This window comes from Sphingomonas sp. GW821-FHT12D09 (genome assembly GCF_058807215.1).
The window spans coordinates 323,001-379,004 of record NZ_JBXAQL010000001.1; the positions used below are offsets into that span (position 1 = coordinate 323,001).

Genomic DNA, 56,004 nt, shown 5'->3' on the forward strand with positions numbered 1-56,004 from the left:
GATATCGAGGCGGACGATCCCCATGCGCTGGGCATGATCGTGCGCGAGGACGTGACCGAGCCGAGCAACTTCCGTTCGACCGAGCATCTCGATGCCTGGATGAAGAAGCATGCCCGGATCGGCCTGTCGGGCATCGACACCCGCGCGCTGACCCGCCGCATCCGCCAGGGCGGCGCGCCCAACGGCGTGATCGCGCATTCGGCCGAGGGCAAGTTCGACATTCCACTGCTGCTCGAGATGGCGCGCGGCTGGCCGGGCCTGGAGGGCATGGACCTGGCGATCACGGTGACCACCGAGACGCATTTCGGCTGGGAAGGCGGCGTGTGGCGGCTCGGCTTCGGCTACGGGCAGGAAGGCGCCGAGGATCGTCGCCCGCATGTCGTGGCGCTCGACTATGGCTCGAAGCGCAACATCTTCCGCAACCTGGTCCAGGCCGGCGCCAAGGTGACCGTGCTGCCGGCGGCGGCGACTTTCGAGCAGATCATGGCGTTCAATCCGGACGGCTTCTTCCTGTCGAACGGCCCGGGCGACCCCGCCGCGACCGGCGAATATGCCGTGCCGGTGATCCGCCAGCTGCTCGAGACCGGCAAGCCGCTGTTCGGCATCTGCCTGGGCCACCAGCTGCTCGGCCTGGCGGTGGGCGCCGAGACGACCAAGATGTTCCAGGGCCATCGCGGCGCCAATCACCCGGTCAAGCGGCTGGAAGACGGCGCGGTGGAGATCACCAGCATGAACCACGGCTTTGCGGTGGAGCGCGAGACGCTGCCCGACAACGCCCGCGAGACGCATGTGTCGCTGTTCGACGGCTCCAACGCGGGCATCGAGCTGACCGATCGGCCGGCATTCAGCGTACAGTATCACCCCGAGGCTAGCCCGGGTCCGCAGGACAGCCTGTATCTGTTCGAGCGGTTCGTGGGGATGATGCGTGGCTAAGGACCACGACTACATCAGCTTTCGCGACGCAGTCATCGTTGCGTTGGCTGATGAGGTGGAGCCTCCCGGTTTCGGTGCTGTGCGTCTGATACCGCTGTGTGAGCGTCACAACATTGCGTTCCAAGAAACGTGGATCATGATCCTGCCGCAAGATTTGCAGGAGAGCGGTCTTGCTGATGATTGGTCTACTCACGACGGAATGGCGGTCAGGATAACTGGCAAGGGCATAGCCCGTGCAACCGAGATACGACGATTGAAGTCGCGGCCAATCCGCAACTTCATAAATTCTCTGAATTGGCAGATGTGGGCCGTCATTGCAGCGGTTCTAATCGGTATCGCCACCATCATTTTTAGCTGAGTAGAAGATGCCCAAACGCACCGACATCTCCTCCATCCTCGTCATCGGCGCTGGCCCGATCGTGATCGGCCAGGCCTGCGAGTTCGACTATTCGGGCACGCAGGCGATCAAGGCGCTCAAGGAAGAGGGCTATCGCATCGTCCTGGTCAATTCGAACCCGGCGACGATCATGACCGATCCCGAGCTGGCCGATGCGACCTATGTCGAGCCGATCACGCCGGCGATCGTCGCCAAGATCATCGAGAAGGAGCGCCCCGACGCGGTGCTGCCGACGATGGGTGGGCAGACCGCGCTCAACACCGCGCTGGCGCTGGCGAACGACGGCACGCTGGAGAAGTTCGGCTGCATCATGATCGGCGCGGACGCCGAGGCGATCGACAAGGCCGAGGACCGGCTGAAGTTCAAGGACGCGATGACCAAGATCGGGCTCGAAAGCGCTCGAAGCCACATCGCGCATAGCGAAGCCGAGGCGTTGGCGGGCCTGGAGCATGTCGGGCTGCCGGCGATCATCCGCCCCAGCTTCACCATGGGCGGATCGGGTGGCGGCATCGCGTACAATCGCGAGGAATTCCTGGCGATCGTGCGCTCGGGCCTCGACCTGTCGCCGACGACCGAGGTGCTGATCGAGGAATCGCTCCTCGGCTGGAAGGAATATGAGATGGAAGTCGTGCGCGACCGCGCCGACAACGCCATCATCGTCTGCTCGATCGAGAATGTCGATGCGATGGGCACGCATACCGGCGACTCGATCACCGTCGCGCCGGCGCTGACGCTGACCGACAAGGAATACCAGATCATGCGCAATGCATCGATCGCGGTACTCCGGGAAATCGGCGTGGAAACCGGCGGTTCGAACGTGCAGTTCGCAGTGAATCCGAAGGACGGCCGCCTGATCGTCATCGAGATGAACCCGCGCGTCTCGCGTTCCTCGGCGCTGGCATCCAAGGCAACCGGCTTCCCGATCGCAAAGGTCGCGGCCAAGCTGGCGGTGGGCTATACGCTCGACGAGATCACCAACGACATTACCGGCGCGACGCCGGCGAGCTTCGAGCCGACGATCGACTACGTCGTCACCAAGATCCCCCGCTTCGCCTTCGAGAAATTCAAGGGCGCCGAGGCTACGCTCGGCACCGCGATGAAGTCGGTCGGCGAGGTCATGGCGATCGGCCGCAACATCCACGAATCGATGCAGAAGGCGCTACGCGGCCTGGAGACGGGCCTCAGCGGCTTCAACAATGTCGACAAGCTCGCCGGCGCGCGGCGCGACGAGATCGAGGCGGCACTGGCCATCCGTTCGCCCGACCGGCTGCTGATCGCGGCCCAGGCGCTTCGCGAGGGCTTCACTGTCGCCGAGGTCTGCGCGGTCGCCCAGTACGATCCCTGGTTCATCGAGCGCATCGCCGAGATCATCGCGGCGGAAACGCAGGTGATGGAGCAGGGCTTGCCGCAGGACGCGCAGGGCATGCGCCGCCTGAAGGCGATGGGCTTCAGCGACAAGCGGCTCGCCTTCCTGGCGCTCAAGTCGATGAACCTGCGCGAAGGCACCGATGCAATGGCGCGCAGCTCCGGGCTGATCGGCGAAGTCGTCAAGGCGATGACCGGCGGCGTGACCGAGAATGACGTGCGCGCGCATCGCCACAAGCTGGGCGTGCGCCCGGTGTTCAAGCGCATCGACACCTGCGCGGCCGAGTTCGACGCCAGGACGCCCTACATGTACTCGTCCTATGAAGCGCCTAGCTTCGGCGAGCCCGAGAACGAAGCGATGCCAAGCGATCGCCGCAAGATCGTGATCTTAGGCGGCGGGCCGAACCGCATCGGGCAGGGCATCGAGTTCGACTATTGCTGCTGCCACGCCTGCTTCGCGCTGGCGGACGCGGGCTATGAGACGATCATGGTCAACTGCAACCCGGAGACGGTGAGCACCGACTATGACACCTCGGACCGCCTCTATTTCGAGCCGCTGACCGCCGAGGATGTACTGGAGATCCTGCACGTCGAGCAGCAGAAGGGCGAGCTGGTCGGCGTGATCGTCCAGTTCGGCGGCCAGACCCCGCTCAACCTCGCCAAGGCGCTGGAAGATGCCGGTATCCCGATCCTCGGCACCAGCCCCGATGCCATCGACCTGGCCGAGGACCGCGAACGCTTCGCCGACCTGGTCGAGAAGCTGGGCCTCAAGCAGCCGGCCAACGGCCTGGCCCGCACCCGCGACGAGGCCGTGAAGATCGCCGAGCGGATCGGCTATCCCGTGCTGATGCGCCCCAGCTATGTGCTGGGCGGCCGCGCGATGGAGATCGTCGACTCGACCCAGCAGCTCGACGACTACATCCAAACCGCGGTGCAGGTCTCTGGCGACTCGCCGGTGCTGATCGACCAGTATCTGCGCGACGCCGTCGAAGTGGACGTGGACGCGATCGCCGACGGCACCGATGTGGTCGTCGCCGGCGTGCTCCAGCATATCGAGGAAGCCGGCGTCCATTCGGGCGACAGCGCCTGCTCGATCCCGCCCTACAGCCTGGCGCCCGGGATCATCGCCGAGATCGAGCGCCAGACCGAGGCGCTGGCGCGTGCCCTGACGGTCAAGGGCCTGATGAACATCCAGTTCGCGGTGAAGGACGGCGAGGTCTACCTGATCGAGGTCAATCCGCGCGCCTCGCGCACCGTGCCCTTCGTCGCCAAGGCGATCGGCATCCCCGTCGCCAAGATCGCGAGCCGGGTGATGGCGGGCGAGAAGCTGGCCAACCTGCCCAAGATCGATCGCAACATCGATTATATCGCGGTCAAGGAAGCGGTGTTCCCGTTCAACAAGTTCCCCGGCGTCGATCCGGTGCTTAGCCCCGAGATGAAGTCGACCGGCGAAGTGATGGGCATCGACATGGACTTCGCGACCAGCTTCGCCAAGGCGCAGCTGGGGGCAGGGACGGTGCTGCCCAGCACGGGCCGTATGTTCGTCAGCGTCAAGGATACCGACAAGCCGGTGGTGCTGCCGGGCGTCCGCCTGCTTGCCGAGCTGGGCTTCACCATCGTCGCGACCGGCGGCACTGCCGATTACCTTTCTGACGAAGGCATCAAGGTGGAGCGCGTCAACAAGGTGGCGCAGGGACGTCCGCACATCGTCGATCGCATCCTGGACGGCGATATCGCGCTGATCTTCAACACCACCGAAGGCTGGCAGTCGCTCAAGGACTCGTCGGACATCCGCCGCTCGGCACTCAACCTCAAGATCCCCTATTTCACCACGGCGCAGGCAAGCGTCGCGGCGGCACGGGCGATCGAGGCGCTGTCGAAGCACGGCCTGGAGGTGCGGCCTCTGCAGGACTTCTACGCCTCGCGCGGTTGATGCCGTCATTTCCCTGCAAGCGCCGGATTGGGGACTAATATTACGTCTACGCGCTCTGCAAAGCTTTCCTAGCCTTGCGGAGCGCGGGCGAGAGTCCTATTATTCGCATTCGCACAATTGATCTTCCCTTATCAGTATCCATGTGCGGGCGTCCCCCCGGGGCCGCTTGTGGGACGGGGCGTTTTTGAAGGACTTGGTGGATGGCGACGGTCGACAAGATGCCGATGCTGCAGGAAGGCTATGAGAAGCTGACCGCGGAGCTGAAGCGCCTCAAAATCGAGCGGCCCCTGATCGTGGACGCCATCGAGGAAGCCCGTGCGCACGGCGATCTTTCGGAAAATGCCGAATATCACGCCGCCAAGGAGCAGCAGGGCCAGAACGAGGCGACGATCGCTGATATCGAGGGCAAGCTCAGCCGCGCCCAGATCATCGATCCGCGCGAGCTTTCGGGCGACAAGGTCGTGTTCGGCGCAACGGTGACGTTGCTCGACGAGGACGACAAGCCGCTCAAGTACCAGATCGTCGGCGAAACCGAGGCCGATGCCAGCAAGGGCCGCATCTCGTACAACTCGCCGATCGGCCGCGCGCTGATCGGCCGCAAGGTGGACGAAGAGGTCGAGGTCTCGGTGCCCGCCGGCGACCGCTACTATCTGGTGTCCAAAATCGAATTCATCTGATGGATTTGCGCCGGGTTTCGGCGACCGGCTGGATCGCGCTGGTCACCACGCTGGTCAGCCTGTTCGTGCTGTTCACGCACCGTGAGTTCGAAGCCGCCGTGCTCGGGGGCTTCATTCCGGCACGGTTGACCGGCATGGTCGATACCGAGGGGTTGACCATGGTCCCGGCGCTGCTGACGCCGCTCAGCGCCGCCTTGCTTCATGCCGGCCTGTTCCATCTCGGCATGAACCTGATCATGCTCGTCTATACCGGGCGCGAGACCGAGAAGGCGATCGGTCCCTGGGGCGTGCTGATCCTCTATCTGGTCGGCGCCTATGCCGCCGCGGGCGCGCAGTGGCTGGCGGGCCCGCAATCGCTGACGCCGATGATCGGTGCGAGCGGAGCGGCATCCGCGATCGTCGGCGCCTATTCGTTGCTCTATGGCAAGTCGCGCGCCAAGGCGATCGGGCCGATCCCGGCGCGCGTGGTGCACGTCGCCTGGCTTGCCGCCGCGTGGGTGGCAATCAACCTGCTGACCGGACTGGCATTCCAGGCGCAGAATATCGGCATCGCCGCGGCCGCGCATATCGGCGGCTTCCTGGCCGGGCTCGCTTTGGCCCGGCCATTATTCGCATGGAACTGGCGCAAGGCTTGAGGCCCGAGGCCTCAGGCCTCCAGATCGGGCTCGAGCAGCCGGTGCAGGTGCACCACCACGTAACGCATCTCGGCATCGTCCACGGTGCGCTGGGCAGCGCCGCGCCAGGCATTCTCGGCACTGGCATAATCGGGATAGATACCGACGACGTCGAGCTTGGTCGGATCGACGAAATCGAGCGTCATCGGGTCGGTCACGCGACCGCCGAAGACGAGGTGCAGCTTGCTCATTGGGCCTCCGAAAACGTTTTCTTGTTTATAGAGGCCTTAGACAGGGCAGGCGGCCTGCCTCAAGCCTTTTGCGTCGCACCCTTCGCCGCTTCGACGAGATTGCCGAACAGTGCGCCGACCCGGTCCTGTGCCGCCGCCTTGCTCGGGAGCAGTGCGTCGATCTCCGCCTTGCCCGCATCCTTCACGGCCTGGACGGTGCCGGTCACCTTGTCGGCGAGCTGCTTGCCGGTTCCCTGGAGCAGTTCGCGTTCCTTCTGGCTGCGCGGGATCAGCATGCCGATCAGCACGCCCAGCGCGATGCCGCCGCCGACCAGCACATAGGGGTTCTCGGTCAAGCTCTCGCTTTGCCCGGTCTTCTGGCTGTTTGCGGGATTGGTGCTCATCTCGAGGATCCTTTCTTGTCTTTGCTCTTCAAACCCGTGGCCGGGTCGCGAGTTTCATGCCGTTTGCCGAGAATGTCGCCGATCCACCCTCGTGCCATTACGAGGCCGACCGTAGCGACGATGCCGGCGGCGGCGAGCGGGCGGCTGCGCACCGCCTCGGCGCCCTTGCGCGCGACGGTGGCAACGCCGTGGGCAGCACTCTCCACCGCATCCTGTGCCAGATTGGAGGGGCTGAGCCGCTCCTGCACCCGGCCCAGCGTGCCGAACAGCCGCGCCTTAGCCGCTTCGATCTCCGCCCTGGCGGCGTCGATGTCGTGCGGATTCTCGGTCACGGCTTTTCCTTGTAGATACGCTTTACGTGCGTCCAGGCGAGCCAGCCCATCAGTCCTGCAACCGACAGGAACGCGAATACCACGATAAGGGTGGCAAAGCCCGGGCCCACTAGCGGGGAGAGGGTGAGCACCAGCCCGACGACGAGGGCGACCGCCGCGGCCTGGGCCAGGACGAGCGCGACCGCGCCCATCCACAGCATCGCCCGCGCGTCGCGCAGTTTCGACCGCACCAGGGTGCGATAATAGCCGATCTCGGCCTCGGCATAGCCCTTGCCGTCCTCGACCAGTTGCTGAAGCAACTCGCCGACGCTCTTTTCGTCAGGCTGCGGCGCGTCCACCCCCCTTGTTACTCCTATGACTTCGTGTCGGTTTCAGCTGCGTCGGATGCCGCATCGACGCCGGACTTGATCAGTCGGGCCAGTACGAAGCCCAGGCCCGCCGCCACGCCGACCGCAATCGCGGGGCTCTTGCGAACGAAGGCCGTGACGTCTTGGACCAGGTCGTCGACTTCCTTGCCGCGCAGGCTCTCCGAGAAATTGGCGATGCCGTCCGCTGCCGAACGGGCATATTTGCCATATTGCTCGCCCAGCCGGGCATCGACGTCGAGCGCCGCGGACTGCATCATCTTGGCGACTTCATCGAGCGCACCAGTGGCCTTGTCCTTGCCTTCGCCGGCAAAGGCGCGTGCGCGCTCCGCCGCCTGGCTGCCCAGTTCGTTCGCCTTTTCGCGGATCGTATCGGTCGCATTGCGCGTGGTGCTCTCGGCGGTGGTTTCCGCCGTTGCGTCGATCGTTTCGCCTGTCGTTTCGTCAGCCATGCTAAAAACCCTCCATGCCTTTTGCGAAACAACCACGGCCACGTTTGCGAGTTCCATCGGTTGCCGTTAGAGGCCGCGTCGCGCCCTCAATACCCCATACCTAGGGAGACCGTTTCGTGACCGCAATCATCGACGTCCATGCTCGCCAAATTCTCGACAGCCGTGGTAACCCCACCGTTGAGGTCGACGTGATGCTCGAGGACGGCAGCTTCGGCCGCGCGGCGGTGCCTTCGGGCGCCTCGACCGGCGCGCATGAAGCCGTCGAAATGCGCGACGGCGACAAGTCGCGCTGGCTTGGCAAGGGCGTCGACAAGGCGGTCGAGGCCGTCAACAGCGACATCTTCGAGGAAGTCGTCGGCATGGAGGCCGAGGACCAGGCCGATCTCGACTATGCGATGATCGAACTCGACGGCACCGAGAACAAGGGCCGCCTGGGCGCCAATGCGATCCTGGGCGTGAGCCTGGCCGCCGCCAAGGCAGCAGCGGACGCACGTGGCCTGCCGCTCTACCGCTATGTCGGCGGCGTCAACGCGCATGTCCTGCCGGTGCCGATGATGAACATCATCAATGGCGGCGAGCATGCCGACAATCCGATCGACTTCCAGGAGTTCATGATCGTGCCGGTGGGCGCGGAGAACATCGTCGAGGCGGTGCGCTGCGGCTCGGAGATCTTCCACACGCTCAAGAAGAAGCTGCACGAGAAGGGCCTGGCGACCGGCGTGGGCGACGAGGGCGGCTTCGCGCCGAACATCGCCAGCACCACCGAGGCGCTCGACTTCATCATGGGCTCGATCGAGGCCGCTGGCTACAAGCCTGGCGACGACGTGATGCTCGCGCTCGATTGCGCCGCCACCGAATATTACAAGGACGGCCTCTACAAGATGGTGGGCGAGGGCAAGACGCTCTCTTCCGCCGAGAACGCCGACTTCCTTGCCGATCTGGCCGCCAGGTATCCGATCTTCTCGATCGAGGACGGCATGGCCGAGGACGATTGGGAGGGCTGGAAGGCGCTGACCGAGAAGCTCGGCGCCAAGGTGCAGCTGGTCGGCGACGACCTGTTCGTCACCAACCCCAAGCGCCTGCAGCGCGGCATCGAAGGCGGCTATGCCAACTCGCTGCTGGTGAAGGTCAACCAGATCGGCACGCTCACCGAGACGCTCGAGGCCGTCAGCCTGGCGCAACGCTCGTCCTACACCGCGGTCATGTCGCACCGCTCGGGCGAGACCGAGGACGCGACGATCGCCGATCTCGCGGTCGCCACCAATTGCGGACAGATCAAGACGGGCTCGCTCGCGCGCTCGGACCGGCTCGCCAAGTACAACCAGCTGATTCGCATCGAGGAAGAACTGGGCGACGTCGCGGTCTATGCCGGCCGCTCGGTGTTGAAGAGGTAAGTCGGACAAAGGCGGCTCCCTTGCCAAGGAGCAGGGGAGCCCCTTTCCGGGTCAATACGGGCCTTGCGCAGGGCGCATGGTTAAGCGAGAATCACCGCATGCGATCGCGTAACGCCTCTCCGATCCAGACCCTGTTTCGCCGTGCGGGCCTGCCCGCCGCGGTGCTGATCGCCATGGGCTTCTTCGCCTATAATGCGGTGCTCGGCCCCACCGGGGTGATGGCGACCAAGCAGATCAAGGCGGATTACGACCAGAAGAGCGCCGAATATGCCGCGCTCGACAAGAAGCGCGCCGCGCTCAAGAACCGCGTCGAACTGCTCGACCAGAAGCGCGGCGTCGATCCTGACCTTGCCGATGAGCTCGCGCGCAAGCAGCTCAATGTCGTTCGCCCTGACGAAGTGGTGATCCCCCTCGACAAGCACGCGGTGCCCACCACCGATCGCTGATTGCGTTTGTTGCAATGCAACGTGTAAAAACCGCATTTCTGGTTGCATAGAGTGCAATTGCCGTAGCGGCACGTGAACGGCACGCGCTATCCGCGCGTTAGTTGCGTGGCGGGCAAAAACGCGCTTATAGGCACCCGCCTTTCCCCCTCCCCGGACGAGGATTTCCTGATCGTGGCCAAAGCACCGGCTCGCAAGTCGACTGAACCCGCAAAACCCAATCGTGAACGGCCGGAGGAGCCGGAGCGCTACAACGCTTCCAAGGAGGAGCTGCTTGAATTCTACAAGCAGATGCTCCTGATCCGCCGCTTCGAGGAGAAGGCCGGCCAGCTCTATGGCCTCGGCTTCATCGGCGGCTTCTGCCATCTCTATATCGGCCAGGAAGCCGTTGCGGTCGGCCTGCAATCCGCGCTCGACGGCGAGAAGGACTCGGTGATCACGGGCTACCGCGATCACGGCCACATGCTCGCCTACGGCATCGATCCCAAGGTCATCATGGCCGAGCTCACCGGACGCGGCGCGGGCATCTCGCGCGGCAAGGGCGGCTCGATGCACATGTTCTCGACCGAGAAGAAGTTCTACGGCGGCCACGGCATCGTCGGCGCGCAGGTGTCGCTCGGCACCGGCCTGGCGTTCGCGCACAAGTACAATGAGGACGGCGGCGTCGCGATGGCCTATTTCGGCGATGGCGCGTCGAACCAGGGCCAGGTGTACGAGAGCTTCAACATGGCCGAGCTGTGGAAGCTCCCGATCATCTATGTGATCGAGAACAACCAGTACGCCATGGGCACCAGCGTCAATCGCTCGTCGTCCGAGGACCAGCTCTATCGCCGCGGCGAGAGCTTCCGCATCCCCGGCATCCAGGTGGACGGCATGGACGTGCTGGCCTGCCGCGGCGCCGCCGAGGAAGCGCTGGCCTGGGTCCGTGCGGGCAAGGGTCCGATCATCCTCGAGATGAAGACCTATCGCTACCGCGGCCACTCGATGTCCGATCCGGCCAAGTATCGCAGCCGCGAGGAAGTCCAGTCGGTTCGCGACAAGTCGGATCCGATCGAGCAGGTGAAGCGCGAGCTTGAGGAGCTGAAGGTCACCGAGGCCGAGCTGAAGACGATCGAGCAGGAAATCCGCAAGCTCGTCAGCGAAGCCGCCGACTTCGCCGAGCAGACGCCCGAGCCCGATCCTGCTGAACTATATACCGACGTGCTGGTGGAGTCCTACTGAGATGGCGATCGAACTGAAGATGCCGGCGCTGTCGCCCACCATGGAAGAGGGCACGCTTGCCAAGTGGCTCGTCAAGGAAGGCGACACGGTCAAGTCGGGTGACATCCTGGCCGAGATCGAGACCGACAAGGCGACGATGGAATTCGAAGCCGTCGATGAAGGCACGATCTCCAAGATCCTGATTGCCGAGGGCACCGATAACGTGAAGGTCGGCACTGTGATCGCGACGATCGCGGGCGAGGACGAAGACGCGTCGGCGCCTGCGCCCACACCGGCTCCGGCTCCCGCAGCGGAAGCGCCGAAGAAGGACGCCGAACCCGCCGCCGGCGAGGATGGCGGTCCGAAAAAGGCAGATAGCGGCACCAAGCAGCTCGCCAGCGACAAGGCCGCCACCGTCAAGGATCCTGCGATCCCCGAGGGCACCGAGATGGTCAAGACGACCGTCCGCGAGGCGCTGCGCGACGCGATGGCCGAGGAAATGCGCGCCGATCCGCGCGTGTTCGTGATGGGCGAGGAAGTCGCCGAATATCAGGGCGCCTACAAGGTCACCCAGGGCCTGCTCGAGGAATTCGGCGCCAAGCGCGTGATCGATACGCCGATCACCGAGTACGGCTTTGCCGGCCTCGGCTCGGGCGCGGCGATGGGCGGCCTCAAGCCGGTCATCGAGTTCATGACCTTCAACTTCGCGATGCAGGCGATCGACCACATCGTGAACTCGGCGGCCAAGACCAACTATATGTCCGGCGGCCAGATGCGTTGCCCGATCGTGTTCCGCGGGCCCAACGGCGCCGCGAGCCGCGTCGGCGCGCAGCACTCGCAGAACTATGGCCCCTGGTACGCCAGCGTCCCCGGCCTGATCGTGATCGCGCCTTACGATGCGGCCGATGCCAAGGGCCTGCTCAAGGCCGCGATCCGCAGCCAGGATCCGGTCGTGTTCCTCGAGAACGAGCTGATGTACGGTCGCAGCTTCGAAGTGCCGAAGCTCGACGATTACGTCCTGCCGATCGGCAAGGCGCGCATCGTCCGCGAAGGCAAGGACGTGACGATCGTCAGCTATTCGATCGGCGTCGGCGTCGCGCTGGAAGCGGCCGAGAAGCTGGCTGCAGAGGGCATCGAAGCCGAGATCGTCGATCTGCGCACGCTGCGCCCGCTCGACACCGGTACGGTGCTGGAGAGCCTGAAGAAGACCAACCGCATGGTCGTGGTCGAGGAAGGCTGGCCGGCCTGCTCGATCGCATCGGAAATCGCCGCGGTCGTCATGGAGCAGGGCTTCGACGATCTCGACGCCCCGATGCTGCGCGTCACCAACGAGGACGTGCCGCTGCCCTATGCCGCGAACCTGGAGAAGCTGGCGCTGATCACCGCGGACAAGGTCGTCGCGGCGGTGAAGAAGGTCACCTACAAGGGTTGATCCCTGGGGCTGATCTTCGGCGATATCGCTGAACACGAAAAGGCCGGGGGTGACCCCGGCCTTTTTTGCTGCCCGATCGAAGGAGAATTCTCAGCAGCCGCTGGATTGGGCGGGGGTTACCCCCGCGACCTGGTAAACCCCGTTTGGGTGGATCGAAGCCGGATTGTTATTGCCGTTGGCCAGCTTGGAGTCGTCGCTGGTGTCGCGCCGGTCGCGCACCATCATCGATGCGATCTCGTCGAACTCGGTGTCGGGCGAAAGCGCCGTCTTGATCAGCGGCTTGTACTGGAAACGCACCTCGACGAACATGGTTACACCGTTAGGGGCCGCAGCCACTTGGCGGTTCGGCGGGCCGACGCCATCGAGGTTGTTGTCGCCCGTCGAGCCCTTCGTCGATTTGAGACCGGTCTTGTCACCCCTGCAGCGCTGCCAGCGGATCATCGACTTGCCCTCATGGCCGGTTGCAGTATCGGGCTCGATGCTCGAGATGATCACGCGGCCATTGGTGAACAATCCCAGCTCGCCCGACTGTAGATCCGCGCCGGTCAGCAGGTCGTTGATATCGGCCTCGGAGATGGTCTTGGCCTGGAGCTGCGTGCCCGAGCCGATGCGCGCGGCATTGTCCGCCAGATGAAGCGCGATCTGGCTGACACGCATCTTGGTGATGATGAAGTTGGTCAGCTCGGCGCCGCCCAGGCACATCGTCGCGAAGACCGGCAGCATCATCGCGAATTCGAGCATCGCCAGGCCGCTCTGGTCGCGCCCGAAACGGCGCAGGGGGCGGGCGGGGAGGGGAGCGATCCGCATCACGGGCAGTTCCTCACGGCTGCGACACCCTGGTCGCCATAGGGCTGGTTGCGTAGCACGGTGGAAGCCTTGACGGTCGTCGTCGTCGAGCCGCCGATGATCCGATAGACGGGGAACATGCGCGGATAGCTGACGCTCACCGTATAGACCACCGCGTCCTTGGCTCCGCCCTGGCTCTCGTTGCCGCCGGTCGCGTCCCATTTGCCGTTGCCGTTATTGTCCTGATAGGGCTCGCCGGGAGTGAGTCCCTGCGGCCCGTCGCAGGTGCCGTTGCCATTGGTATCGGTGAAAGGCTCGAACCTGGTGGCCGCGGCGTCGCTGAAGGTGCGATACCATTTGCGGGTGATCGTCACCGTGGCATTGTTGGACAGCGCCTTGGCCTGTGCCGTCACCTTCGCGTCCAGAGTAGCCTGGGTTGCCTCGACCAGCCCGCTCTCCAGCGTTGAATCGCGGCCGACCTTCTGGACGATGCCCTGCAGTACCGCGCGCATGTAGAGCGTATGCGCGACGTCGAAGGCCCCGAGCAGCAGGATGCCCATCACCGGCGCGATCATCGCGAATTCGACGACCGTCGCACCGCGCGCGTCGCGGGAAAAGGCCGGGAAGCAGCGCCGGATCATTTGGTGAGCCTCAACTGCGAGATCTGGTCGGCGATCGACTTGAACGTCTGCTGCAGCGTCGGGCCGTCGTCCGCGGTGAAGTAGCGGCCGGAGCTGGCACATTTCTTCAGCCGGTCCTTCGTGGTCGTGGACGTGCTGGTGCCGAAGGCGATCACCCACAGGGTGATGTTGTTGTTCGTGATCGTCTTGCACAGCGCCAGGAAGCGCGCATTGATCTCGTCGTTCATGTCGCTGGCGCCCGGCGAATTGCCCACGTCACCGGCAGCGATGTTGCGCGTGTCGTACCAGGGCAGGCCATAGGCGGCATAGTTCGACGTGCTCGTCTGCGTATCGCCGTCCGTCATGAAGATGATGTGGCGCTCGATCTCGCCACCCTTGGGCGTATATTCATTCTCCGAGCGGAAGATGCCCGTCGGCCACATCAGGCGCGCGCCCCAGAGCAGGCCGATGTCGTGATAGGTATTGCCCACCGGCGTCAGGCCATCGACATAATCGTCGAATGCCTGCGGGGTCCAGGCCTCCATCTTGTGCGCTTCGGCCGGGCAATAAGCGTCCGGCTGACTGTAGTTGCTCGTCGAGGACGAGTTGGGATCGCGCGAATAGCTGTTGCTGCTGTTGCGACGCATATATTCGAGATCGCCCAGCGCCGGCTTCCACTGCGACTCGACGTCGCTGCTAGGCTTGCTGGCGATATCGAGGTCGGTCGCACCCGATGGGATCGGATCGAAGCTGGTGCCGTCGATCGTGCGCCGCTCTTCTATACAGCCGTTCCACGTCACCGTCTTCATGGCGCCATTGTTGCCGATGCGCATCTGGATCGAGCTTGCACCGGTCTTGAACGCCGAGATGTCGACGTCCGTCTTGTCATAGTTCCAGGTCGCCTGCGCGGTATCGTTGCGGCTGTAGTTCTTGGTCGTCGTGGTGACGGTGTCGCGCGTGTCGTAGTAGCAGACCTTCCCGCTGAAGCTGTTGTACCGGTACTCGCGCTTCGTCGATACGGCATCGGTCTTGTACGTGACGTTGCGGTATCCCGGATATTCGGTCGTGCCCAGCTGCGTCGTCGTGGTGCCGTTGTTGGTCGTGCTGCTGCCTGGCATGTTGCTCTTGCACCAGCTGTCGCTCGCATTGCTGCCGCCGCTGCGGGTGATCGTGTAGTTCTTTGAAATCCAGTTGCCGGCATTGTCGGACGTGTTCGTCGACGTCTGGGTCGCGGTGCCATTGGTCGGATAGGCGACCGAGACCAGCGTACGCGTCTGGTAATGCCAGGTGCTCGGGAAATATTCCGCCGGCAGCAGGCGGCCGACATTGACGTTCACCGAATAGGGCACGAACCCGAAGCGTATCTGCACCTGGTCGCCGGTGCCGCCGCTCGGCTCGTCGCCGTCGCAATCGACATCGGCAATGTCGAGCCGCGCCACGATCTGATAGAAGCACTTCACCGCAATGCGCAGCTGGCCCATTCGCGAAGTGGATTGGCCGGCGCAGGCCGTGGTGTTGCCGTTCGGGCAGTAATCCATCGATCCGGTGTTATCGAGCACGAACATGACGTCGGTGTTCGGAAGGCGCATTTCGGCGTCGCAGGTGACGGTTAGCGTCTCGGTGGTCTTGCCGAAGATGCGCATCAGAGTCATCGGCAGGGTTGCCGAAGCGGTGCCGGTCACCTTGCCCGCGCTCTCCGTGAAGCTCTTGCTCACGTTGGTCGCGCCATAGGCGGCGCTGTTGTAGTTGGAGTTAAAGAACCTCTCGGCGTTCTTCCGGGGATATTCGGCTTCACCGGCAATCGTCTGGATCCAGGTGCCGCCGCCCATCGACTTGCGCCCGGCAAGCGCGCCGGCGTCGCAGGCATGTTGCAGACGCGTCTTGACGATGTACATGCGGCTGATGTCGATGCCGCCACCGACCATGCCCGCGAGCGGGATCAGCGCCATGCCCATGATGGCGAGGGTGTTGGCGCGCGTATCCCGCGCGAGCTTGCTCAAAAAGGCACGCGCAGCTGCCACTGTTTCCCGTCCTTCACGCATAGAAGGCCCCCTCATCCCCGACGAACGAGGCACCTTGGACCGATTGTCGCTAAGTACGTATAAATCCTGGTGGTTAACGCCGGCCTTATGCATTGGACGCGCGGCGTGACCGGCATCGTGGAGGATCCGGAACGAAATCTGATACTTACCTATGCTGCGACATCGGGTAGGGCAGGGCTCGCCGCGCTGTTCGCGCTAGATGATGCGCTCGCCAAGCTGCTGCGTACCACGCGTGAGCCGGCGCTCGGCCAGATGCGCCTGGCCTGGTGGCGCGAGGCGCTGCAGAAGCTCGATCAAGCACCGGCACCCGCCGAGCCAGTGCTAAAGGCGCTGGAAACCGAAGTACTGCGTCATGGCGTCACCGGTGCGTCGCTGGTGCCGATCGTCCATGGCTGGGAGGTGCTGATCGAAGAGGAAGAGCTGAGCCCCGATGCCATGCGCCGCTTCGGCGAAGGGCGTGGGCAGTTGTTCATTGCCGCGGGAACCCTGCTCGGCAGCAAGGACGATGCGCTGGCGGCGGCGGGCCAGGGCTGGGCGCTGGCCGATCTCGCGGGCAACCTGCAGGCGGAGGAGGAGAGGGCGATCGCCCGCGACCTGGCCCGCCCGCTGCTCGATGCCGCCGCCAACGCCCACTGGAGCCGCGGCGGCCGCGCCCTCGGCGCGCTCGCGCACCGCGCGCGGCTCGATCTGGCCGAAACGCCCAAGCCCGCGGGAGCGCCGAGCCGGGTAGGGCGGCTGCTCTGGCACCGCCTGACTGGACGCTGACCCGCTGGTCGGGTTAGCCTCGCTTCGGCTCAGAGGAGAGAGGCGATGTGGCGCTATCTGGTTGGTGCAGGCGGTGCGCTGCTGCTCGTCGCGGCGGGGCTTTTCCTGTTTCGCGGCAGCGCGAGCACCGAAACCAAGCTCCCGCCCGCACCCGCCGCCGGAGTTGCATCCGAAGCGGAGCAGGATTTTCCTGCCGAGCCGCCCAGCGCCGCCGCGAAGACCCGCGAACAGAAGCGCTTCGACCGGATCGACAAGGACAAGAACGACGCGATCACCAAGGACGAGTATTTCGCCTTGCGCCGCAAGTTCTTCGCCCGGCTGGATACCGATCACGACGGCAAGTTGAGCTTCGAGGAATGGTCGGTCAAGGCCGTCGATCGCTTCACCACCGCCGACAAGGACAAGTCAGGCGTTCTCACGCGCGCCGAATTCGCCACCACCGCAGTCGTCCGCAAGCCCAAGCCGCGCTGCGCCTGCGCGCCTGCCAAACCGGCCGCCAAGGCGGCGCCAGCTCAGGACTCCGCGGACGACAGCGACGACTGAGCCATCCAGCCCTGCATCGCATCGCGGGCCCGGCCGGTGTACATCAGCTTGCGATCGGCCTTCTTGGTGCGGCCCGGGATCGGCGGGAACAGCCCGAAATTGACGTTCATCGGCTGGTAGGTCTCGGCCTCCGCCTCGCCGGTGATGTGCGACAGCAGCGCGCCCAGCGCCATTTCGCGTGGCGGTGCGCTGAGCGTCTCGCCGGCCAGTTCGGCTGCGGCGAAGCGGCCCGCCAGCAGTCCGATCGCCGAACTTTCGACATAGCCTTCGCAGCCGGTGATCTGCCCGGCGAAGCGGATATGCGGCGCGTTCTTCAGGCGCAGCTCACCGTCGAGCAGCTCGGGCGACTTGATGAAGGTGTTGCGGTGGAGCCCGCCCAGGCGCGCGAACTCGGCATTCTCCAGGCCGGGGATCGTGCGGAACAGCGCGACCTGGTCGGCATATTTGAGCTTGGTCTGGAAGCCGACCATGTTCCACAGCGTGGCCGAGGCGTTGTCCTGTCGCAGCTGGACCACGGCATAGGGCCAGCGCCCAGTCTTGGGATCATCGAGCCCCACGCCCTTCATCGGTCCGAAGCGCAGCGTATCCACCCCGCGCTCGGCCATAACCTCGATCGGCATGCAGCCTTCGAAATAGGGGACATTCTCCCACTCGCGGAACTCGGTCTTCTCCCCCGCCAGCAGGCCGGCGTGGAAGGCGAGATACTGCTCCTTGGTCATCGGGCAGTTGATGTAATCCTTGCCGTTGCCGCCGGGCCCGACCTTGTTCCAGCGCGACTGGAACCAGGCCACTTCGGTGTCGATCGAATCGCGGTGCACGATGGGCGCGATCGCATCGAAGAAGGCGAGCTGGTCCTTGCCCGTGGCGGCGCCGATGCTTTCGGCGAGGCCCGGGGCGGTCAGCGGGCCGGTGGCGACGATCGTCAGGCCGCTCTCGGGCAGCGTGTCCACGCGTTCCCGCACGATCTCGATGTTCGGATGACTGGCAAGCGCCGCGGTCACGCCCTCGGAGAAATTGTCGCGGTCCACCGCCAGCGCCGATCCGGCGGGCACCTTGTGGATATCGCCCTGCGCCATGATCAGCGAGCCGAGGTCGCGCATCTCCTGGTGGAGCAGGCCGACGGCGTTGCTCTGCGCATCGTCCGAACGGAAGCTGTTCGAGCAGACCAGCTCGGCCAGCCCCTCCGTTTGGTGCGCCGGGGTCATGGAGCCGCTACCGCGCATTTCGGAGAGACGGACCTTGAAGCCCTTGCTTGCGAGCTGCCACGCGGCTTCGGATCCGGCCAGGCCGCCGCCAATGATATGAATGTCGTGCATCCGGCTCCGATAGAGCCAAGCTTGGCAGAGCGCCAGCCACCGGGCATCTAGGGGCGATGGACCGTAGCCGTATCGACCCGCTCTTCGCCGCCGCGCTTATCGCGGGCGCCAGCTATTTCGCTCACAACTGGGTCGGCGTGACGGGCACGCCGCTGCTCGTCTGGAAAGGCGCGGGCGTCGGCCTGCTCGCCTTATGGGCGCGCGGCAAGGCCATGAATTCGGACGGGCGGATCATCGGCGCGGTGTTGGCGCTTGGCGCGCTGGGAGACGTGTTGCTCGAAGCGCAGGGCATGGTCGCCGGCGCGGTAGCGTTCCTCGCCGGGCATTTCCTCGCCGCCTATCTCTATCTGCGTCACTCCCGCGTCGCCGCCGCCAACTGGATCGCGCCGCCGGTCGCTGCCGGGCTGGCGCTTTTCGCCTGGTGGGTGTTCAAGGCCGACGCGCAGGCGGCGTTGCTCGCCTTCTATGTGTTCGGCCTGTCGTTGATGACCGCCTCTGCAATGCTTAGCCGGCTTGGCGCGCTGGTCGCAGCGGGTGCGCTCCTGTTCTTCGTGTCCGACTGGCTGATCTTCCTCGTCGAAGGCCGCCTGATCGCTCCCGAGATCGCGCAATTGCTGGTCTGGCCGACCTATTTCGCCGGCCAGGCGTTGATCGCCTGGGGCGCGGTCCACGCGTTTCGCGGAGAGAAAGCCATAGCATGAAGATCTTCACCATCGGCTATGAAGCGACGACGATGGACGAGTTCATCGCGGCATTGCGCAGGGCCGGGGTGGAGCGGGTGATCGACGTGCGCGCCGTGCCGCTCTCCCGGCGCCCGGGCTTTTCCAAGAATATCCTCGCCGCGAGCCTGAAGGACGCGGGGATCGATTATGTGCTGCTCAAGAACCTCGGTACGCCCAAGCTCGGGCGCGATGCCGCGAAGAAGGGCGACGTGACCACGCTGCGTGCGGTGTATGAGGGTCAGCTGCATCTGCCCGAGGCCCAGGCCGAAGCCGCGATGATGCGCGCGCTGGCCGAGGAAAGGCCGAGCGCCCTGCTATGCTTCGAGCGCAATCCCGAACATTGTCACCGCACCCTGCTGCTCGCCGCGGAAGGAGAGGGCGCCGAAGTGGTCGATCTGTTTCCTTGAGACCCGAACACGAAAGGCCGGGGCGACCGTAATAGTAGGGGAATTCGGTCGCCCCGGTAGTTCAGGGGTGCCGGCGTACAGAGGGGCAGACGCCGACCCGAATTGCTCTGGGGGTCTGGCCTTGCGGTGGTATTTCAGTTTGTTGCGCCGTGGGTCAGGCAATCTCGGCTTCGGCCTCTGCCTCGGCGGAAACGATGGGCAGCGTGAAGCTGAACACCGCGCCGCCATCCTTGCCATTCTCCGCCCATAGCCGCCCGCCATGCGCTTCCACGATCGTGCGGCAGATCGGCAGACCGAGCCCGGTGCCGCTCTCCTTGGTGGTGCGAAACGGTTCGAACAGATTGTCGAGCATCGCCTCGCTCAATCCGGGGCCGGTATCGGCTACCTCGATGCACACTTCCTCGGCATAGACCCGGCTACGCACGGTCACTTCGCGCCGATCGCAGCCTTCAGTTGCCTCCACGCCGTTGCGAATCAGGTTGCTCACCACTTGCTCGACCTGGAGCGCATCGCCGATCAGGCTGACCGGGCTGGGATCGAAGCTGCACTCGATCTTCGCGCCGACGGCCACCTTGAGCTGGCGGACTGCAGTGCAGGCCGAACGGATCACGCCGTCCAGGTCGAGCCGCGCCTTGGCGATCTCCCCGGTCACGGTGAAGGAGCGGATCTTGCGGATGATGTCGCCGGCGCGCAGCGCCTGCACCCGGGCCCGATCGAGTGCGTCGAGGATCGAGTGATCGGGATCGCCGCGTGATCGGGTGAGGTAGCGGCAGGCCTCTAGATAATTGGTGATCGCCGCGAGCGGCTGGTTGAGCTCGTGCGCCAGCGTCGACGCCATCGCGCCCATTGCGTTGAGCCGGGCGAGGCGCAGCAGCTTCTCGTGCACCTCGCGCAGCTGCGTATCGGCCTCCATGTCGCGCGTGATGTCGATCGCCAGGCCGAGCAGCCGCGGATGGCCGTCATGCGGGTCGTAGCGGCCCTGCAGCATCACCCAGCGCGCCTCGCCATCGGGCATGCCGAGCTCGAGCGTCATGTCGAGCGGCCCTTCATATTTCCGGGCCGTGCCGATCGCCTCGCGGAGCTCCTGCACCTGAGCCTCGCCCAGCAGGGCGGCGAAATCGGCCATGCGATATTCGCCCTCGTGCCATTCCAGGCCGAACATGCGCGCGGTCTCGGGCGATTGCCGTGCGCCGCCGTCGATCAGGTCAATTTCCCACACGCCCACGCCCGCAGCTTCCTGCGCCATGCGGAGCAGCTTTTCGCTCTCCTCCAGCGCGCGCTGGGTGGCGACGCGCGGGGAGATATCCTGCAGCACGATGGCGAGATAATCGTCGGTGCCGTCACCGCTGCGCACCAGATTGGCGGTGCAATGGACCGGACAATGCTCGCCGTCCCGTGTCACGATGGTGCGGTCGTCCGAGTAGAACGGGTGATCGCCGCGGGCGAGCGCCTTGATCCCTTCCTCGGTCGATTCCCACTCCTCCGCGGTGCTTACCATCCGGCAGTTATGGCCGATCAGCTCTTCCCGCGCGTATCCGGTCAGTGCGCAGATCCGGTCGTTGACCTCTAGGAAGACGCCATTCAGCGACATCCGGCCGACACCTACACCGGCCTGCTCGAACACGGCGCGATAACGGCGCTCGGCGTCTTCCAGCTTGCGACGTGCTTCCAGCTCGGCGGTGATGATTTCGCTGGACAGGACGATGCCTGCGATCTGGTCGTCCTCGTCATACCAAGGCCGCTGGCTCCAGCGCACATAGTCCACCGTGCCGTCGGCATGATGTATCGGGTCGCTGTCGCCCGAAAGCTGTTCGCCCGCCAGCACGCGCTGATACATCGCGTTCCGCTCGGGCGGGATCGGGAACACCTCGAAATGGCTGCGCCCTTCGAGCGGAACATCCTCCGGCAGGCGGTAGTCGCTGATGTAGCGCGGCGAGGCGGCGATGTAGCGCATGTCGTGATCGAGGATCGCAACCGCGGTCGTGGCGTGACGCGCCATGTTGGTCAGGTTGCGGCGTGATACCTCGAGCCGTTTGGCGGCGAGGCGCAGCTTGTCTTCGGCGTGGCGCTCATCCGCATAAGTGGCGAGCAGGAAGATCGTCGCCGCTGTCACCGCCACGAACATCTGCGCAATCAGCACGCTGTGTATGGGATCGGCAGCCGCGAATGGCCCGATGCCGGTGTCCGTGCTCCACAAGACGATCACGGCGCAGACGGCCATCGCGGTGGTCGCGCCGCGCAGGTGCCAGCCGAGCGCAGCGAGCACCAGCGGTGGGAAGATTGCCCAGCCGGTGGGACCGGTGGCTTCCTTGAAGAAGACGATCGTCGCGGTCGCGCCGCATAGCAGCACCGTCGCGGCAAAGCCGGCCCAGCGCAGCGCCGACCAGCGCTGGCGCGGCGGCGTCGCCCAGACCAGCACGAGCGGTGCGGCGAGGATCATGCCCAATCCCTGCTGCGCGAACTTGTCGACGAAAGCAAAGGGCCGGCCCATCGCCATCACGCCCAAGGCGACGACCCCCGCCGCCAATGCCGATCCGGCAATCGCGGCCGCGAATACCCATAGCAGCGAGCTCGGGCTGAGCAGCTCGGAGGGACGAATGCCGCGGCGCCGGATCATCGTGGCGGTGAGCAGCGCGCCCGCCGCCAACCCTACGGCGCTCGCCCATTGCCCGACCCAGGAATAACTAATCCCGAACAGCCAGTAATTGACGATGACGGCGAGCGCGAGCATCGGCCACAGGCGCGTGCCGTACAGGATGAGCCCGCCCACCGACAGGCCGATCGCGATGCCGAGCGGTGGATTGGAGCCGGTGGTACGGTACCAGATCGCCCAGCTCGCGCAGCCGGCAAAGGCGGCCAGAAAGACGAGCAGCGCCGGACGCACCGACGCAAATCGCCTCACTGGCCAACGTTCCTCCACCGTCGCCACCGTTAACTCCGCGTAAAGCGTAAAGTCCTTCGTGGAAGACGGCGAAGATGTAAATCCGCTAATTTACGGAATTCTGAAGCAACAATTTATCAAGCAGCAGCCTTGCGGCGTTCCGCCATTTCATCGTTGAGCATTTCAGCCAGGAGGAAAGCGAGTTCCAGGCTCTGCCCCGCGTTCAGGCGCGGGTCGCAATGCGTGTGATAGCGATCGGCCAATCCCTGTTCGGTGATGTCGATCGCGCCGCCGGTGCATTCGGTGACGTTCTGCCCGGTCATCTCGGCATGGATGCCGCCCGCGAAGGTGCCCTCCGCGCGGTGCACTGCGAAGAAGCCGCGCACTTCGGCCAGGATTCGTTCGAAGGGGCGGGTCTTGTAGCCATTCGCCGCCTTGACCACGTTGCCGTGCATCGGATCGCAGCTCCATACCACCGAATGCCCCTCGCGCTTCACGGCGCGGACGAGCTTGGGCAGGCCGGCTTCGATCTTGTCGTGGCCATAACGGGTGATCAGCGTCATCCGCCCGGGCGTGCGGCCCGGATTGAGCGTGTCGAGCAGGCGAAGCAGCGCATCGGGCTCGAGGCTCGGCCCGCACTTCATCCCGATCGGATTGCCGATGCCGCGCAGGAACTCGACATGCGCGGATCCCTCGAAGCGCGTGCGGTCGCCGATCCACAGCATGTGCGCGCTGGTGTCGTACCAGTCGCCGGTCAGCGAATCCTGCCGGGTCATCGCCTGCTCATAGGGAAGCAGCAGCGCCTCATGGCTGGTGTAGAAGCTGGTCGCCTTGAGCTGGGGCACGCTGTCCGCATCGATGCCGCAGGCCGCCATGAAATCGAGCGCTTCGCCGATCCGGTCGGCGACATCCGCGTACTTCTTCGCCCAGGGGCTGCGGCCCATGAAATCGTGGGTCCATCTATGGACCTGGTGCAGGTTCGCATAGCCGCCCTGCGCAAAGGCGCGCAGCAGGTTGAGCGTCGCCGCCGACTGCGAATAGCCCTGCAGCATCCGTTGCGGATCGGGAATCCGCGCCTCAGGCGTGAAGGCGATGTCGTTGACGTTGTCGCCGCGGTAGCTCGGCAGCTCGACACCATCGATCGTCTCGGTATCGGCCGAGCGCGGCTTGGCGAACTGGCCCGCCATGCGCCCCAGCTTCACCGTCGGCAACTTCGAGGCGAAGGTGAGCACCACTGCCATCTGCAGGAGCACGCGGAAGGTATCGCGGATGTTGTTCGGGTGGAATTCGGCGAAGCTCTCGGCGCAGTCGCCGCCCTGGAGCAGGAATGCCTCGCCGCGCGCCACCTTGCCCAGCTCGGTCGTAAGTTCGCGGGCCTCGCCGGCGAAGACGAGGGGCGGGTAGGACGTCAGCTGATTGGTCGCTGCATCGAGGGCACCCTGATCGGGATATTTGGGCAGCTGGCGCGCCTCGGCTGCCTTCCAGCTCGACGGGCTCCAGCTGGCATGCATGTCATTCTCCGCATCGCGCACCGTGACGTTCCAATCGGCATGATCGGCGATGCCATGCGCGGCGATCAGGTTCATCACCTTGGCATTTGCGCGCTTGCCGTCCTTCTCCCAACCCTGGACCGTCGAGCCCGGGATATCGAACCACGTGCCGAAAGCGGCGCGGGTCAGGGAGCGTTCCTCGCGGAAGCGGCGGATTTTGGTGCCTGCCAATGTCGTCATGATACAAGGGTGCTTACCCCCGCTGGGTAAAATCACGCAAGCAAAAAATTTCCCAGCGGGGGTAAATCAATTCGGGAGAGTCTCACCGAGCTTGTCATACTGCAGGCTGATGCCATGGAAACGAGAGCCGTTGTCCTCATAGCCGTCGAGGTAGATGCCATGCTCGGTATGGAGCAGCCGCGTGCCGTCTCCGTCCGGAAGCAGCTCGATCGAGCACAAGCTCACCGAGATCGGCACGCCGTTGAGCTTCATGCGATAGGCGTAGACGATACGGGTGTCCGGCACGATGTCGTGATAGGAGCAGTCGAAGCGCGTCACCGTACCGCTTTTCCATTTGCCCTCCAGATGCTCCGTTCCGCCTATCCGGAAATCGAAATGGCGGTCGGTCGCGTCCCATTGTTCGTTCGGCCCGGAGAACCAGCGTGCCTTGCCTTTCTCGCTGGCGAAGGCCGCGAAGACCTTGGCCGGAGCCTGCCTGAAGCGGCGCTCGATGACGAACTTGTCGTGGACGGCTTCAGCCATTTTCATTCTCCTGGGCGTCGAGGAATTTGGCGAGGCGATCATAGCGCCTCGGTCGCGCGTCGGCGCTCGATGATCCATTGCTCCACCGCCGCCAGCGCCAGCGGCTCGAGCGTGCAGGTGCGCACGCGACCGTGCTTCTGGGTGCTTACCAGCCCGGCGGCTTCGAGCAGGCGGATATGCTGGAGGAAGCTCGGCATCGCCATGGTGAAGCCGCCGGCGAGGTCGCTCACGCTGGCCGGGCCGTCGCCCAGCCGCTCGACCACCGCGCGGCGAGTAGGGTCGGCCAAGGCGGCAAAGGCAGCGTCAATTTGGTTAGGCATGCGCCTAACTAAAGCCTGCGCGCCTTCCCGCGCAAGGGAAACTTAGGGTACCGCATAAGTTTAGTAGCCGGCTTCCAGATCCACTTCATTCTTCAGCGGCCGCCCTTCCATGAACGCCTGGATATTCTCCACGAACAGAGCCGCGGCGCGCAGGAACATGCGCGTCTGGCTGCGGCCGGAAAGGTGCATCGAGTGGATCACGTTGGGCGTGGTCCAGAGCGGATGCCCCGGCGGCAACGGCTCGGGGGTGACGGTGTCGAGGAAGGCGCCGGCGATCCGTCGCCTGGTGCAGGCCTCGATCAGTGCGTCCTGATCGATCAGTTCGCCGCGGCCGACATTCACGATCCAGGCGGACGGCTTCATTGCGGCCAACTCCTCGGCCCCGATCATCGCCCGGCTCTCGCCGGTCGAGGGCGCGGCGAGGAACACCCAATCGGCTTCGGGCAGTAGCGCGCGCCACGCATCGGGGCCTATTGTACCCTCGGCACCGGAGCGGGTCACGCCGGTCACCTCGACACCGAAAGCCTTCAGCCGCGCGCCGATCAGCCTGCCGATCGTGCCATAGCCGATCACCAGCGCCTTGCTCTCGAACAGCTCGATCTTGCCCGGCGCATCGGCCGGCCATTCATGACGATCGGCAGCGCGGACCACCTGGTCGAAGCGCTTGGCCGCCACCAACGCCCCCATCACTGCATATTCGGCGACGGTGTGCGAATTGACCCCGCTGCCATTGGTTACCCGCGTGCCCCGCTCGCGCAGCAGGCGGGTGTCGAGCACATCGAGCCCGGCATAGATGGTCGAGAGCCATTTCAGCTTGCCGGCCGCGGCAACGGCGCGCGCCCATTCGCGCGGGCTGTTGTTGTCGAGCCAGGCGATGTCGGCGTCTGCGGCAAGTGCGATCGCCTCGTCGGTAGAGGCGAACCAGTGGACATCGAGCCCGGCAGGGAGCTGCGGCTCCACGAGCGGGCGGGCGAGGGCAGGGAGCACGGCCTTCATGGGCCGGAGGCTAGCGCGCCTCCGGCCGTGGTTCAAAGCGCTTAGTTGCTGCGGTCGCGATCACGGCCGCGGTCGCCGCGGCCGTGATCATCGGGCGTGGCGCTGGCGGTCGGGGTGGGCGAGGGCGTTGCGCCCGGGCCGCGACGATCGCCGCGGTCACTCTTGTCGCCGCCGGAATTGCCGCGCGGGTTGTCGCGGGCATGGTCGCGCGCCTGCTCGGCCTGGTTGCGGCGGTCATGCGCCTTGTTCGCCACTTCGTCCGCTTCCTTCGTGCGATCGGCATCGGGCGCGCGCGCCTTGCCGCCGTCGTCGAACTCGCGGACCGGCTTGCCGCCCTGGAAGGCGTAGCTGCGATCGCCCTTCTGGACGAAGAAGGGCTTGCTCTCGCCGCCGCGGAAATAGGCGACTTCCTTGCCGTCCCGGTCCGAGGTGCGGACGATCTTGCCGCCGCGCGTCCACGCCCAGCCGTCGCCATAGCGGACGCGCTGGACGTTCTTGCCGTCGCGGATCTCGTCCTCGATCGTGCCGGCATCGTGGAGCGGCGCCGCATCGGCCGCGGCAATGCCGGCGGCGGCCTTGGGGACGGCGGCGACGGTCACTGCTGCGGCATCGTCGGCATCCTCGACCACCGGCGTGTCGTTGAGCGTCGCGTCGTCGGGCGCGATGGCGTTATCGACGTCGACCGCGGCATTGTCCGTGGTCTTGGGTGCCTGATTGCACGCGCCCAGCGCCAGTGCGGCGGCCAAGGCGGTGAGGGGAAGGGACTTCAACATACGCATCCTACTCCGTTGCCGCCCACCCTCCCGGTGGGCGCAGCACGGAGTGCAACGCGCACGCGTCTCCTATTTATCCGCCCAGCGCGGGTTTCCAGTCCCAGCCCAGCGGATCGCCGTCCATCACTTCGACGCCGGCGGCGGCAAGTGCGTCGCGGATCGTGTCGGATCGCTGGAAATCCTTCACCAGCCGCGCTTCCTTGCGCTCGACGAGCTGGTCCTCGATCGCCTCGGCATTGATCGTCGCGCCGGCGGGGCGCAGGCGCAGGTCCTCGCGAGTCAGCTCGAGCAGCCTGAGGCCGAGCACCGCGTCGAACGCGGCAAGCCCCGCCAGGCGATCGGCCGGCGACAGCTTCTTCTCGGCGAGCATCTCGTCGAGCGCCGGCAACGCCTTGGGCGTGTTGAGATCGTCCGACACCGCTTCATCGAGCCGCACCAGCCATGCGGCCGGGGCCGTACCTTCGCCCTCGGCGCGCGCTTTGAGCGCCGTCACGGTCATCACAAGCCGCTTCAGCCGGGTAAGCGCAGCGGCGAGGTTCTCGGCCGAGAATTCGAGCTCGCTGCGATACTGGGCCTGCAGGCAGAGCAGGCGATAGGCGAGGGGATGCACGCCCGCATCGATCAGCGACTGGAGCGTGGTGAAGCCGCCCTTGGACTTCGACATCTTCCCCTGGCGATCGACCAGGAAGTTGTTGTGCATCCAGAAATGCGAACCCGTGTCCGAGCAGCCGCAAAACGCCTGGTTCTGGGCGATCTCGTTGGGGTGATGGATCTCGCGGTGATCGATGCCGCCGGTATGGATGTCGAACGGCGCACCCAGATATTTGATGCTCATCACCGAGCATTCCAGATGCCAGCCCGGCGCACCCATGCCCCAGGGGCTGTCCCATTCCATCTGGCGCTGCTCGCCCTGCGGCGACTTGCGCCAGATCGCGAAGTCCTGCGGATGGCGCTTGCCCTCCACCGCCTCGATCCGGCCCTCGCGGGCATCATCCTGCGATCCGGCGAGCTTGCCGTAATCGGGCACCGTGGTGCTGTCGAAATACAGGCCGCTGTCGAGCTCGTAGCAATGCTCGGGTGCGATCTTCTCGGCAAAGTCGATCATCTCGGCGATATGATCGGTCGCGACGGACCAGCGCGTGGGCTGACGGATGTTGAGATCGGCGATGTTCTGCTTGAACGCCGCGGTATAGTGCGCGGCGATGTCCCAGATGCTCTTCGACTGGGCCTTTGCCGCGGCTTCCATCTTGTCGTCGCCCGCATCGGCGTCGCTGGTCAGGTGGCCGACATCGGTGATGTTGATGACGTGCGTTAGGGGAAAACCCTTCCACGTCAGCACCCGGCTCAGCGTGTCGGTGAACACGTACGCGCGCAGATTGCCGAGATGGGCGTAATTGTAGACCGTCGGCCCGCACGAATAGACGCGCACGCCCTTTTCAGGATCGAGCGGCTGGAAGGCTTCCAGGCTGCGGGTCAGCGAATTGTAGAGCGTGAGGGATGCGCCGGTCATGCCAGCGGCATTAGCGGCTCGCGTGCCGGCTGCAAGCCTCAGGCGGGTTCGGCGACTTTCTCGGTTGCATGCTCCAGTGCCGCACGGACCATCGCGTTCCAGATCAGCGCGGGATCGTCACCCGCCGCACGCCCGGCCTCCACCATCTCGCGAGTCGGCTCGCGCAGCGTGTGCAGGATCGCGACAGCCCGTTCGACCTCGGCGCGCCAGATGCGCTCGACGATGACGCTCACCGGCTCGTCCGGCCCTTCGGCCGCCTCGCCATTGGGGCTCACCATCTCGGCCGCGATGACGCGCGCGATGCGCTCGATCGGCGAGGTCACGGAAACATCTGTCATAAGCGCTCCTGCGGATTCCCCCCGCGAAACGCGCGTCAAGGCGGTAAGGTTCAGGCGGCGAGTGCCGCTGCGCCACCCTGCCGGATCAGCCCGTTGCCGCTGGCACCGCCCGCGACGAGCGGCAATGCCGTCGCGCAAAAGGCGCATTCGGCAGTCAGCCGTCCCACCACCCAGTGCGACCCACCACAGCCAGGGCAATAGTTGGTCTGGTCACTGCGATATGCAACGCGGTAGCCCATAAGTGCGTGTCGGATGCCGAAATCGTACATGTCTCGTCTCCCGATAGTCGGAAGCTCAACGGTAACGAATCGTGGTTTGTTCCGGTATCGGGTCGATCCGCCCCCGGCAGTCCGTGCAAATCCGTAGATGAGTTGCGCGAAAGCCACACAATACCGCCTAAAGGCTGGAATTTGGTGACGGGGATGAAAGCTGGAGGCCCGAGCCGGAATCGAACCGGCGTGCAAGGATTTGCAGTCCTCTGCGTCACCACTCCGCCATCGGGCCTCGGAGCGAGGGGCGGCAATGCGCAGGTGCTTCGCCGGCTGTCAACATTGCAGTGCAAAAATAGCTGTCCGCGTTGCTTGGCGAGGGGTTGCGGAAGAGATACAAGCCGCCCTACATAAACAGTGTATTGCACAACTAATACGGTTGTGACAGATAGCCGGAGTGATGATGGCTCTTACGGTCGATTTTGAGGCGATGCGCCACGCGATGGTGGCCAGCCAGTTGCGCACCAACGCAGTGAACGACGTTCGCGTCGTCGAGGCGATGGCCGTGCTGCCGCGCGAGGACTTCCTGCCCGACGCGCATCGTGCGATCGCCTATCGCGACACGCTGCTGCCGCTCGCCGGCGGCCGCCAGCATAATTCGCCGCTCGCCACCGGCCGGTTGCTCACCGCCGCCGATCTGCGGGCGACCGACAAGGTGCTGCTGATCGGTGCCGCCGGCGGCTACACCGCCGCGCTGCTCGCAGGCCTGGTCAATTCGGTAGTGGCCGTGGAAGAGGATCCGGCGCTCGCCGCGCTCGCCCGCACCGCGCTCGCCGCCTATGCCAATGTCGAGCCGATCGAGGGGCCGCTCGCTGCCGGCCATGCCGTCGAAGGCCCCTATGATCTGCTCATCGTCGATGGCGCGGTGGAGGAAGTCCCCGCGACGCTGCTCGATCAGCTCGCTCCCGGTGCCCGCGTGGTGACCGGCGTGCTGGATCGCGGCGTCACCCGTCTCGCGACGGGCCGCCGTACGGAAGGCGGCTTCGGCCTTGCCGATTTCACCGACATCGAATGTGCAGTGCTTCCCGGTTTCGAGCGCCTACGAACCTTTCAATTCTGATCTGAAGATGAGGCTCATGCGAATTTCCTCTCTGTTCCTGGGCGCCAGCCTTGTTGCGCTCGCCACACCGGCGGCCGCGCAGACCACCACGACGCGCGCCGGCACCCAAACGCCGGTTCGAGTCGAGGTCGGCACCGCCGCGCCCGCCCAGAACGCGCAGCCGACGACGACGCTGCGGGACGCGCTGGTCCTGGCCTACAACACCAATCCCGGCCTCCAGTCGGAGCGTGCCAACCAGCGCGCCAATGACGAGAATGTGCCGATCGCCAAGGCGGCGGGCCGTCCGGGCCTGAGCAGCACGGCTTCGGCCAGCACCAGCCCCTATGACAGCGACTCCTCGGGTCTAAGCCCGACCCGCACCGGCACTGTCGGCCTGAACTTGTCCGTGCCGATCTACACAGGCGGCGCCGTCCGCAATTCGGTGCGCGGTGCCGAGACGCGCGTCGACGCCGGCCTTGCCAGCCTGCGCGGCGCCGAGGCGCAACTCTTCACCGATGCAGTGACGGCGTATGTCGATGTGCTGCGCTTCGAGGCGATCGTCCGCCTCAACCAGCAGAACGCGCACGTCCTCGACGTCAACCTCCAGGCGACTCGCGACCGCTTCGAAGTGGGCGACCTGACCCGCACCGACGTTGCCCAGTCGGAAGCGCGCCTTGCGCTCGCCCAGAGCCAGCTGCGCACCGCCGAGGCGGCGCTGATCGGCGCACGCGAGAATTACATCCGCGTCGTCGGCGCCCCTCCGGGCGTGCTCGCCCAGCCGCCGGCGCTGCCGGGCATCCCGGTCGATGTGCAGGATGCCGAGCAGGCCGCGCTCGCCAACAATCCGAACCTCGAAGCCGCGCAGAAGCAGCGCGACGCGACTCGCTTCGACGTGAATGCCGCCAAGGCATCGCGCCTGCCGACGGTCAGCGTTGGCGTTGGCAGCAACTATTACAATTATCTCGGCTCGCTCTCGAGCCAGGCGCGCTCAGTCACCGGACTCAGCCCGGACGGCGTGTCGACCACGCTCGGCGCGCAGGTGAACCTGCCGCTCTTCCAGGGCGGCCGCCCTGCCGCGCAGATTCGCCAGGCGCAAGCGCGCGAAGCCTCGTCGATCGAGACCGTCACGCTCACCGAGCGCGGCGTGATCGCCCAGGTGCGTTCGGCCTATGCGAATTATTCCTCGGCGCTGCGCGTGATCGAATCGACTCGCGTCGCGGTGGACGCCAACAAGCTCAGCCTCGAAGGCGTCCGTGCCGAGAACAGCGTCGGCACCCGCACGATCCTCGATATCCTGAATGCCGAGCAGGAACTGCTCAACAGCCAGGTCAATTACGTCACCGCCGAGCGCGACGCCTATGTTGCCGGCTTCCAGCTGCTCGCGGCGATGGGCCGGGCCGAAGCCAATGATCTTAACCTTGATGGCGGCCCGCTCTACGATCCGGGCGTCAACTACAAGCGGGTCAAGAATCGCTGGTCGGACTGGGGCGGCGATCCCGATCCGCAGGCCGTCGGCACGCGCACCAACCAGACCCCGGCACAGACTCCGGACGTGTCCGCGGCAGCGCTGGATCCGGTGCTTCAGCGCAATGATGCAACACGGCCTGTTGACATTAACCGTAAAAAGCCCTGATTACGCGCCTCCGGGGCTTTTTGGAGTAGCCGGTTGATGGGGGACATCAGTAGCGAGCCGTCGATGGAGGAGATTCTTTCCTCCATCAAGCGCATCATCGCCGAGGAAGGCGATAGTGCCGTTGCGACGCGTGCGCGTCGCGGCGGGCGGGCAACGACGACGGTGGCGGAGAAACCCGCCGCCATCGATGAGATACTTGAGCTGAGCCAGCCGGTCGTCGATGATGACGATGAGGACATACTGGAGACGCCGACCCCGATGTCGATGGGTTCCCCCACGCCGCCCAAGCCCGTTGTCGCCGAAAAGCCGGCGCGCGCAGCGCCCGCAGCCGAAGTACCGGCTGCTGATCCGATTCTTTCCGATCGCGCCACCGAGGCGACTCGTGGGCCGCTCGAAGCCTTGTCGCGGATGGTGAAACCGGCCGAGACTCCCGAGGTTCACGGATCGGACACGATCGAAGGCTTGGTCCGCGCGATGCTCAAGCCGATGCTCAGTGAATGGCTCGATGCCAACCTGCCGCGCCTCGTCGAAGACATGGTCGCGAAGGAAATCTCGCGGATCACCGGGCGGCAGTAACGAAATTTCTCTCCCTGCAGGAGAAGGCAGATGAGGCCGGGCGCGTTGCCCCGGCCTTTTCTTTGGTGTGGTCTTTGTAGCTGGGTGCGCTCGCGAACGATTGTAACGCCCGCAACCTTCCGGCATCCTGCACCCCATGAAGCACATCCTGCTCGCGGGCGTCGCGCTCGCTTCCGCCGCTGCGCCCGCGCTGGCGCGTGATCTCACCATTCAGGACGTCGCCACCCTGTCGCGAGTCGGCAGCCCCGCGGTGTCGCCGGACGGCCATTGGCTCGTCTGGCAGCAGCGCGAGACCGACCTCGCCGCCAACAAGGGCCGCTACGACCTGTGGCGCCTCGACCTTACGCAAAAGGGCGCCAAGCCCGAGAAGCTGGTCGCGGAAGCAGACGTCAACGAAACCGCCCCGCAATTCTCCGCCGACGGCAAGACAATCTGGTTCCAGTCGGACAAGGGCGGCGACGATGCCGTGTGGGGCATCGCCGTCACCGGCGGCACCGCCACCCAGCTCACGCATATCCCGGGCGGCTTCAGCGGCTTCAAGGTCTCGCCGGACGGCACCAAGCTGCTCGTCTGGGCCGATCGCAAGCCGGGTGCCCCCAGCCTCGAGCCCGCCATGGTCAAGAAAGACCCGAACGCCGGCTCGGGCCGCACCTATGACCAGCTCTTCATCCGCCACTGGGACACCTGGTCCAATGGTGATCGCTCGCAGCTGTTCGTGCTGCCCTTCGGCCCGCAGGGCGCGACCGGCAACGGCACCCCGATCGAAGGCGGGCTGATCGGCGACGCGCCCTCCAAGCCATTCGGCGGCGGCGAGGAAGTGTCGTGGAGCGCCGACAGCAAGACCGTCTATTTCGCGCTGCGAGAGGCGGGCCGGATCGAATCCAAGTCGACCAATCTCGATATCTTCGCGGCACCCGCCGACGGTTCCTCGGCGCCAGTGAACCTCACCAAGGCGAACGAGGGGATGGACAATCTCCCCACCGTCTCGCCCGACGGCAAGTGGCTCGCCTATTTCGCGATGGCCCGCGCAACCTATGAGGCCGACCGGCAAGTGCTCCAGCTGCGCAACCTCGCGACCGGCGAGACCAAGGCGCTCACCCAGGCCTGGGACCGCTCGGTCGGCTCGATCGCCTGGTCGCCCGATTCGAAGACGATCTACGTCACGGCCGAGGATACCCAGGAAAACCCGATCTGGTCGGTCGACCCCAGGACCGGCAAGGTCGCGCGGCTCACCCAGCTCGGCAATGTCAGCGCAGTGGTGCCCACCAAGGGCGGTATCGTCTATTCGATGAACAGCCTGACCGCGCCCGACGACTTCTACCTGCTCAAGGGCAAGGCCAGCACCCAGCTCACGTCGGTGAACGCCGAGAAGCTGGCGGGCATCCCGATGCCCAAGGTCGAGCGCTTCAGCTTCGCCGGCGCCAACAACGACGCTGTCTGGGGCTATGCCGTGAAGCCGGCCGCGCTGCCGGAGGGCAGGAAGGCGCCGATCGCCTTCATCGTTCATGGCGGCCCGCAGGGTTCGAGCAACAACAGCTGGTCCTGGCGCTGGAACCCGGCCGTGTTCGCCGGCGCCGGCTATGCGGTGGTCGCGGTCGATTTCCATGGCTCCACCGGCTATGGCCAGGCCTTCACCGACGCGATCGGTAACAATTGGGGCGGCTGGCCGCTCGAGGACCTGCAAAAGGGCCTCAAGGTCGCGACGGACAAGTTCGCCTATCTCGACGCCGACAATGCCTGTGCGCTCGGCGCCTCGTACGGCGGCTACATGATGAACTGGATCGAGGGGCAGTGGCCCGACCGGTTCAAGTGCATCGTCCAGCATGACGGCGTGTTCGACGCCCGCGCCATGGCGTACGAGACCGAGGAGCTGTGGTTCGACGAGTGGGAACATGGCGGCAAGGCCTATTTCGAGGATCCCGCCGCCTTCGAGAAGTGGAACCCGGTCAACCATGTCGACAAGTGGAAGACCCCGCAGCTGGTGATCACCAGCGAGAAGGACTTCCGCATTCCCTACACGCAGGGGTTGGCCGCCTTCACCGCGCTCCAGCGCCGCGAGATCCCGTCCAAGCTGCTGGTGTTCCCGGACGAGAACCACTGGGTGCTCAAGCCGAAGAACTCGATGCAATGGTATGGGACGGTGCTCGGGTGGCTGAACCAGTATACCGGCAAGCAGGATGCGGGGACGGCGAACGCACGCTGAGGCTTTGCTAAATTGCTCGGGCGTACTATCTTGATGGTGGAGGCGATGATGACCGAAGCGTTGAAGAAAGTTCGCCCGAGCGATTTGCCGACCAAGCGCGTACGCGCGCCTGACGGCAAGGTCGTGCAGATGAAGGTCGTGCAGTCCGAAAGCGAGACTTTGGCAGAGGATCTGCTCGCCGCTTTCCGCTCCAATGTGCGCCGAGTGACGGCGGAACAGCGGAAGCAGCGTGCCGCTGACAACGCCGCGTAGGCCCGAACGGCCGATTTTCTGGATTGTCGCCGGGCCAAATGGCTGCGGCAAGAGCACCTTCTACAATCGCACCGACATCGAAGGCTGGGGAGGCTCGGTCTGGATCATCAATCCGGACCTGCTGACCGCCAAGATCGTCGAGCGCGAGCGGACCGACCTCGAAGCTGCAAATCTCGTCGCTGTGCAGCGAATCGAGCGCTGGCTTGAAACCTCGATCGACGCCTATCAGACGATTGGCGTCGAGACGGTGCTGTCGTCAGGCAAATATCGTCGCTTGGTTGAACGCGCGCACGATCGCGGCTTCGAAGTCCGCATGATCTATATCGTGCTTGCGTCGCTCGATCTGCAGTTGTCCCGAATACGTCGCCGCGTGGCGGACGGCGGGCATGACGTACCCGCCGACAAGGTAGCGACGCGACGGACGCGCTCTTTCGAGCAACTTGCCTGGTTTGCGCAGCACGTCGATCGGTGCTGGATCTTCGACAATTCGTCGGGCGAACCTGATCTCATGGCGGTGAAGGGGACCGGGAGTGCGCTCCTGCAATTCAGGGCACTTCCCTTCGATCTTGAGATGGTGCTGTTGCAATCGAAAGTCGATCTGCGGCCACGCAACCGATAGGTTTGCCAATCGCCCGTTTGGGTGGCTAAAGCGCCCGCATGTCCGAACTCCCCAAGACCTTCGACCCCGCCGAGCTGGAATCCCGCTGGTACGCCCACTGGGAAGCAAATGGCCTGTTCCGACCGACACGCGACGGCGCCGACCCGTGGACGCTGGTCAACCCGCCGCCCAACGTGACCGGCAGCCTGCATATCGGCCATGCGCTCGACAATACGCTGCAGGACATCCTGGTCCGCCATGCGCGGCTGAAGGGCAAGGACGCGCGCTGGGTGGTCGGCACCGATCACGCCGGCATCGCCACCCAGATGGTCGTCGAGCGCCAGCTCAACGCCAAGCAACAGAAGCGCACCGACTTCACGCGCGAGGAGTTCGTCGCGAAGGTCTGGGAGTGGAAGGAAGAGAGCGGCGGCGAGATCACGCAGCAGCTCCGCCGCCTCGGCTGCTCGATGGACTGGTCCGAAGAGCGCTTCACCATGGACGAGGGCTTCTCCAAGGCCGTGCTCAAGGTGTTCGTCGAGCTGCACAGGCAGGGTCTGCTCTACCGCGACAAGCGCCTGGTGAACTGGGATCCGGGCCTCGGCACCGCGATCAGCGACCTCGAGGTTGAGACCAAGGACGTCAAGGGGAGCTTCTGGCACCTGAAATACCCGCTCGCCGACGGATCGGGCCATATCGAGGTCGCGACCACGCGCCCCGAGACGATGCTCGCCGATATGGCGGTGGCGGTGAACGCCGAGGATACGCGCTACACCGCCTTGGTCGGCAAGATGGTCAAGCTGCCGATCACTGGCCGCCTGATCCCGATCGTCACCGACGAGCACGCCGATCCCGAGCTCGGTTCGGGCGCCGTGAAGATCACCCCGGGGCATGACTTCAACGACTTCGAAGTCGGCCGCCGCGCCGGGATCGAGGCGCGCGACATGCTCAACATGCTCGACGCCAAGGCGCGGATCACGCAGACCAGCGACGGGCTGATCCCCGACGACCTGCTGGGCCTAGACCGGTTCGAGGCGCGCAAACTGGTCGTAGCGCGGCTCAAGGAAGAAGGCTTCCTGATCCCGCACGTCGACAAGGACGGCGAGGAGCATGACGCCGAGCCGCGCACGATCGCGACGCCGTTCGGCGATCGCTCGGGCGACGTGATCGAGCCCTGGCTGACCGACCAATGGTATGTCGATGCCGCGACGCTCGCCAAGCCGGCGATCGAGGCGGTCCGCTCCGGCGCGACGAAGATCGTCCCGAAGAGCTGGGAAAAGACCTATTTCAACTGGATGGAGAACATCCAGCCCTGGTGCGTCTCGCGCCAGCTCTGGTGGGGGCACCGGATCCCGGCTTGGTTCGCCGAGGATGGCGGCATCTATGTCGCCGAGACCGAAGCGGAAGCCCAGGCGCAAGCCGGGGAGGGTGTGAAGCTCGTTCAGGACAATGACGTCCTCGATACTTGGTTCTCCTCCGCGCTCTGGCCCTTCGCGACGATGGGTTGGCCGGAGAATCCCGATCCCACGCTCGGCGGGCGTTATCCCAACGATGTGCTGATCTCGGGCTTCGACATCCTGTTCTTCTGGGATGCCCGGATGATGATGCAGGGCCTGCAGTTCATGAAGGCGGTGCCCTTCAAGACGCTGTACCTGCACGGACTGGTCCGTGCGGCGGATGGGCAGAAGATGTCCAAGTCCAAGGGCAATGTCGTCAATCCGCTCGGGCTGATCGACAATTACGGCGCCGACGCGCTGCGCTTCTTCATGGCGGCGATGGAAAGCCAGGGCCGCGACATCAAGATGGATGAGCGCCGGATCGAGGGCTATCGCAACTTCGCGACCAAGCTGTGGAACGCCGCGCGCTTCGCCCAGTCGAACGGCATTGGCGCGAGCACCACGCTCGAGCCGCCCGCAGCCGAGCTGGCGGTCAACCGCTGGATCATCGCCGAGACGGTCGCCACCGTGCAGGCGCTCGACCTCGCGCTCGCCGACCTGCGCTTCGACGAGGCGGCGAACACGATCTACCAGTTCGTCTGGAGCCGTTTCTGCGACTGGTATCTCGAGCTGATCAAGCCGGTGCTCCAGGGCGAAGGCGCGGAAGGTGCCGAAGAGACCCGCGCGGTCGCTGGCTGGGCACTCGACCAGATCCTGGTCATGCTCCACCCGTTCATGCCCTTCATCACCGAAGAGCTCTGGTCGAAGATGGGCCCGCGCGAGCATGAGCTGATCGTGGCGCAGTGGCCGATGGCCGATGCGCGTTCGCTCGATCCTTCGGCCGCGCAGGAAATCGACTGGCTGATCCGGCTGGTGAGCGAGATCCGTGCCGCACGCACCGAGCTCAATGTGCCGCCAGGTGCTCGCCTTCCGATCAGCGTTTTCTCTGCTTCTGAGGAGACTTGGGCTCGATTGAAACGGAATGAAGCCGCCCTTGCGCGTCTCGCCCGAGTCGACCAACCCAGCGACAAGGTGCCAGCAGGCGGTGCACTGCAGATCGTCGTCGACGAAGCGACGTATGTACTGCCGCTTGGCGAAGTTATCGACATTGAAGCCGAGAAGGCTCGCCTGACCAAGGCGATCACCGCAGCCGAGAAGGAGCGCGATGGCCTCGCCGGGCGTCTCAACAACCCCAGCTTCGTCGAGCGCGCCAAGCCCGAAGCCGTCGAAAAGGCCCGCGCCGACCATGCCGAAAAGGCCGCCGAAGCCGAGCGGCTCTCGGCGGCGCTGGCGCGGCTGGGATGAATCCATAACCGTCATCCCGGCGAAAGCCGGGGCCCAGAGCCAAGCAGGACATCGCCTGTAACCCTGGGTCCCGGCTTCCGCCGGGATGACGAACAGAAGACGGGAACAAACCCGAAGGGGGAGGGGTCTAAGTCGCCATGCCTGCACCGCGTCACGACCTTACCCAGGGGCCGATCAGCCGCACCCTGCTTCTCTTCGCGCTGCCAACCCTCGGCTCGAACGTCCTCCAATCGCTCAACGGCTCGATCAACTCGATCTGGGTCGGCCGCTTCCTGGGCGAGCAGGCGCTGGCGGCGACGTCGAACGCCAACATCATCATGTTCCTGATGTTCTCGGCCGTGTTCGGCTTCGGCATGGCGGCGACAATCCTGATCGGCCAGTCGATGGGCCGGCGCGACGTCGAGGCGGCGCGGCGCGCCTTCGGATCGGCGATCGGCCTGGTCATGGGCGGCGCGGTGCTGATCGCGATCCTGGGCTGGATCTTCGCCCCGCAGATCCTCCATCTGCTGGCGACGCCCGGCGAGGCGCAGGCGATGGCGCTCGCCTATCTGCGCGTCATCTTCCTCGGCCTGCCCTTCGCGATGCTCGGCGTGCTCATCCAGATGAGCCTGCGCGGCACCGGCGATTCGATCACCCCGCTCTGGTTCATGCTGCTCAGCGTGCTGATCGACGCCAGCCTCAACCCGCTGCTGATCGAAGGCATCGGCCCGTTCCCGCGCATGGGCATTGCCGGCTCGGCCACCGCCACGCTGATCGCCGGCCTGGTCTCCTCGCTGGGCCTGCTGGTCTATGTCTATGCGCGCGACCTGCCGATCCGCCTGCGCGGCGCGGAGCTGCGCTATCTGCTCCCCGAAAAGGCGCTGATCCGCACGATCGTCGCCAAGGGGCTGCCGATGGGCGCGCAGATGCTGGTGATGTCCACCGCCGGCCTGTCGATGATCGGGCTGGTCAACCGGCTGGGGGTCGACACCGCGGCGGCCTATGCAGTCTCGCAGCAGCTCTGGACCTATATCCAGATGCCCGCGATGGCGATCGGTGTCGCGGTATCGAGCATGGCTGCGCAGAATATCGGTGCGGGCAAATGGGAGCGGGTGAATGCGATCACCCGTTCGGGCCTGGTCTACAACACTGCGATCACCCTGGTCGTGATCGGCGCGATCATCCTGTTCGACCGGCCGGTGATGGCGCTGTTCGTCGGCAGCGACTCGCCCGCGATCCCGATCGCCCGCCATATCCAGCTGCTCGCCAGCTGGACCTTCGTGATGTTCGGCGCGACCATGGTGCTGTTCTCCACCGTCCGTGCCAACGGCGCGACCATTCCGCCGCTGGTGATCCTGGCGATCACGCTTTTCCCGATCCGCTTCGGCTTCGCGATCCTGGGTCAGCGCTGGTTCGGCCCCGATGCGCTGTGGCTGGCCTTTCCGCTCGGTTCGGCCTGCTCGCTGGTCCTCGCCGCGCTCTATTTCCGCTATGGCGGCTGGCGCAGCGAAATCCTCGCCGTGCCGCCCGAGCCGGAAGAGGCCGAGGAGCATGCGCATGGTACCGGCGAGCCCGCCGGACGCTTGCAACCCAATGGCTGACGGCGCATCAGCGCCGCATGAGTCACTATCCCGCGCTCCGCCTCCGCCGCACCCGTGCTTCCGAGTGGAGCCGCCGGATGCACGCCGAGACCGTGCTCACCCCGGCGAACCTGATCTGGCCGCTGTTCGTCACCGAAGGCGATGCGGAGGAGCCGATCGCCTCGCTCCCCGGCGTCTCGCGCTGGGGCCTGAAGGGTATCGTCGAGCGCGCCCGCGAAGCCCGCGACCTCGGCATCCCCTGCCTGGCGCTGTTCCCCAATACCCCACACGCGCTGCGCACCGATGACGGCCGAGAGGCGCTCAATCCCGACAATCTGATGTGCCGCGCGATCCGGGCGATCAAGGATGCGGTGCCTGATATCGGCATCCTCACCGACGTCGCGCTCGATCCCTATACCGCGCACGGCCATGACGGCATCGTCGACGCGCAGGGCTATGTACTCAACGACGAGACCAGTGCGGTGCTGGTCGATCAGGCCTTGGTCCAGGCCGAGGCGGGGGCGGACATCGTCGCCCCTTCGGACATGATGGACGGCCGCGTCGGTGCGATCCGCGCCGCGTTGGAAGCGAACGGCCATGTCAACGTCCAGATCATGGCCTATGCCGCGAAATACGCTTCGGCCTTCTACGGCCCGTTCCGCGACGCGGTCGGCTCGCGCGGGCTGCTGAAGGGCGACAAGAAGACCTATCAGATGGATCCGGCCAATGCCGAGGAAGCGCTGCGCGAAGTCGCGCTCGACATCGCCGAGGGCGCGGACAGCGTGATGGTCAAGCCGGGGTTGCCCTATCTCGACATCATCCTGCGCGTGAAGAGCGAGTTCCAGGTGCCGGTCTTCGCCTATCAGGTGAGCGGCGAATACGCGATGATCGAGGCCGCCGCGGCTGCCGGGGCAGGAGAGCGCGAGGCGCTGGTGCTTGAAACCCTGATGGCCTTCCGCCGCGCCGGCTGCTCGGGCGTGCTGACCTATCACGCGCCACTGGCGGCGAAGCTGCTGGGATCGCTTTTTTTATCGTCACCCCGGCGAAGGCCGGGGCCCAGGCTTTCTCCGCGTTGACGCTTGGGGCTCTGGGTCCCGGCTTTCGCCGGGATGACGGCGAAACAGGATGATCGCCACCGAACGCCTCCTCCTCCGCCCTTGGCGCGAGGCGGACAAGCCTGTGTTCCACGCGCTCGCCAACACCCCGGCGATGATGGCGCATTTCGGCGGCCCGGTGCCTCAGGCGAAGCATGATGCCATCATCGACAAGATGATCGACCAGCAGAGGCGCTTCGGCCATTGCATGTGGGCTGTCGAGATGCGCGAGACCGGCGAGATGGCCGGGGTCTGCGGCGTGCGCATTGGCGGCCACCCGGACACGCCGGTGCCCGAGGAACTCGAGATCGGCTGGCGTATCGGCGAGAAGTTCTGGGGGCAGGGCATTGCTCGCGAGGCCGCGGAGGCGAGCATCGCCTGGAGCTGGGCCAATACCGACCGGGCGCGCATCGCCGCCTGGACGATGATCGGCAACACCCGTAGCTGGGGCCTGATGGAGCGCCTCGGCATGCGCCGCCGCGCCGATCTCGACTTCATCCACCCCGACTATGCCCCCGAAGATCCCTTCGGTGCCATGATCGTCTACGCGATCGACCGCCCGGCATGATCGGCACCGCACGCCTGCGGCTGCGGCCCTGGGTGCGCGGGGATCGCGCGGCGTTCGAGGCCCTGGTCAACACGCCTGCGATGATGGCGCATCTCGGCGGCCTCAAGTCCTCCGCAGGGATCGACGCGATGTTTGACAAGCGCATCAATGATCAGGCCGCCCATGGCTGTACCTATTGGGCGACCGAGCTGCGCGACACCGGCGAACTGATCGGCAGCTGCGGCATCCGCATCGCCAGCAATTATGGCGAGGATCTCGCCATTGCCAACATGCCCGAGATCGGCTGGCGGATCGGCGAAGCGCATTGGGGCACGGGCTATGCCCGCGAAGCCGCCGAAGCGAGTATCGCCTGGGGCTGGGCGAACCTAGACGCACCGGCGATCGGCGGCTGGACGACGATCGAAAACCGCGCCAGCTGGGGTCTGATGGAGCGGCTCGGCATGGTCAGACGCCCCGATCTCGACTTCCGCCTGCTTGGCTTTCCACCCGAAGACCCGGTGGGCGCGATGATCGTATACTGGCTGGAGCGCCCCCAATGATCGAGACCGACCGGCTGATCCTGCGTCGCTGGCAGGACAGCGATCGCCCCGCCTGGCAGGCAATGCGCCTGGAGCCCATGGTCATGGAATTCCTGCCGCCGATGCGCGAGGCGGATGCCGATGCCGCCATGGAGCGCCAGAACGCGATCCTCGACGCGCACGGCCATTGCTTCTGGGCAGTCGAGCGCAAGGAAGACGGCGCGTTCCTCGGCTTTTGCGGCCTCAAGCCCGGCCCCGAAGGCACCCCGCTTCATGGCGAGACCGAGATCGGCTGGCGGTTCGCGCCTGCTTACTGGGGCAAGGGCTTTGCGCGGGAAGCCGCGCAAGCCAGCCTCGACTGGGCCTGGTCCAGTCTCGACGTCCCGACAGTCGCCGCGATGACCGTGCTCGGCAACACGCGCAGCTGGGGCCTGATGGCGCGCTTGGGCATGACGCGCGTTCCCGAGGACGACTTCATCCATCCTCAGGCACCCGAATGGCTGAACCCGCACATCACCTATCGGATCGCGCGGCCTGCCTGAGGGCGACCAATCATGCGCGCGCCCGGAAGAATGCACGCCGCAAGCCCTTTACTAGTAGGATTTCCTCTGCTTGCGTCCGCGGCATGATCGCGTCGCCCCACTTCATGCGCCTTTCGACTGCCCATTCGCGTCAGGCGGGGAGGGGAAATCGGGAGCCCCGTAGCCTCAACTTCGTAAACTTCCGCCCGCGGTTCAGCCACCGGCAAGGCGAGTCGCCTCACAGCGGTTGGGGAGTCTGAAGGGGTGGAGGGTGCGATCGACGAAGTGACGCCGCCGGGCGACCGACTCCGCTGGCTGTTCGTCGCCGCGATCCTTGCTGGTTCCTTCCTGCTCTTCCTCGTCCAGCCGATGGTCGCGCGCATGGCGCTGCCCCAATTGGGCGGCGCGCCGGCGGTGTGGAACAGCGCGATGCTGGTCTATCAGGCGCTGCTGCTTGGCGGCTACGCCTATGCCCATTGGCTCGGCCGCGTGCCGCCACGGATGCAGGCGACGATCCATCTCGCCGTGCTGGTCGGCGCAGCGCTGTGGCTGCCGATCGGCGTGATCGCGATGGAGCTGCCCGGCAGTGCCGAGCCTGCGCTTTGGGTGCCGTGGCTGCTCGTCGCCTCGATCGGGCCGCTCTTCTTCGCGATCTCGGCCCAGGCGCCCTTGCTCCAGCGCTGGTACAGCATCGCCAGCCATGGCCGCGATCCCTATGCGCTTTATGCCGCCTCCAATATCGGCAGCTTTGGCGGGCTGATCGCCTACCCGCTGATCGTCGAGCCCAATCTGGCCCTCAAGGGGCAGAGCTGGCTGTGGACCGCCGGCTATGTGCTCGTCCTGCTGCTCATCGCCGGCTGCGCCTCCCGCCTGCCGCGCCGGGCCGATGACGAGCCCCATGTCGCGCACCATACGCCGGCGCCGCCCTGGCGCCTCGTGCTCCACTGGATCGCGCTCGCGCTGGTCCCCTCGGGACTGATGCTGGCGACCACGACCTTCCTCACCACCGATATCGTCGCCGTGCCGATGCTGTGGGTGCTGCCGCTCGGCCTCTACCTGCTCAGCTTCTCGGTGGCCTTCCGCGACGATGCGGTGCTGCCCGAGATCCTCACCAAGTTCGCGCCGGTGATCATCCTGATGTTCGGCGCCACGCTGATCGCCGGGCACCAGAAGCTCGCCTATCTGAACGCGATCATCGGCCTGCTTCTGTTGTTCACCGTCTCGGTGACGCTGCACGCCCGCATGTACGCGCTGCGCCCGGCGCCGGACAGGCTCACCGGCTTCTATCTCGCCATGTCGGTCGGCGGTGCGCTTGGCGGGGTGTTCGCCGGCCTGATCGCACCGATCCTGTTCGACTGGACCTATGAATATCCGCTGCTGGTCTTCGCCGCCGGCGCGCTTTGCCCGCAGATCTTCCTGATCCCGGCCATCGGGGCGCTATGGCGTCAGAACGCCAATCTCAAGACGCTGATCCTGGCGCTGGCGGTGGCGGGCATCGTCTGGGTGGGAATCGCCAATCCCGGCGGCTGGCTGGGCGAGATGCACGAGCAGATCGCCTTTGTGCTCGTCGCCGCGCTCGGGCTCGTCGCCATTGGCCGCCGTCCGGCCTTTCTCGCCGCGCTCGCCGGTGGGCTGATCCTGTTCGGCGGGTACCGTGCGATCCAGCTCTCGCTCACCGATGCCCGCACGCGCAGCTATTTCGGCGTCTATACCGTCACCGACTATGCCAATGAGCGCCAGCTTGCCCATGGCACGACACTCCACGGCGTCCAGCTCAAGGGCGCATTGTCGACGCACCCGACTACCTATTACGTCCCTGGTTCGGGCGTAGGGCAGGCGATGCAGGCGCTGCCGGATCTCTACGGAACCGCCGCGCGCGTCGGCGTGGTCGGCCTCGGCACCGGCACGCTCGCTTGCTATGCCAGGTCCGGCCAGAGCTGGCGTTTCTTCGAGATCGACCCTGCGATCGTCAGGCTGGCCCGTGATTCGGGCAAGTTCAGCTTCCTCAGCCAATGCGCACCCCAGACGCGGATCTCGATCGGCGACGCCCGCGTCCGCCTCACCGAATCGCCGAGCGCCAGCCTGGACCTGCTCGCGCTCGATGCCTTCTCGTCGGACACGGTGCCGATGCACCTGCTCACCCGCCAGGCCTTCGCCACCTATGGCAGGGTGCTCGCCCCCAACGGCCTGCTCCTCGTCCATATCTCCAACCGCTTCATGGCACTGGCCCCGGTAGTCTCGGCGGCGGCGCGCGACGGCGGATGGCACGCGATCCGCCTGTCCTACGAGCCTGAGCCGCATTTCGTCGCCGGAATGCGCCCCGGCGGCGGCACGCAGGTCGACCAGATCGAGTTCGAAGCCGAATCAGCCTCCGAATGGATCGCTCTCAGCCATGACGACGCGGTGCTGCACCGCCTCGCCGGGCGTGGCGGTGGCTGGCGGCAGCTGGGCAGCTGGCCGGGCTTTCAGCCCTGGACCGACGATTATGCCTCGGTGATCCCCGTGCTGCGCCTGCTTCACCCGGAGCTGGCGGAGGACTAGCCGCCGGTGCCGCCCAGCGCGGCTTCGAGCGAATCGATCTTGGCCTGCTGCGAATCGGCGGCCTTGTCCGCATCGGCGACCGCGGCATTCAGGGCAGGATAGGGCGGCAGCCCGTTGACGCCGCGCTGTGTCGCCAGCTCTTCCAGGTCCGCCAGTGCCGCCACGGCGGGCCGGCGCAGGTCGGCAAGCCCGCCCATCGCCACTTGCGCCTGCAGCCAGGGCTCGGAGCCCGCTGGCGTGCCGCGCGACACTGCGATCTTGGCTTCGGCATCCTGCGCGCCTGCCGTGAAGGCCTTGGCCCCTGCATCCAGGCTCGCGCGGATATCGGCGATCTGCTTGTCGAGCGCCGCATCGGGAGACGCCACCGGCACGGGCCGATCGGGCTCGGCAAGGGGTGTTTGCTCGATCGGGCGGGGCAGCAACGAGGGGTAACGCCCCGAAGGCTGGGTGCAGCCGGCGAGAGCAGTGAGGCTGAGCAGCAGAATAAATCGCATGGAAGTGCCTTATGCCTGTGGAAAACTGCACGCAACGGCTTGCGCGATCCAAAAACCGCTTCTAAAGGCACCCCTCCAATGCGCGCCCGTAGCTCAGCTGGATAGAGCATCAGACTACGAATCTGAGGGTCGGACGTTCGAATCGTTCCGGGCGCGCCATTAAAAACCCCGCTAGGCCAACGGCTTAGCGGGGTTTTTATGTTTTGGGCCTCAGCGAAGCCGAATCAGGCAGTCGGCGGATTGCCGGGCAGGATCACTGTCACGCGCAGGCCGCCGATCGGCGAGCGGCTCGCTTCGATCCGCCCATGATGCGCCTCGACGATCGCCCGGGCCGTCGCCAGGCCGAGGCCCGATGCCGCTGATTCGTCCGCACGGTCGGAGCTGCGGTAGAACGGCTCGAACAGCCGCTGGGCCAGCATCACGTCCACGCCGGGGGCATTGTCGTCGATGATCAGGCGCCAGGCATCGCGCGAGCTTTCCAGCCCCAGCACGATGCGGCCGTTCTTCGGCGTATAGCGCAGCGAATTGTCGATCAGCGCGCTGAACAGCTGCTCGATCCGGGCGCCGTCCCATTTCACGATCACGGTATATTCGGGCAGCGTGCTCGTCTCGAGCCGCACGCCCTGCGCCTCGGCACGCTTTCTGTCGGCATAGATGGCATTGTGGATCAGCGCGCGCGGATCGACCGAGGCGAAGGTGACCGGCAGGCGGCCGAGATCGGCCAGCGCCACGGCGTTCAGATCCTCGGCCATGTGGATCAGCCTGCGAGTATCCTCCTCGATCGCGCCGATCAGCTCGGGCGGGAGCGGCGGCTCGACCTGGCAGAGCTTGATGAAATGCTCGCCCATATTCTCGGTGGGGTTCTTGAGCTCCCCCGAGATCGAGACGAGCCAGGTCCGCCGCGCCGTCTCGAGCCGGCTGAACTGGCTGGCGATCCGGCGCAGATTGCGCATCGTCGCGACGATCTCGGCGGGGCCCTCCTCTTCGAAGTACAGCTCGAGGTCACCGTTCACCACGTCGCGGCTCAGCCCGTAGAGCTGCAGCTGCGGGCGGGACCAGCGCCGCGCGAAGACATAAGCCGTCACCAGCAGCAGCACGAACAGCACCACCACGATCGCCGCCACGCCGATATATTGGGTAGCGAGCACGCGCCGGTCCCGATCGGAAAGCTCGGGCGGACGCACGATCTTCGCCGTCGCCACGGTGCGGCCGTCGACCACCACGGGGCGCTCGGCGCGCGGCGTGACGCTGGAGGTGGGGCCGGAGATTGCCTGACCCTGCGCATCGATCAGCAGCACGCGCCCCGCGAGTGGACCGGATTGCTGCGCGACCTGATCGAGCGGGCGGCCCGCGCGGGCGGCCTCGGCGACCGTCTGGACATAGGCATCGAGCCGCTCATCCTCGCGTTGCGCGAGTTGCGCCTGCTGGCCCTCGTGCATCACGAACACCATCAGCCCGCCCGGAACGATGGCGGCGAGCAGCGCCTGCGCCGCAAGGGTGGAAAATATACCCGGAAACAAACGCACGCGCTTACAATCTCCCCAGATTCCGTCCGGCGTAGCCCCCGCCTGTTACAGACGCAAATCCTCGCTCATTCCGGAACGTCGAAGCTGTCGAGTATCTTGCCGCCGGCCATGAACACCGCGATCGGGCAGGCTGCGAACAGCAGCCATCCGCCATAGCCGGGAAACTGCCCGAGATAGTGTACCCCGCGCTCGGTGGCGCCGCAGGCGAGGCCGTAAATCACGAGGAAGGCCTCGAATTTGGTCTTGATCACGAACAGTCGGCCGAGGCGGTGAAGCATGAAGGAGATTAAGCAAGCGCCGGGCCAACCGCGGAAATCCGCGGTTTCGGGGAAACGGACTTGGTTACCTGTCAATTAATTCGACAGTTCCCAATGCTTCGAACAGCGCACGGCGCGCGGCCTCGAACTGCGCGACCAGTGCCGGGTCGCCGATCGTATCGAACGGTATCGCCTCCGGCCAATGCGCTTCGATCACCGCGCCGATGCGGTCGAGCTTGGCGTCGTCGACCAGGAAACGCGGATCGACCGTCGCCGGATCGCAGACCACGCGCAGCCTAAGGCAGGCGGGACCGCCGCCATTGGCCATGGATTGGCGGACATCGACCACTTCGAGCCGCCGGATCGGGCCATTGCCCGCGACATGCTCCTGGAGCCAGTTCCACACGCTCGGCGTCTCGCGCGCCTCGCCGGGCAGCACCAGGGCCATCTCACCCGAGGGCAGCGTCACAAGCTGGGCGTTGAACAGATAGGACTTGATCGCATCGCCAAGGCTGACCTGGGCCGCCGGCACTTCGACGATCTCCACTTCGGGCAGCATCGCGCGCAGATCGGCGTAGAAACGATCCTTGTCGGCAAAGGCGTGTTCGTGTGCGAACAGCACCCGCCCGTTCGCCACCGCGACCACGTCATTGTGGAACGCACCCGCGGCGATCGCTTGCTCGGATTGCTGGACGAAGACCACCCGTTCGAGCCGGTGCTTGCGCGCCACCGCGGCGCTCGCGTCGGGATGCTGGCGGGCAGGGAAGGGGCCGCCCGAGATGCCATAGACGAACACCTCGACGCCCGGCGCATCATGGCTGGCGGCGAGCCGCATGTGATTGGCTGCGCCTTCGTCCCCGAACGGCGCCGGCACCGGGCCGTGCACGGTGAAGGCGGGGTGGGCAAAGGCGAGGCGGAGCTGCGCCAGCGTCTCGGGCCATTCATGGCTGCGATGCGGCATCGTCACCAGATTGGCGACGCTGAGATGGCATTTGCCATCGGCGGTATCGGGCGCCGGCGAGACGGTCGCCGCATTCGCCGCCCACATCGGCGAAGCGGAGAGTGCCTGCGCCTGGGTGTGGAGCGGTGCATCCTCGAAACGCGTGCCCAGGCTGGCGAGCCAGCGATGGTCGGGGCGGGCATGCGGCAACAGGATACCCTGGGTCAGCCCCAGCGCCAGGTTCGCGCGGATCTTGGCGATTCCCTGCAGCGCCGCTGCACGCGGGTCCGAGGTCCCGCCCCGGTTACGCGCCGCCGCGAGGTTGCCGTGGCTCAGCCCCGCATAATTATGGCTCGGGCCGATGATCCCGTCGAAGTTGATCTCGGTCAGCATGCAATTCCTCCCCAGCTTGCTGGGGGAGGAATTTCAGCGCCCCACATGAAGCACCTCATCCCCCATGCCGACGCCGAGCAGCTCAGCCGCCCGCGGATCGATCGCCACGCCGTCGTCCAGCGCCGCCACGCGACCTTGCGTCACCCGGAATTCCTTGAGCGAGCCGGTGGCGATCAGCGCCGCCTCGCCGCCGGCCTGCACCGCCGCCACCTTCGCCACCTTGGCGTCACGCACCGTGTTCACCTGGTCGGTCCGCGCGGTCATCGTCGGCCCGCCGTCGAAGATGTCGACATAGCGCTCCCAGGCAAAGCCCTCGCCCTCCAGCATCCGCATCGCGGCGCGGCCCGAAGGGTGGGGGAGGCCGATCACGCTGCGCGCGCTCTCCTGGAGCATCGCAGTGTAGATCGGGTGCTTGGGCATCAGGTCGGCGATGAACTGGTTGCCGTGCACCGCATTGAAGCTGTCCGCTTCCTGGAAGTTCATCCCGAAGAAGCGCCCGGCCACGCCGTCCCAGAAGGGCGATCCGCCTGCCTCGTCGATCACGCCGCGCAGCTCCGCGAGGATCTTCTCGGCGAAACGCGCCCGGTGGCGCGCGATGAACAGATAGCGGCTGCGTGCGAGCAGCATGCCCAGCCCGCCTGCGCGCTCGCCTGGGTGGAGGAACAGGCCGCCGACTTCGCTCGCGCCCTCCAGGTCGTTGACCAGGCTCAGCGTCTCGCCGCGGAAAGTGCGGCCCAGTTCCTCGCTATGCTTGGTCTCGGTGGCGAGGCGATAGGAATAGAAGGGCCAGCGTTGCCCCACCGCCGTGAATATCTGGCAGGTGCCGCGTACCTCGCCGGTGTCCTTGTTCTCAAGCACCAGCACGAAGACATCGTCGCCATTCTCGCCCTCGGCCCGCTCGAAGGCAGTGTGGCTGCGCGCGAGCTTGGCGCGGAGCACGTCCTTTTCGGGCTGGAGGTTGGTGAAGCCACCCCCGGTGAGCTTCGCCATCTCGTAGAGCGCCTGCAGATCCTCGTCGCGGGCGGCACGGATCACGAAACTCATAACTTCCCCTTCTCGGCGATACGCAACATGGTGACAGCGGAGAGCGCGGCGCGTTCGGCCAGGCTCTCCGGGATCAGGAACTCATCGGCGCTGTGGATCAGGCCGCCGCGCGCGCCCATCGTATCGACCACCGGCACCCCGCATGCGGCGATATTGTTGCCGTCGCACACCCCGCCGGAGAATTTCCAGGCGACCGGAATGCCCAGGTCCGCGCCGGCAGCCTTCACCAGCTCGAACAATTTCTCGGCACCAGGATCGAGCGGCTTGGGCGGGCGGTTGAAACTGCCATGGACGTGGACGCGCACGTCATGCTTCACGCTGACGATCGCGACTGCCTGGTCGATCGCGATGCGCGCCTTGGTGATTGCCTCCGCATCCTTGGGTCGAAAGTTCACGCGCAGGATGGCGAGGTCGGGCACGACGTTGTTCGGCCCGCCCCCGTCGATCCTGGCCGGGTTCACCGCCAGACCGGGAGCCTTGGCGTCATTCAGCCGAATCGCAAGGTCCGCCGCGGCGACCAGCGCGTTGCGCCCTTCGTCCGGATTGCGTCCGGCATGCGCGGACTTGCCGTGCACCACGATCGAGAAATTGCCCGTGCCCCCGCGCGCGCCGGCCAGCGTACCGTCCGGCAGGGCAGGCTCATAAGTGAGCGCCGCAACCTTGTCCTTCGCCGCTGCGGCGATCAGCGTTGCGGAGGAGAAGGAGCCGGTCTCCTCGTCCGAATTGATCAGCACCTCATAGCCGAGCAACGCGGCGAGCGGGCTTTTCTCCACCGCTTCCAGCGCGGCGAGCATCAGCGCCAGGCCACCCTTCATGTCGGCGGCGCCTGGCGCATTGAGATGGCCATTGTCGAGCCACGTGTTCGCCTGGAACGGATGATCGGCACCGAACACGGTGTCCATGTGCCCGGTCAGCAGGATCTGGACGGGCGCCTCGGGCCGCACCGCGAGATGGAGATGCCGGCCATGCGCCAGCGGCAGCACCTCTCCGGCGGCGGTCACGCTCTCGGCAGCCTCGGGTTCCACCAGCCTTGGCTGGCCGGGCAGGGAAGAGAAGGCATCGGCCAGCGTATCGGCCATGCGAGCAAGCCCGACGAGGTTGCGGGTCCCGCTGTTGATCGCCGTCCAGGCCTCGGTCCGCGCCAGCATCGGCGAGGCCGCGGCCCTCTCCACTGCCGCGCACTCTGTCTTGGAAAGCTCGGTCATCCAGAGGGCGTAGCGCGAAATATTATTGCGGTCACCCCAGCGAACGCCGGGAGGCGCATGCAATCTGGGAATGGGTTGTCAGAAATCGACGACCAGCGCCGCGCGGCTCGTCGTATCGGTGCTCTTGCGCCCCAACGCCGGCGTGCTTTCATACTGCATCGAATAGCTGAACTGCGCCGAGAGCGGCCCGAACAGCCGGGTGAGCAGGGCCGACTTGGACGAGACCGTGCTGTTCGCATCCTGCACATAGGCCGAGGCGTTCTGCGTCACCGAGATGCCCTTGGTAACCTTCCAGCCGAAATCCAGGCTGCCGCGCGCCGCGGCATTGCTCTCGGCCGGCTGGGCGATGAAGCGCGTGTAGCGGAAGGCCGGACCGACTTCGAGGTCGAGCTTCACCGCTGGCGACTTGATCGCGCTGTAGCCGACCCCGCTCGACAGCGAGACGCGATCGGAAAAGCCCGAGAAGCGGTCGCTCTCATATTGCGCGGCGCCGTAGAGATAGGCGCGGTCGTCGAACTTCCAGTTGGGCTCGTACGCGGCGAGATAGCGTTCGCGCGTGGTGATCCCCAGGCTCTCCTGGTAATCGCCCTGCAGGCGCAGCTTGTGGCGCCATTCCAGCCCTTCGCGCTTCAACTCCATTGCCGCGGCGATGCCGACATTCTCGGTATTGCCGGTGGTGACATAGCCCCCCAGTTCGGCATGGCCCTTCACGAGCGCGAAGAAATCGGCGCTGCGGATCTTGGCCTGCGCCTTTTTCAGCCGCCCGGCGCGCCAGTCGGCGGCGATCTTGACCAGCTTGTCGGCGCTGTCGGGGGCGGCGTTGCGGGCATATTTGATGATGACCGCAACGTCATTCTCATTGCCCGATTCCATCGCAGCTTCGAGCATGAGCTTGAGTGCCGGCGGCACATCCATGGCGGCCAGCGCCGCGGCGCTGTCGTCATCGTCGTCCATCGGCGCGGCAGCGGCAGGCGCAGCGGCAAGGAACAGCGGCAGGGCAAGGAGCAGGGCGCGCATGAGCAGGTCCGTATCGCCTTCAGGGGAGCGAAACTAGGGCAGGATCAGACGAGATGTTGTCCAAAGACGGTCAACACCTCCTTATAGAGCGCCCGCTTGAACGGCACGATGATGTCGGGGAGATCCTTGGGCTCCGCCCAGCGCCAGGCGCGGAATTCGGGCTCGGCGGTCTCGATGTTCACATCGCTGTCCTCCCCCAGGAAGCGGAACAGGAACCAGCGCTGCCGCTGCCCGCGCCACTTGCCCTTCCAGAGCCGGCCGACCAGGTCCTCGGGCAGGTCGTAGAACAGCTCGTCCGGTGCCTCGGCGACCAGTTCGGCCAGTTCGCGCTTCACCCCGGTTTCTTCCCACAGCTCGCGCCAGGCCGCCTCGATCGCGTCCTCGCCCGGGTCGATCCCGCCCTGGGGCATCTGCCAGGCCTCGACCACCGAATCGAGCCGCTGGCCGACAAAGACCTGGCCATGGCGATTGAGCAGCATCACGCCGGCGCAGGGGCGATAGGGAAGGGAGGCGATATCGGTCATGGGTTTCCCCTACAAAGTTCGTCACCCCGGCGAAAGCCGGGGCCCAGAGTTTCTCTGCCTTGTCGCACCTGGCTCTGGGTCCCGGCTTTCGCCGGGATGACGAGATACCTACGTTGGCGCAGTGATCCACCTCGTCCACCACCCCGATTACGTCGCCCCGGCCCCGGCGCGCAGCCAGTATCAGTGGAACAAGAACGGCCTGGTCCGCGACCTGCTGCGCGCGGAGGGCGACATCTTCACCTGGCACGAGCCCGAGCCGATGCCCCGCGCCTGGCTCGAGGCGGTCCACGACCCCGACTATGTCGAGGAGGTGATGAGCGCCGCGGTCCCGCCCGAGAAGGAGCGCCGCATCGGTTCCCGGTCACCCTCGAAGTCGCCCGCCGCGCCCAGGCTGTGCCCGGCGGCACCTATCTCGCCGCGAAGCTGGCGCTCGAGCATGGCTTCGCGGCAAACACCGCCGGCGGCAGTCACCACGCGCTGGCCAACACCGGCGCCGGCTTTTGCGTGTTCAACGACCTCGCACTCGCCGCTTTCCGGCTCGCCGAAGAGGGAAACCGTATCCTGGTCGTCGATTGCGACGTCCATCAGGGCGACGGAACCGCCGCGCTCACCGCGGGCCGGCCCGAGATCGCCACCTATTCGATCCATGCCGAGAAGAACTTCCCCGTCCGCAAGGCACGCTCGACGCTCGACGTGCCGCTGCCCGACGGGGTGGGCGACGACGAATATATGGAAACCCTCGAGCGCACGCTGATCCCCTTGCTCGAAGGCTTCGCGCCCGATCTCGTCCTCTATCAGGCCGGGGTCGATCCGTTGGCGGGCGACCGGCTCGGCCGCCTCGCGCTCAGCTATGAGGGATTGATCACCCGCGATCGCTGGATTGCCGGCCTCATGACTTCACACGCCATCCCCTTCGCCAGTGCCCTTGGCGGCGGTTACGGAGAGGACGCGCTCGAAGTCTCGCGCCGCCACGTCGCCTCGATCCTCGCGCTGGGACAGGCAGTTGCGGGCCGGGCTTTGCAGTATTGAAATAGGGGCGTAGACATCTGCGCAACGATATAAAATTGCAGGAGACCGGCTGTGGCGACTGCCGCGCATACGCTCACGCCCGAGGAGGCGTCGGCGCATCCCGCACCTGAAGCGATCGTGGTGCGCTTCGCCGGCGATTCCGGCGACGGCATGCAGCTCACCGGCGGCCAGTTCACGCTCTCTACTGCGCTCGCCGGCAATGATCTCGCCACCTTCCCCGATTTCCCCGCCGAGATCCGCGCGCCCCAGGGCACGTTGTTCGGCGTGTCGGCCTTCCAGATCAATTTCGGCTCGGCCCAGATCGATACCGCGGGCGACCAGCCCGACGTGCTCGTCGCGATGAACCCGGCGGCGCTCAAGACAAATGTCGAGGCGCTCAAGCCCGGCGGCCTGATCATCGCCGACGAGGGCGAGTTCGGCCAGCGCAACCTCGACAAGGCGAAATACCCTGCCAACCCGCTCGAGGACGGTAGCCTCGCCAAGTGGCAGCTGCTCAAGCTCAACATCTCGCAGCTCACCCTCGATGCGGTGAAGCCCTTCGGCCTCGGCAACAAGGAAGCGCTGCGCTGCAAGAACATGTGGACGCTGGGGCTGGCGCTCTGGATGTTCGATCGCGACCGCCAGCCGCTGGTCGACTGGCTCAAGGCCAAGTTCGCCAAGGAGCCGGAGCTGGCCGAGGCCAATATCGCCGCCCTCAACGCCGGCCACGCCTATGGCGAGACTGCGGAGCTGGGCGCGATGGGCATTTCCCAGCGCCAAGTCCCCGCCGCACCCGCCGAGCCCGGGCTCTACCGCACCGTCACCGGGGCGGACTCGATCTCGATGGGCCTCGTCGCCGGCGCGCAGCTCGCCGGGTTGCCGATGTTCTTCGGCGGCTACCCCATCACGCCCGCCTCGGCGATCCTGCACGCGCTCTCGCGCTACAAGGAGTACGGCGTCACCACCTTCCAGGCCGAGGACGAGATCGCCGCAATCGCCTCGGCGCTGGGTGCCGCCTATGCCGGCAGCGTGGGCGTCACGTCCTCCTCGGGGCCCGGCATCGCGCTCAAGGGCGAGGCGATGGGCCTGGCGATCATGACCGAGCTGCCGCTGGTGATCATCAACTCGCAACGCGGCGGCCCTTCGACAGGGCTTCCCACGAAAACTGAACAATCGGACCTATACCAGGCAGTATACGGTAGAAATGGCGACGCCCCAATGCCGGTGCTTGCCGCGCGCTCGGCCGCCGATTGCTTCGATGTCGCGATCGAGGCGGTGCGCATCGCCACCCAGTACATGACGCCGGTGATGCTGCTGACCGATGGCTATATCGCCAATGCCGCCGAGCCGTGGAAGGTGCCGGACATGAGCAGCTACGCGCCGTTCCCGGTCAAATTCCACACCGAGGTGCCGCCGGAGGGTGAGAAGTTCCAGCCCTATGGCCGCGACGCCAAGCTCAAGCGCCCTTGGGTCAAGCCGGGCACGCCGGGCCTGCTCCACCGCATCGGCGGCATCGAAAAGGCGCAAGGCTCGGGCAACATCGACTATTCCCCATCCAACCACCAGGCGATGACCGATATCCGCCGCGACAAGGTGCTAGGGATCGACATCCCCGACCAGGCGATCGAGCAGGGCCAGGAAGGCGGCAAGCTCGTCGTGGTCGGCTGGGGCTCGACCTATGGCCCGATCGCCCAGGCCGTCCGCCGGGCACGGGGCAGCGGGCATGACGTCAGCCATGTCCATATCCGCCACATCTGGCCGCTCCCGAATAATCTCGGCGCATTGCTAAAGAGTTACGAGCATATCCTCGTACCGGAAATGAACACCGGCCAGCTCAAGACGGTGCTGCGGGACCAGTTCCTCGTCAATGCTGTGCCCCTAAACAAGGTCAGCGGCCAGCCGTTCACCATCGGCGAGATCGAAGCCGCGATCGGCCGCCACCTCACCGGCGACAAGCCCGAGGAGTTGGGCCCCGACGACACCCAGCTTCCGAGCCCGGAGGCCGTGAACCCTTGAACCGCGCTGTTCCCATGCTGCTGGCGTTACCGCTGCCGCTGCTTGCCCCCGGCGCTGTGGCGCAGACAGTCACGCCGGCGGCACGGATGTCACCACTGCTCGCCGCACGGATCGCTGCCCTGCCGGACACGCTCGCAGGGCTGATGCGCGACGACGGCAATGACGAAAGCGGCCACCCCGCGCCGATGGTCGCCTATCACAGCCGCAACGCCCAGGATCCCGTGATCACCGTCGTCCTGGCCGACGCCCGCCGGACGCCCTGGCCCGACATGGCCGAGAACGGCCGCGCCGGCGCCCGCCAGGCCGGGCTGATCGACACGCTGTTCGAAGGCAAGTTCAGCCTCGACGGGCATCCGCCTAGCCGCAACTTCTTCGGCGACTATCTGACGCGACAGGGCATCAAGCAGAGCTGGATCGCCGATATGGACGGCGTCCGCGTCACCGTGCTGGCGACGATCTACCGCGCCGAGGACCGCCGCAAGGTGTTCGACGCCATCCGCCGCGACCTGCTCGGCGGCATCACCATGGAGAAAATCTCCACCGCGGAAGCGAATTGAGAGAGATCGCATGAACGAGATCACCCCGATCAAGCCCAGCACGCCCAAGGACTGGGAGACCGACCAGGAAGTCCGCTGGTGCCCGGGCTGCGGAGACTATGCGATCCTCAAGGCGGTGCAGCGCACCATGCCCGAGATCGGCGCCACGCCGGAGAACACCGTGTTCATCAGCGGCATCGGCTGCTCGTCGCGCTTCCCCTATTACATGGAGACCTATGGCTTCCACACCATCCATGGCCGCGCGCCGGCGGTGGCGACAGGGGTCAAGCTCGCCAATCCGGAGCTCGACGTGTGGATCATCACCGGCGACGGCGACGCGCTGTCGATCGGCGGCAACCACACGATGCACCTCCTCCGGCGCAATTTGAACTGTCAGTTCCTCCTGTTCAACAACGAGATCTATGGCCTGACCAAGGGCCAATATTCGCCGACGAGCCGCGAGGGCACGCGCTCGCCGTCCACGCCCTTCGGC

The 56,004-nt window shown here is 65.8% G+C and carries 55 protein-coding genes, 2 tRNA genes and 1 pseudogene (2 of these 58 running past the window's edge); 31 read left to right on the forward strand and 27 right to left on the reverse strand.

Annotated elements, in window-relative coordinates; translation table 11 throughout:
• From carA to AC1RPL_RS01560, 5 genes are all read left to right on the forward strand, one after another.
• Window positions 1-933 carry the 3' portion of a glutamine-hydrolyzing carbamoyl-phosphate synthase small subunit gene (gene carA / locus AC1RPL_RS01540; protein WP_493067494.1) on the forward strand. It extends 234 nt beyond the left edge of the window, so the window shows 933 of its 1,167 coding nt (coding positions 235-1,167); the start codon falls outside the window, past its left edge; it ends in the stop codon at window positions 931-933.
• A complete protein-coding gene (locus AC1RPL_RS01545) occupies window positions 926-1,291 on the forward strand; it encodes a hypothetical protein (RefSeq protein ID WP_493067495.1) in 366 nt (121 codons plus the stop codon). The genes carA and AC1RPL_RS01545 overlap by 8 nt, the downstream gene beginning before the upstream one ends.
• Before the next feature lie 7 nt (window positions 1,292-1,298).
• On the forward strand, window positions 1,299-4,628 hold the full coding sequence (gene carB / locus AC1RPL_RS01550; RefSeq protein ID WP_493067496.1) for a carbamoyl-phosphate synthase large subunit: 3,330 nt from the start codon (window positions 1,299-1,301) through the stop codon (window positions 4,626-4,628).
• 200 nt (window positions 4,629-4,828) lie between these two features.
• Window positions 4,829-5,305, forward strand: a complete 477-nt coding sequence (gene greA, locus AC1RPL_RS01555) for a transcription elongation factor GreA (RefSeq protein ID WP_493067497.1) — start codon at window positions 4,829-4,831, stop codon at window positions 5,303-5,305.
• Complete coding sequence (locus AC1RPL_RS01560; RefSeq protein ID WP_493067498.1) at window positions 5,305-5,940, forward strand: rhomboid family intramembrane serine protease; 636 nt, start codon at window positions 5,305-5,307, stop codon at window positions 5,938-5,940. Before greA ends, AC1RPL_RS01560 begins: the two co-directional genes overlap by 1 nt.
• Window positions 5,941-5,951: 11 nt before the next feature.
• On the opposite strand, the gene AC1RPL_RS01565 is transcribed toward AC1RPL_RS01560, so the two are convergent.
• The 5 genes from AC1RPL_RS01565 to AC1RPL_RS01585 are packed head-to-tail and all read right to left on the reverse strand — an operon-like array spanning window position 5,952 to window position 7,702.
• Window positions 5,952-6,170: a DUF4170 domain-containing protein gene (locus tag AC1RPL_RS01565; protein ID WP_493067499.1), complete on the reverse strand. Its 219-nt coding sequence runs from the start codon at window positions 6,168-6,170 to the stop codon at window positions 5,952-5,954.
• A 59-nt stretch (window positions 6,171-6,229) separates the two neighbouring features.
• Window positions 6,230-6,553, reverse strand: a complete 324-nt coding sequence (locus tag AC1RPL_RS01570) for a hypothetical protein (RefSeq protein ID WP_493067500.1) — start codon at window positions 6,551-6,553, stop codon at window positions 6,230-6,232.
• Complete coding sequence (locus tag AC1RPL_RS01575) at window positions 6,550-6,885, reverse strand: DUF3618 domain-containing protein (protein WP_493067501.1); 336 nt, start codon at window positions 6,883-6,885, stop codon at window positions 6,550-6,552. The genes AC1RPL_RS01570 and AC1RPL_RS01575 overlap by 4 nt, the downstream gene beginning before the upstream one ends.
• Window positions 6,882-7,184, reverse strand: a complete 303-nt coding sequence (locus tag AC1RPL_RS01580; RefSeq protein WP_493067502.1) for a phage holin family protein — start codon at window positions 7,182-7,184, stop codon at window positions 6,882-6,884. Before AC1RPL_RS01580 ends, AC1RPL_RS01575 begins: the two co-directional genes overlap by 4 nt.
• A 53-nt stretch (window positions 7,185-7,237) precedes the next feature.
• Window positions 7,238-7,702: a hypothetical protein gene (locus tag AC1RPL_RS01585; protein WP_493067503.1), complete on the reverse strand. Its 465-nt coding sequence runs from the start codon at window positions 7,700-7,702 to the stop codon at window positions 7,238-7,240.
• A gap of 116 nt (window positions 7,703-7,818) precedes the next feature.
• Between AC1RPL_RS01585 and eno the strand changes: the two genes are divergently transcribed.
• The 4 genes from eno (at window position 7,819) to AC1RPL_RS01605 (ending at window position 12,171) form a co-directional block, all read left to right on the forward strand.
• Window positions 7,819-9,096: a phosphopyruvate hydratase gene (gene eno / locus AC1RPL_RS01590; protein ID WP_493067504.1), complete on the forward strand. Its 1,278-nt coding sequence runs from the start codon at window positions 7,819-7,821 to the stop codon at window positions 9,094-9,096.
• A 98-nt stretch (window positions 9,097-9,194) separates the two neighbouring features.
• Window positions 9,195-9,542, forward strand: a complete 348-nt coding sequence (locus AC1RPL_RS01595) for an FtsB family cell division protein (RefSeq protein WP_493067505.1) — start codon at window positions 9,195-9,197, stop codon at window positions 9,540-9,542.
• Window positions 9,543-9,713: 171 nt separating this feature from the next.
• On the forward strand, window positions 9,714-10,760 hold the full coding sequence (gene pdhA, locus AC1RPL_RS01600; RefSeq protein WP_493067506.1) for a pyruvate dehydrogenase (acetyl-transferring) E1 component subunit alpha: 1,047 nt from the start codon (window positions 9,714-9,716) through the stop codon (window positions 10,758-10,760).
• A gap of 1 nt (window position 10,761) precedes the next feature.
• Entirely contained in the window at window positions 10,762-12,171 is a 1,410-nt protein-coding gene (locus AC1RPL_RS01605; RefSeq protein WP_493067507.1) for a pyruvate dehydrogenase complex E1 component subunit beta, read from the forward strand.
• Between the two features lie 90 nt (window positions 12,172-12,261).
• Here the strand turns inward: AC1RPL_RS01605 and AC1RPL_RS01610 are convergent, their stop codons facing one another.
• The 3 genes from AC1RPL_RS01610 to AC1RPL_RS01620 are packed head-to-tail and all read right to left on the reverse strand — an operon-like array spanning window position 12,262 to window position 15,598.
• On the reverse strand, window positions 12,262-12,978 hold the full coding sequence (locus tag AC1RPL_RS01610; protein WP_493067508.1) for a TadE/TadG family type IV pilus assembly protein: 717 nt from the start codon (window positions 12,976-12,978) through the stop codon (window positions 12,262-12,264).
• A complete protein-coding gene (locus AC1RPL_RS01615; RefSeq protein WP_493067509.1) occupies window positions 12,978-13,598 on the reverse strand; it encodes a TadE/TadG family type IV pilus assembly protein in 621 nt (206 codons plus the stop codon). Before AC1RPL_RS01615 ends, AC1RPL_RS01610 begins: the two co-directional genes overlap by 1 nt.
• Window positions 13,595-15,598, reverse strand: a complete 2,004-nt coding sequence (locus tag AC1RPL_RS01620; protein ID WP_493067510.1) for a TadE/TadG family type IV pilus assembly protein — start codon at window positions 15,596-15,598, stop codon at window positions 13,595-13,597. The genes AC1RPL_RS01615 and AC1RPL_RS01620 overlap by 4 nt, the downstream gene beginning before the upstream one ends.
• 126 nt (window positions 15,599-15,724) lie before the next feature.
• Between AC1RPL_RS01620 and AC1RPL_RS01625 the strand changes: the two genes are divergently transcribed.
• Window positions 15,725-16,384 carry a squalene/phytoene synthase family protein gene (locus AC1RPL_RS01625; RefSeq protein WP_493067511.1) on the forward strand — a complete coding sequence of 220 codons (660 nt, stop codon included), beginning with the start codon at window positions 15,725-15,727 and terminating at the stop codon, window positions 16,382-16,384.
• Between the two features lie 45 nt (window positions 16,385-16,429).
• Window positions 16,430-16,927: an EF-hand domain-containing protein gene (locus tag AC1RPL_RS01630; protein ID WP_493067512.1), complete on the forward strand. Its 498-nt coding sequence runs from the start codon at window positions 16,430-16,432 to the stop codon at window positions 16,925-16,927.
• On the opposite strand, the gene trmFO is transcribed toward AC1RPL_RS01630, so the two are convergent.
• Complete coding sequence (trmFO, locus tag AC1RPL_RS01635) at window positions 16,897-18,243, reverse strand: methylenetetrahydrofolate--tRNA-(uracil(54)-C(5))-methyltransferase (FADH(2)-oxidizing) TrmFO (protein WP_493067513.1); 1,347 nt, start codon at window positions 18,241-18,243, stop codon at window positions 16,897-16,899. The two genes, AC1RPL_RS01630 and trmFO, sit on opposite strands and share 31 nt — an antisense overlap.
• A gap of 56 nt (window positions 18,244-18,299) precedes the next feature.
• On the opposite strand from trmFO, the gene AC1RPL_RS01640 reads away from it, so the two are divergent.
• Both AC1RPL_RS01640 and AC1RPL_RS01645 read left to right on the forward strand, forming a co-directional pair.
• Window positions 18,300-18,944, forward strand: a complete 645-nt coding sequence (locus AC1RPL_RS01640; protein ID WP_493067514.1) for a lysoplasmalogenase family protein — start codon at window positions 18,300-18,302, stop codon at window positions 18,942-18,944.
• Window positions 18,941-19,372, forward strand: a complete 432-nt coding sequence (locus AC1RPL_RS01645; RefSeq protein WP_493067515.1) for a DUF488 domain-containing protein — start codon at window positions 18,941-18,943, stop codon at window positions 19,370-19,372. Before AC1RPL_RS01640 ends, AC1RPL_RS01645 begins: the two co-directional genes overlap by 4 nt.
• Window positions 19,373-19,526: 154 nt before the next feature.
• Here the strand turns inward: AC1RPL_RS01645 and AC1RPL_RS01650 are convergent, their stop codons facing one another.
• From AC1RPL_RS01650 to AC1RPL_RS01695, 10 genes are all read right to left on the reverse strand, one after another.
• The gene (locus AC1RPL_RS01650; protein WP_493067516.1) at window positions 19,527-22,274 is read right to left on the reverse strand and encodes a PAS domain S-box protein; all 2,748 of its coding nucleotides are present in this window, start codon (window positions 22,272-22,274) and stop codon (window positions 19,527-19,529) included.
• A gap of 116 nt (window positions 22,275-22,390) precedes the next feature.
• Window positions 22,391-23,764: a class II 3-deoxy-7-phosphoheptulonate synthase gene (locus AC1RPL_RS01655; RefSeq protein ID WP_493069063.1), complete on the reverse strand. Its 1,374-nt coding sequence runs from the start codon at window positions 23,762-23,764 to the stop codon at window positions 22,391-22,393.
• A 285-nt stretch (window positions 23,765-24,049) separates the two neighbouring features.
• Window positions 24,050-24,505: an SRPBCC family protein gene (locus AC1RPL_RS01660; protein ID WP_493067517.1), complete on the reverse strand. Its 456-nt coding sequence runs from the start codon at window positions 24,503-24,505 to the stop codon at window positions 24,050-24,052.
• A gap of 38 nt (window positions 24,506-24,543) precedes the next feature.
• The gene (locus AC1RPL_RS01665) at window positions 24,544-24,825 is read right to left on the reverse strand and encodes an ArsR/SmtB family transcription factor (RefSeq protein WP_493067518.1); all 282 of its coding nucleotides are present in this window, start codon (window positions 24,823-24,825) and stop codon (window positions 24,544-24,546) included.
• 60 nt (window positions 24,826-24,885) lie between these two features.
• Entirely contained in the window at window positions 24,886-25,821 is a 936-nt protein-coding gene (locus AC1RPL_RS01670) for a D-2-hydroxyacid dehydrogenase (protein ID WP_493067519.1), read from the reverse strand.
• 41 nt (window positions 25,822-25,862) lie between these two features.
• Complete coding sequence (locus AC1RPL_RS01675) at window positions 25,863-26,591, reverse strand: hypothetical protein (RefSeq protein ID WP_493067520.1); 729 nt, start codon at window positions 26,589-26,591, stop codon at window positions 25,863-25,865.
• 76 nt (window positions 26,592-26,667) lie between these two features.
• On the reverse strand, window positions 26,668-28,104 hold the full coding sequence (gene cysS, locus AC1RPL_RS01680; RefSeq protein ID WP_493067521.1) for a cysteine--tRNA ligase: 1,437 nt from the start codon (window positions 28,102-28,104) through the stop codon (window positions 26,668-26,670).
• Window positions 28,105-28,142: 38 nt separating this feature from the next.
• Window positions 28,143-28,442, reverse strand: a complete 300-nt coding sequence (locus AC1RPL_RS01685; RefSeq protein WP_493067522.1) for a hypothetical protein — start codon at window positions 28,440-28,442, stop codon at window positions 28,143-28,145.
• Between the two features lie 50 nt (window positions 28,443-28,492).
• Complete coding sequence (locus AC1RPL_RS01690) at window positions 28,493-28,711, reverse strand: hypothetical protein (protein ID WP_493067523.1); 219 nt, start codon at window positions 28,709-28,711, stop codon at window positions 28,493-28,495.
• 161 nt (window positions 28,712-28,872) lie between these two features.
• Window positions 28,873-28,946, reverse strand: a tRNA-Cys gene (locus AC1RPL_RS01695).
• A gap of 165 nt (window positions 28,947-29,111) precedes the next feature.
• Here AC1RPL_RS01695 and AC1RPL_RS01700 point away from each other — a divergent pair.
• The 13 genes from AC1RPL_RS01700 to AC1RPL_RS01760 all read left to right on the forward strand — a co-directional run bounded on the left by AC1RPL_RS01700 (window position 29,112) and on the right by AC1RPL_RS01760 (window position 44,551).
• Window positions 29,112-29,771 carry a protein-L-isoaspartate O-methyltransferase family protein gene (locus AC1RPL_RS01700; RefSeq protein WP_493067524.1) on the forward strand — a complete coding sequence of 220 codons (660 nt, stop codon included), beginning with the start codon at window positions 29,112-29,114 and terminating at the stop codon, window positions 29,769-29,771.
• Window positions 29,772-29,787: 16 nt separating this feature from the next.
• Window positions 29,788-31,383, forward strand: a complete 1,596-nt coding sequence (locus AC1RPL_RS01705) for a TolC family outer membrane protein (RefSeq protein ID WP_493067525.1) — start codon at window positions 29,788-29,790, stop codon at window positions 31,381-31,383.
• 36 nt (window positions 31,384-31,419) lie between these two features.
• Window positions 31,420-31,959 carry a DUF2497 domain-containing protein gene (locus AC1RPL_RS01710; protein WP_493069064.1) on the forward strand — a complete coding sequence of 180 codons (540 nt, stop codon included), beginning with the start codon at window positions 31,420-31,422 and terminating at the stop codon, window positions 31,957-31,959.
• Window positions 31,960-32,095: 136 nt separating this feature from the next.
• Window positions 32,096-34,162, forward strand: a complete 2,067-nt coding sequence (locus AC1RPL_RS01715) for a S9 family peptidase (RefSeq protein WP_493067526.1) — start codon at window positions 32,096-32,098, stop codon at window positions 34,160-34,162.
• A gap of 48 nt (window positions 34,163-34,210) precedes the next feature.
• Window positions 34,211-34,414 carry a hypothetical protein gene (locus AC1RPL_RS01720; RefSeq protein ID WP_493067527.1) on the forward strand — a complete coding sequence of 68 codons (204 nt, stop codon included), beginning with the start codon at window positions 34,211-34,213 and terminating at the stop codon, window positions 34,412-34,414.
• Complete coding sequence (locus tag AC1RPL_RS01725) at window positions 34,392-35,033, forward strand: ATPase (RefSeq protein ID WP_493067528.1); 642 nt, start codon at window positions 34,392-34,394, stop codon at window positions 35,031-35,033. The genes AC1RPL_RS01720 and AC1RPL_RS01725 overlap by 23 nt, the downstream gene beginning before the upstream one ends.
• A 38-nt stretch (window positions 35,034-35,071) precedes the next feature.
• Entirely contained in the window at window positions 35,072-37,750 is a 2,679-nt protein-coding gene (locus AC1RPL_RS01730; protein WP_493067529.1) for a valine--tRNA ligase, read from the forward strand.
• Window positions 37,751-37,887: 137 nt separating this feature from the next.
• On the forward strand, window positions 37,888-39,330 hold the full coding sequence (locus AC1RPL_RS01735; RefSeq protein ID WP_493067530.1) for an MATE family efflux transporter: 1,443 nt from the start codon (window positions 37,888-37,890) through the stop codon (window positions 39,328-39,330).
• Window positions 39,331-39,347: 17 nt separating this feature from the next.
• Window positions 39,348-40,385, forward strand: coding sequence for a porphobilinogen synthase (hemB, locus tag AC1RPL_RS01740; protein ID WP_493067531.1), 1,038 nt, complete (start codon window positions 39,348-39,350; stop codon window positions 40,383-40,385).
• A gap of 49 nt (window positions 40,386-40,434) precedes the next feature.
• Window positions 40,435-40,971 carry a GNAT family N-acetyltransferase gene (locus tag AC1RPL_RS01745; protein WP_493067532.1) on the forward strand — a complete coding sequence of 179 codons (537 nt, stop codon included), beginning with the start codon at window positions 40,435-40,437 and terminating at the stop codon, window positions 40,969-40,971.
• Entirely contained in the window at window positions 40,968-41,510 is a 543-nt protein-coding gene (locus tag AC1RPL_RS01750; protein ID WP_493067533.1) for a GNAT family N-acetyltransferase, read from the forward strand. The genes AC1RPL_RS01745 and AC1RPL_RS01750 overlap by 4 nt, the downstream gene beginning before the upstream one ends.
• On the forward strand, window positions 41,507-42,031 hold the full coding sequence (locus AC1RPL_RS01755; protein ID WP_493067534.1) for a GNAT family N-acetyltransferase: 525 nt from the start codon (window positions 41,507-41,509) through the stop codon (window positions 42,029-42,031). Before AC1RPL_RS01750 ends, AC1RPL_RS01755 begins: the two co-directional genes overlap by 4 nt.
• Window positions 42,032-42,274: 243 nt before the next feature.
• Complete coding sequence (locus AC1RPL_RS01760; protein WP_493067535.1) at window positions 42,275-44,551, forward strand: fused MFS/spermidine synthase; 2,277 nt, start codon at window positions 42,275-42,277, stop codon at window positions 44,549-44,551.
• On the opposite strand, the gene AC1RPL_RS01765 is transcribed toward AC1RPL_RS01760, so the two are convergent.
• A complete protein-coding gene (locus AC1RPL_RS01765) occupies window positions 44,548-45,045 on the reverse strand; it encodes a hypothetical protein (RefSeq protein ID WP_493067536.1) in 498 nt (165 codons plus the stop codon). The two genes, AC1RPL_RS01760 and AC1RPL_RS01765, sit on opposite strands and share 4 nt — an antisense overlap.
• A gap of 82 nt (window positions 45,046-45,127) precedes the next feature.
• On the opposite strand from AC1RPL_RS01765, the gene AC1RPL_RS01770 reads away from it, so the two are divergent.
• Window positions 45,128-45,204, forward strand: a tRNA-Arg gene (locus AC1RPL_RS01770).
• 65 nt (window positions 45,205-45,269) lie between these two features.
• Here the strand turns inward: AC1RPL_RS01770 and AC1RPL_RS01775 are convergent.
• The 7 genes from AC1RPL_RS01775 to AC1RPL_RS01805 all read right to left on the reverse strand — a co-directional run bounded on the left by AC1RPL_RS01775 (window position 45,270) and on the right by AC1RPL_RS01805 (window position 51,951).
• Complete coding sequence (locus AC1RPL_RS01775) at window positions 45,270-46,571, reverse strand: sensor histidine kinase (protein WP_493067537.1); 1,302 nt, start codon at window positions 46,569-46,571, stop codon at window positions 45,270-45,272.
• Window positions 46,572-46,636: 65 nt separating this feature from the next.
• Window positions 46,637-46,849 carry a hypothetical protein gene (locus tag AC1RPL_RS01780; protein WP_493067538.1) on the reverse strand — a complete coding sequence of 71 codons (213 nt, stop codon included), beginning with the start codon at window positions 46,847-46,849 and terminating at the stop codon, window positions 46,637-46,639.
• A 64-nt stretch (window positions 46,850-46,913) separates the two neighbouring features.
• On the reverse strand, window positions 46,914-48,161 hold the full coding sequence (locus AC1RPL_RS01785) for an N-succinylarginine dihydrolase (protein ID WP_493067539.1): 1,248 nt from the start codon (window positions 48,159-48,161) through the stop codon (window positions 46,914-46,916).
• Window positions 48,162-48,194: 33 nt separating this feature from the next.
• Window positions 48,195-49,205 (reverse strand): arginine N-succinyltransferase, encoded by a 1,011-nt coding sequence (locus AC1RPL_RS01790; RefSeq protein WP_493067540.1) that lies wholly within the window; start codon window positions 49,203-49,205, stop codon window positions 48,195-48,197.
• Window positions 49,202-50,410, reverse strand: a complete 1,209-nt coding sequence (locus AC1RPL_RS01795) for a hydrolase (RefSeq protein WP_493067541.1) — start codon at window positions 50,408-50,410, stop codon at window positions 49,202-49,204. Before AC1RPL_RS01795 ends, AC1RPL_RS01790 begins: the two co-directional genes overlap by 4 nt.
• Before the next feature lie 78 nt (window positions 50,411-50,488).
• Entirely contained in the window at window positions 50,489-51,427 is a 939-nt protein-coding gene (locus tag AC1RPL_RS01800) for a DUF481 domain-containing protein (protein WP_493067542.1), read from the reverse strand.
• A 44-nt stretch (window positions 51,428-51,471) separates the two neighbouring features.
• A complete protein-coding gene (locus AC1RPL_RS01805) occupies window positions 51,472-51,951 on the reverse strand; it encodes an RNA pyrophosphohydrolase (protein WP_493067543.1) in 480 nt (159 codons plus the stop codon).
• A gap of 121 nt (window positions 51,952-52,072) precedes the next feature.
• Between AC1RPL_RS01805 and AC1RPL_RS01810 the strand changes: the two are divergent.
• The 4 genes and pseudogenes from AC1RPL_RS01810 to AC1RPL_RS01825 all read left to right on the forward strand — a co-directional run.
• Window positions 52,073-52,980: pseudogene (locus tag AC1RPL_RS01810) on the forward strand (histone deacetylase family protein).
• 51 nt (window positions 52,981-53,031) lie between these two features.
• Entirely contained in the window at window positions 53,032-54,975 is a 1,944-nt protein-coding gene (locus AC1RPL_RS01815; RefSeq protein ID WP_493067544.1) for a 2-oxoacid:acceptor oxidoreductase subunit alpha, read from the forward strand.
• A gap of 14 nt (window positions 54,976-54,989) precedes the next feature.
• Complete coding sequence (locus AC1RPL_RS01820) at window positions 54,990-55,532, forward strand: hypothetical protein (protein WP_493067545.1); 543 nt, start codon at window positions 54,990-54,992, stop codon at window positions 55,530-55,532.
• A 10-nt stretch (window positions 55,533-55,542) separates the two neighbouring features.
• On the forward strand, window positions 55,543-56,004 hold the 5' portion of the coding sequence (locus AC1RPL_RS01825; protein WP_493067546.1) for a 2-oxoacid:ferredoxin oxidoreductase subunit beta. The gene runs 573 nt beyond the window's last position; only the first 462 of its 1,035 coding nucleotides appear in the window; it begins with the start codon at window positions 55,543-55,545; its stop codon lies beyond the right edge, outside the window.

Excerpts from the sequence above, each read along its gene's own strand:
- AC1RPL_RS01615 (WP_493067509.1), bottom strand. The coding sequence starts at position 13,598 with ATGATCCGGCGCTGCTTCCCGGCCTTTTCCCGCGACGCGCGCGGTGCG.
- AC1RPL_RS01795 (WP_493067541.1), bottom strand. The coding sequence starts at position 50,410 with ATGACCGAGCTTTCCAAGACAGAGTGCGCGGCAGTGGAGAGGGCCGCG.
- AC1RPL_RS01755 (WP_493067534.1), top strand. The coding sequence starts at position 41,507 with ATGATCGAGACCGACCGGCTGATCCTGCGTCGCTGGCAGGACAGCGAT.
- AC1RPL_RS01735 (WP_493067530.1), top strand. The coding sequence starts at position 37,888 with ATGCCTGCACCGCGTCACGACCTTACCCAGGGGCCGATCAGCCGCACC.
- AC1RPL_RS01800 (WP_493067542.1), bottom strand. The coding sequence starts at position 51,427 with ATGCGCGCCCTGCTCCTTGCCCTGCCGCTGTTCCTTGCCGCTGCGCCT.
- AC1RPL_RS01730 (WP_493067529.1), top strand. The coding sequence starts at position 35,072 with ATGTCCGAACTCCCCAAGACCTTCGACCCCGCCGAGCTGGAATCCCGC.
- AC1RPL_RS01665 (WP_493067518.1), bottom strand. The coding sequence starts at position 24,825 with ATGCCTAACCAAATTGACGCTGCCTTTGCCGCCTTGGCCGACCCTACT.
- carB (WP_493067496.1), top strand. The coding sequence starts at position 1,299 with ATGCCCAAACGCACCGACATCTCCTCCATCCTCGTCATCGGCGCTGGC.
- hemB (WP_493067531.1), top strand. The coding sequence starts at position 39,348 with ATGAGTCACTATCCCGCGCTCCGCCTCCGCCGCACCCGTGCTTCCGAG.
- AC1RPL_RS01715 (WP_493067526.1), top strand. The coding sequence starts at position 32,096 with ATGAAGCACATCCTGCTCGCGGGCGTCGCGCTCGCTTCCGCCGCTGCG.
- AC1RPL_RS01785 (WP_493067539.1), bottom strand. The coding sequence starts at position 48,161 with ATGCTGACCGAGATCAACTTCGACGGGATCATCGGCCCGAGCCATAAT.
- AC1RPL_RS01660 (WP_493067517.1), bottom strand. The coding sequence starts at position 24,505 with ATGGCTGAAGCCGTCCACGACAAGTTCGTCATCGAGCGCCGCTTCAGG.
- cysS (WP_493067521.1), bottom strand. The coding sequence starts at position 28,104 with ATGACCGGCGCATCCCTCACGCTCTACAATTCGCTGACCCGCAGCCTG.
- greA (WP_493067497.1), top strand. The coding sequence starts at position 4,829 with ATGGCGACGGTCGACAAGATGCCGATGCTGCAGGAAGGCTATGAGAAG.
- AC1RPL_RS01670 (WP_493067519.1), bottom strand. The coding sequence starts at position 25,821 with ATGAAGGCCGTGCTCCCTGCCCTCGCCCGCCCGCTCGTGGAGCCGCAG.
- AC1RPL_RS01820 (WP_493067545.1), top strand. The coding sequence starts at position 54,990 with ATGCTGCTGGCGTTACCGCTGCCGCTGCTTGCCCCCGGCGCTGTGGCG.
- AC1RPL_RS01610 (WP_493067508.1), bottom strand. The coding sequence starts at position 12,978 with ATGCGGATCGCTCCCCTCCCCGCCCGCCCCCTGCGCCGTTTCGGGCGC.
- AC1RPL_RS01705 (WP_493067525.1), top strand. The coding sequence starts at position 29,788 with ATGCGAATTTCCTCTCTGTTCCTGGGCGCCAGCCTTGTTGCGCTCGCC.
- AC1RPL_RS01765 (WP_493067536.1), bottom strand. The coding sequence starts at position 45,045 with ATGCGATTTATTCTGCTGCTCAGCCTCACTGCTCTCGCCGGCTGCACC.
- AC1RPL_RS01655 (WP_493069063.1), bottom strand. The coding sequence starts at position 23,764 with ATGCATGCCAGCTGGAGCCCGTCGAGCTGGAAGGCAGCCGAGGCGCGC.
- AC1RPL_RS01565 (WP_493067499.1), bottom strand. The coding sequence starts at position 6,170 with ATGAGCAAGCTGCACCTCGTCTTCGGCGGTCGCGTGACCGACCCGATG.
- trmFO (WP_493067513.1), bottom strand. The coding sequence starts at position 18,243 with ATGCACGACATTCATATCATTGGCGGCGGCCTGGCCGGATCCGAAGCC.
- AC1RPL_RS01630 (WP_493067512.1), top strand. The coding sequence starts at position 16,430 with ATGTGGCGCTATCTGGTTGGTGCAGGCGGTGCGCTGCTGCTCGTCGCG.
- AC1RPL_RS01700 (WP_493067524.1), top strand. The coding sequence starts at position 29,112 with ATGATGGCTCTTACGGTCGATTTTGAGGCGATGCGCCACGCGATGGTG.
- AC1RPL_RS01585 (WP_493067503.1), bottom strand. The coding sequence starts at position 7,702 with ATGGCTGACGAAACGACAGGCGAAACGATCGACGCAACGGCGGAAACC.
- AC1RPL_RS01710 (WP_493069064.1), top strand. The coding sequence starts at position 31,420 with ATGGGGGACATCAGTAGCGAGCCGTCGATGGAGGAGATTCTTTCCTCC.
- AC1RPL_RS01745 (WP_493067532.1), top strand. The coding sequence starts at position 40,435 with ATGATCGCCACCGAACGCCTCCTCCTCCGCCCTTGGCGCGAGGCGGAC.
- AC1RPL_RS01690 (WP_493067523.1), bottom strand. The coding sequence starts at position 28,711 with ATGTACGATTTCGGCATCCGACACGCACTTATGGGCTACCGCGTTGCA.
- AC1RPL_RS01780 (WP_493067538.1), bottom strand. The coding sequence starts at position 46,849 with ATGCTTCACCGCCTCGGCCGACTGTTCGTGATCAAGACCAAATTCGAG.
- AC1RPL_RS01640 (WP_493067514.1), top strand. The coding sequence starts at position 18,300 with ATGGACCGTAGCCGTATCGACCCGCTCTTCGCCGCCGCGCTTATCGCG.
- AC1RPL_RS01605 (WP_493067507.1), top strand. The coding sequence starts at position 10,762 with ATGGCGATCGAACTGAAGATGCCGGCGCTGTCGCCCACCATGGAAGAG.
- AC1RPL_RS01560 (WP_493067498.1), top strand. The coding sequence starts at position 5,305 with ATGGATTTGCGCCGGGTTTCGGCGACCGGCTGGATCGCGCTGGTCACC.
- AC1RPL_RS01720 (WP_493067527.1), top strand. The coding sequence starts at position 34,211 with ATGACCGAAGCGTTGAAGAAAGTTCGCCCGAGCGATTTGCCGACCAAG.
- AC1RPL_RS01750 (WP_493067533.1), top strand. The coding sequence starts at position 40,968 with ATGATCGGCACCGCACGCCTGCGGCTGCGGCCCTGGGTGCGCGGGGAT.
- AC1RPL_RS01645 (WP_493067515.1), top strand. The coding sequence starts at position 18,941 with ATGAAGATCTTCACCATCGGCTATGAAGCGACGACGATGGACGAGTTC.
- AC1RPL_RS01570 (WP_493067500.1), bottom strand. The coding sequence starts at position 6,553 with ATGAGCACCAATCCCGCAAACAGCCAGAAGACCGGGCAAAGCGAGAGC.
- AC1RPL_RS01685 (WP_493067522.1), bottom strand. The coding sequence starts at position 28,442 with ATGACAGATGTTTCCGTGACCTCGCCGATCGAGCGCATCGCGCGCGTC.
- AC1RPL_RS01805 (WP_493067543.1), bottom strand. The coding sequence starts at position 51,951 with ATGACCGATATCGCCTCCCTTCCCTATCGCCCCTGCGCCGGCGTGATG.
- AC1RPL_RS01790 (WP_493067540.1), bottom strand. The coding sequence starts at position 49,205 with ATGAGTTTCGTGATCCGTGCCGCCCGCGACGAGGATCTGCAGGCGCTC.
- AC1RPL_RS01595 (WP_493067505.1), top strand. The coding sequence starts at position 9,195 with ATGCGATCGCGTAACGCCTCTCCGATCCAGACCCTGTTTCGCCGTGCG.